This is a genomic window from Bradyrhizobium pachyrhizi (assembly GCF_029714545.1).
Classification (GTDB): Bacteria; Pseudomonadota; Alphaproteobacteria; order Rhizobiales; family Xanthobacteraceae; genus Bradyrhizobium; species Bradyrhizobium pachyrhizi.
The window spans coordinates 7,096,313-7,153,983 of the sequence record NZ_CP121667.1; the positions used below are offsets into that span (position 1 = coordinate 7,096,313).

A 57,671-nucleotide genomic window follows, 5' to 3' on the forward strand; every position below is an offset into this window, starting at 1 on the left:
GGAGGCATACAGGCGTGCGGCATCGCAATTGCGGAGCCTCACTGCCACATTGGTTCCGAGAGATCTTCCCGATGTCGATCTGGAATGGCGCAGGATCGACCAAAACGCTCTTCAAGGCGCCGCTCACTGATCGACAATCTTCCGGTGAGAACGACGTGCAAACTAGGCCGGTGAAGCGCGCGAGCAATGACTGACGGGCTAAAGAAACATGAGGCGTGACCGTAAAGACCTGCTCAGCGAATTGAACAGGAATCGCGGCCGCAATCTCGCTGCCGAAGAGTTTGAAGCGGTCGCGAACCTCACGCTTCGCCGAGGAGTTCGGGAGCGTCAAGCTGGCCCACAGCTTCGCGGTCGGTTCAAGGTATTTGACGGTGCGTGTCGAAGGGCTCGACGGAAGGCAACTCAGCGGCACGGAGGGCTAAAAGGCGAAACAGTGACCGATATCCACGAAGAACGCGTATTCTGGAATGATACCTTTCACGCCGAGATATTTGATTTCCGCGGCCAGGTTCATTTTGCCCGCTTTGATGGCTGCACCTTCGTGAAATGCACCATCGTGCTTGATAGCAGCGCCGAACAACTCGCCTTCACCGGCTGCACGTTCAAGGACTGCAACATCGATCATATCGACGCAGACGAGGCTCGCGGAATTGTTGTCCGTGACAACTTTTTCGATCGCCCCATTGCGGAGCGTAAGGCCGATTTCGAACGACGCTTGGCTGAAGCGCTGAATCGGCGCCTAAAGTCCTAAACGCCGAACGCTTAGCCATGGAGCTTCACGCCACCAACGACATGCGGGGCGATCTCCGCGCCGGCTCCATCAATTACCGCACTCGACTCGGTTACCATTGTCCGGGTCGCCCAGGCATAGGCTGAGGCCGGAGTAACTTAGTCGCCCGCGACCCTAGACCTCGCGGCACAGCTCCCCTACTCATTGGGGAGTACCGGAGTCATACGGATGGCGAAGGCGCGCCCCCTCATCCATACTTTGTCCAAGTCAGGATTTTGCATACACCCTCCTGGGCTAGAGCCAACGCCGTCCGCATGTATTTCAAGCGGGCGGCGTTGGGCTGTGGATCGACTGTAGCGCATGCGATTAGCTGCGTGCGCCCTCTCTGTGGTCGCCGATCTGGTACGATCAGCGGCTATTTTTGGGCATCGTGCGCCGGTCATGCTGCTCACTGGGCGCAGGCGCAAGGGAACCATCCGCTTGGACGGTCATCTTGCGCGAAAGAGGCGCGCCCGACAGCGGAACAGCCGATCGCCCGACCTGCGGCGGACATGTGCGAGCAAACGCGGCGATTAAGCGCTGGCGGTGACGAGCTCTCTCCACGGCCGTCTCGACCGCCTTCTCTTGGGCTCGCAGCGCGGCGCGGTATGCGCGTTTACGCTGGCGGTTCCATTCTTGCACGTCTGTCACAAGCCAAGCTGCCTCTCCGGCGGAAGTGCTCGCGCATGGAAAGTTGGGCCGTTCCGCCCAACGGACGATCGTTGCAGGTGTAATCTTGAAGTGCGCGGCCAATTGAACCGCTGTCATGTAATTCCGGTCAGGTCGATGGAAGGCGGTCCGACGTCCGGGATGATGTTGTCATTGCTATCTGTCATCGCTCGCAGCCACCCTGACCAAGTCATCAACGAACAAAGCGCGATTGTCGAGCTTACCTTTCATCGGCTTGCCCTCTCATGAGCGAGGCTCCTGATGCGCCGCATCGCAGATGATCTTGATCGACCTAAAGAGTGTAAGCGGATGTTTGCGTACAAGCTCTGTGCTCGTCTTCGCGAACTCGTCCGGGCCTACTTGCTGGCGGACGATCTCCCGAAGTGCGGCCAGCTTCTCAGGGTCGGCGGAGCGAATAGCTGCCTCGAAAGCCGGTATAAATTCCAGCCTGTCCATTGCAACACATTCCTTATGAAGAAAGCTCCGGTTTTGAAGGCGGCCTTGGTGGCGGCCTGGTCGCCATAAGCTCCGCAATCGCGGCAAGTACGACGCTCGTATCGGCCTTTCCTTCGGACCATCCCTTCAGCGCCTCTATCGCGTTCTTTAAAGCCTCATCACGGGTCACGGAACAATCTCCACAGCCCCCCTGTGGCCGGCCGCGCGGCCTGCGACTCCGAAAGAACGCGCGGGCATTTGGAGACCGCCCGCGCGGAGTTTGCTACGTCAAGCTTGGTCCGTGTTGCGTGAAGATAAACAGCCAAGCCGATAAGCCTCTCAACAACTCGCATGCCACGGCACCGTGCAGAAGTAGAGCCAAACGGCGCGGTATCGACAGAGCACAGTGAGGCCGACGCGACGGAAAAGCGTGCGGGCGACTGCTGACGACCGCCCGCACGCCGTCGCACCTCAAACAGACCGGGCCCTCACGAGGGTCAATCAATAAGCGGCCAAGCCATAGACTGCTCAGCAACGCGCGTGCCAGACGACCGGAGAGTAAACGGCGCAATCCCGGTGCACTTCTCGTGCGACTTTCAGACATGCACGCAGTCAACCCGACGCCGTTTGAACGAAACCAGACGTGGCTAATGACGCCGAGAGGGCGCGGGGATTGGATGATTGCCATCGTGTATCGCGATCAGTTCGCCGGGCTCCAAACCGAGCTTTTGTAACTGCTCTTTTTGAAGCGGACAGTTAAGCATTCCGGCCCTTGCGCCGCAGTCGGCTATCGTCATCCGCACCGCTTCCGCCGGGTCAGCGACGGCAACCGCGTATACTACGTGTCTGAATTCTTCGTCGTCGCCATCTTCCTTGAAGACAGCAGCAGTCACTAACCAACCGTCCATCTTGCTGCGCTCCGGGAACGCGAAGTAGGCGTTGTCTTCACCTCATTGCATAAGTATTGCGACTACTATGATGCCGATGGAGACCAGGCCCATGAAAATCACGCAGCCTAGGTACGGTAGGTCGCCGCGCACTACACAGCTCCAGACGCGAGGACGGAGCGTGCACTCCGGGGACACGATCAACCTGCACAATTCGGCCCGCTGCGTTCGACAGCCTGACACGGCAATCCGAGTCCCAACAACTACTGGCTTGCATAGGTGCATGGCCCGGACGACAACGCCGCCCTAGCGAAGCTGGGCTTCAGCAACTTTGGCGAATTCCAAAGCGAACCCTGGATATCTGCAGCATTTGGATGCCGGACTGCCTCTGACTTTGAGGTAATCCTCGACTTTAGGACCAAACCGCGGCTTTATCTGCAGCACGTAGCGAATGTCGAATAGTAACTGAGCAGAGACCTCATTGGCTCGTTCGCGCAATTGACGCACGACGACGTCCAGCTCGAAACGGGTTTCCATCGGTTTCTCGATGACAGGAGGCTGCTTGCGGCCGCAAAGCGAATGACACCTCTCCAACGCCTTCCTCCGGAACGCAGAGGCGCGCTGAGCTTGGCGGAAACTCCCGGTCCTTCCAGGATCATCCGCCGCGAAGGTACGACTTCCAGCGCAAGCCGGCCACGATCGTCGGAACCGCGATTTGCGTTACTCGCTGTTTCGCAGGATTACTGTCCCGTTCGCACGTCTGTAGAGCGTGGCAGGTTTGTCTTGGGCCCTAACCCCTGCAAACGCATTATCGTCTGCTTGGCCAATTCCCCGTGGAGCCTATGGATCTTCTGAGAGCCAGCAATGAGAGTTTCATGAGTCTGTTTCAGGAAATCGGTTTGAAGCTCAAGAGCTTCGTAAAACGATCGCGCGCCCGCCAACTTCTCGAAAAACGACTTGGTGTGTTCGAAGGATTTTTTGACATAGTCAGCATAGGTTTTTGCGATTTCTTGATAGCTGACCGGCGTTGTTTCCGCTGATACGATCCGGCCGTTCGAAGAGGTGTCAGTCGAAGAGGTGTCAGTTGACGCGAACTGCGCGCCGATCTCCTTCGGCGTGTGCTGCAATTGATCTGGCGGCGGGCCCTCTTGTTGACCCGATTTCCGCCTCTGCTGTGCAGTTTCGTCGCTCTGCCGATCCGCGTTCGGGTTGCCCTTGCCGGATTTTCGTGGCGTCTCGCTCTGGTCTGGACCCATTGCTAAATCACTCCGTGGTTTGATATCAATCAAGTTGCAAATCTCAGCCATGCTCACGCTGGCATCATGATTCCGATCGGCTCCTTGTGCGGCGATTTGCTACATTTTAGCGGACCTCTTCTACGCTGCCGCTCGGCCGGCTCCGAAAGCGGCGCGTCATAGTACGCCTGTCCTCATTGGACATCTCGCTCCCTCGCCCGCGCATTGCCGAAATCGCTCGGTCGTCCCACAGCAATTATCAACCGGGGTTTGCTCCCACTGCGATCTGCGAGAAGTTCCTATCCCTGAGAGCACTGGGAGTAAGGTTGGCATCGGCCAGTTCTCTCCAAGACTTCCCGACTTCGATCCACCTGCTTTTTCGAGCCAGCAAGGTGTCAAGCATCCTCCTCCAGCAATGCCCCAGGTTTGGGGGACCAAGTGCGCTACTTTCGAGAGCTTCGAGATAATGCGTTCGACGGTCTGTCCGTTCTGCGCTCGCCAGATCGATTTGACTTTATGGATGAGGGGATTGTCGTTGGCGCGAACACCGTTGCTTCTGAGGGCCGAGTCAGCCACACAGACCAGCAAGAGGCCGAGACAGAACCACAGCACGCGTTTTCTTGCCATTTTCACCTGCCGCCCGGATCCATCTGTTCTCTCTGTGAGGCACTAATCCTACGCGGATCACAAACACGCTGTTACGCAGCATTGAAAGTTAGCAGCGACGTGACGAGACGCCCGTCGGTATCGGCCGAGCAGACGCCGTCCTTGGCTTATGTCACGCGCCGCTAACCTCACTGGCCAGCCACGGCCTCAACTTGCGATGGTAGCCATGCTTGAGGGAGGGTGCCCTCGGCACGTCGAGGGTCAGCATTCTTCGTGCCAGGCAATAGTCGACAGTTCGTACCGTGTTTGTGTTGGCTTTGTCTGCTTTGCGACTTACTCAGGTTGTGGTCCTTGCACTCAGGCCTGGCCGCGGCGGCGTCATGTTGACCTTATCCTCTCCGCAATCATCGACCCGTGCAAGCGACTCTTTCGCTGCAGCTCAGACATGGATGAAATCCCTTTGGCGCCGTCATCGACACTGTTTCAGTCGGCGCCGTTGCCGCAAGGCCGACGCGATCGAAGCCCGCACCAGCGAGGCACACCTTTTCTATCGCCATTGAGCATTCACTGCGCAATCTTCGTTGGCACACCCTTTGCTCGTCAAGAAATAGCAATAGTGGTCTTTGTGGAGGCCAAAGCTCCCTAATCAGTTGCTGCGGTCGAAAAGACAAGGTCGATTCGACGGCGGTGCTGAGCGCTGAGCGGGCGGATGCTTTGGCGCAGTTCGTCACACTTTCCAGATTGAGATGTGCTTGAGCTTATATCGAGAAGAAGTATCGGGTGAATTAAGACGTCGAGAACGAAGCCATTGTGATTGACAGCGCACCAGAGCCAATGTTGTCCGCCCGCGATCGAGAGCGCGCTGGCGGACGCGGTCAGAGAGCACGTTGCCGAATTTCCGTCCCCAGCGGCGCGTGGTTTCATAGCTAACCTCCAATGCCACGCGGCGACACTTTGTCGGGGAACGCATTCCCAGGCTCTCTGACGCAATTATATCGGACTCTAATCCCGCACAACCTTGACGCAAAAATTGCTACCAAAAGTAGCGCGCTGGCAAGCGCCCTACGCGCTGCGCAGGATTCTGTCTCGTTCACCGTTTCCCGCTTCTTCGCGATGTACTCGGCGATCTCGGCAAGATCTTCGCGCCCGGACATAGGCAGGGACCATGTCCTGCAGATGCGCCAGGATTCGGAAGAAGGTCGGAGGGATTTGCCCTGCGCTTCTCTGTAAAGCTGGCCGATCCTGCGAGATCGGCAGCAAGGGCAATATGCTCCTGATCAGACCGAGCGCGCCTATTTGACGATTATCGACCGTGAACCGGTCGCGGTGGAGCGCCCGCTCCCGCAAGAGTGTGAAGCCGCCTGAGTGGCAGGCACAGCGGCCGACTCAGACACCCGGCAAACCATACATCCGAGCCTGCCGGCTATTTTTCGTTGACGATCGAAGTGTGGCCATCGAGGCCGATCGCCGCGTGCTCGTCCTTCACGGCATAGCGCCAAACCAAATCGCAAGCGCGAAGACGACCAAGAGGGAGACAGCGATGATCGCTTCACGGGCCGACATTCGCTTCATGGGCGTACGCCTCTCCGCGGGGATCAAAGTCCCGGCAGGTTGCACACCCCCGCCGAGGGTTGCAACCTACCGAAAGCGGTAGACCGAGCGGACATGGCCCGCGCGGCCCAGCTAATGCTCAAATGAAAAAGGGCTTATACTGTTACTTCACCTTACCGCCTCTCGGCTCAATGTGTCGCAGCACGGATGCTCCGAGTTCCTGGGTTTGCTTGTTCGATAGCTTGCTCGGCGTGGCCGTCGCAACGCCTGCAAGGCGCTTGATCTTCGATGAAGTGATTGGGTGTACGGTCTTGAAGGGCGAGGTAGACGGTGGCTTTTTGGCCATCTGGCATTCTCCGACTGGGTTGAACGAATCGTCAGAGTATACCTTCTCGGGAGCACAATCGGCAGTCATCCCGCAGCGGCCTGCAACGACCGGGACCGGAAAAAGCCAATATGGCGTCGGCAACTCTACTGCCAGCATGCTGGGTCGGAAGACGCGTTGCTCACTCTCGCACCAAACCCTCGGCTTGCCCGCGCCCTCGACTGTCACATATTGCGGGACGTTCTTGACCGCACCGAGACACTCACCGGCTGTGCAATCGAGCGCGCTTATTACGAAGCGGGTGACCCAAGGCGTGGCTGAGTGCAAGCGAGCCTTGGCCCTGGATCACAATCTGGCTGATGCTCACGAGATGATGGGCATCGCGAAATCCTGTATGGGTTGCAGCGCCGGTACCGAGTCGCACGTCAACGAAGCATTCACAATCGATCCGTCATTGAAGGGACCTAGTGTATTAGCGGTCGGCAGATTGTTCGCAAGCAGCCACAAATTGATTCCGCGGCAGATTCCAAAAGCGCCCTTTGCCAGAATGGCGGGGAAGGCGGCCATTCTGATCAGCAAGGCGGTTGAGAGTCGCGCGAACTTGAAGAGTTCATGACTCCACGACCGTTCCTCCTGATCGTCTTATAGTGATCGGATGGTTCCACAACTTGGCTCCCGACCACCTCTGTCCCCCGAGCTTTAGGTCGTGTGTAGTCGACGGGACCGTCGAGTTGTATCGAAGAGAAGGACTGCAAGGCGCCTACCAGGATCGGGGGGCACCTAATTCACTGCCGTTGTCTGAGCTGGCTTGTAGCGTTGCATATCCTCCAGGAGAAACTCGAGTGGCAAACGCGCCCGCATTCGTTGCATTAACAAGATAGAAAGAACGACACCCCACGAAAGAGTTAAGCGAGCACAGATATCCTCGGTTGATAAATGGCGCCACAGGGGGACCGCATTTTTGGCAGTCAGGATTTCCATACCCGCGGAGCGAGGGGATGTGCAATTGCGTTGACGCCTGCCAGAAGTCGATCGATGGTTGAGAGAGTAAAAAATGGTAGCTGTTAGTGAAAATAGTCACTATCGATCCTGCGAAGAAGCGCATTGCAGTCGAGGACGTAACCCACGACGCGCTCGGGCGCTTTTGCGGTGCGACCCGCGGCGTGGTCGCAAAGCTCCCGAATGCTGACGTGGTCCTTGCTGCCGACGGTCGACAATCCGAGGCTGGCTTTTCGATTGGAGGCCCAAGCGATCCGCGGCCCGGCGATACTTCTCGGAAAAAGGGCGGAATTCGGCCAACGCTTTCCAGCGAAATCAACCGTCGAGACTCTCGAAAAGCTCGTTCGCTGGCTCGATCCGGAACCCGTTCCGCGCGCACTTTCGGGCGAGATGATCACGGCGATCCTCATCGGTCGCGACAATGGACGGCCCCGCGGCAGGTGAATGCACCGTGCGGTGATGCAAACCCGGCGTGGGGGCGCCATGATGGCTCGGATGCCGTGCCAATGCATCAAGCGCTCGATCCGGCCACGGATGCGCCACGTCCCTGCACCCGCAGCGCGGCATGGACTCGCGGGCTGCTATAGCGCCCGCCGCTGTCCCGATGAATCTGCCGGATCGCGGCCAAGAGCGTGGAAGCTCATGTCCGTGTTCGGTCAAAGATCGCGATCGACTTCCTAAGAAACAGCCGGATCGATGTCTGGAATTGCTGTAACACGAAGCCCAGACACTTGGCTCGGCTTCCGGACGGGCGCCGGCCGTCCTCTTCTTTGACATGGCAATCCTCCATTCAACCATGAGCAGGAGGGTCTGGGCTATGCGAATCGTCATCTTCCTAATCGGGATCGTCGCTAGGCCGACGTCACCACTCTCAAGTTCGCATGCACGTATGGACCATTTTTTAACGGGGATTTGCCTCTATAATCGAACGGCCGCTACCCTCCCAGTCGCCGAGGAGCACAAGGCCGTTTCTACGCCGCACAGGCGCGCAACCGTGCTGGACAGTTTGTTTAAAATGTCACGTTCCATGCGCAGCCGCTCGTTCTCCTCACGTAGCCGGATGATCTCGGAAGCCTGGTGCGCCGGCATCGGCGCCGCCTGCGTGCTGGGGCGCCGCGTCGCCGATGCCGCTCCTTCCGCAGCTTGTCCACCCAGCGCCGCAACACTGAGTCGCGAAGACCGAGTTCCTTGCTGACCGCCGTGATCGACCGGCCACTCGATACCACCAGCTCAGCAGCCTGCCGCTTGTACTCTTCGGTAAGCGACCGACGTTGACGCTCTTGCATCCGACACCTCCGGGCTCTCTGAGGCTACTACATCAGGTGTCAACTCATTCGGAGGAGGTCCAGTTTCGCTTGATGCGTTTTCGCGGTAAGGATTGCCTTAGCCCGGCCGAAGTAGGCATCGGCAACGCGAGATTATCGATGCTGTCATGGTAGTGGACGTGATTGTGGCGTTCGACGAAAGCCCGGATCTGTCGTTCGAGGTCGCCGGGCAGGTAGTAGTTGTCGAGCGGAATGGGGTTCTTGACGGTCACTGATGCCGATGCTCGACTGTGCGACGCCATACAACGTCGAACCGTTCGCCTGGCTCGCCAAAATGCTTCGGCGCATTGCTTATGGCTCGCGGAGCAGCGAAATCGACGCTCGGCGGAATCGCGCCGCCTGACAGCATCGCCTTACCGCGTACAAAAGAAGGGCCGCCTACGTTGCCGCAAGCGACCCAAGTCTAGGGAGGAACGCCCAAGGAGGGCAGCGATAGCGGGGCGCTACCGCATTGCCTGAAAATAGGACGATCGCGGCGGCTCAATTGAACGTAGGGAAACGTCGGGCATCTAAAGGGACATGGAACGATACGAAGGTTTATGGGGCCCGCGCGCGAAGCTGGGCGAAGGCTGTCGTTGCCTATGCAACACGTCGAGCAGCAGCCAATCGATGCCGTCGACAAGTCAATCTTTCTTATCAGAACAAGCGACGCGAGCTCGCCGACGGGGGACCAGACATATGAGTGCGGCCAACATCGCAAATGCGCCCGACAATGCTGCGAGGTTTGCGAGGAAACCGACTAACCACTGAGGCCGCCTTACGGCACGACGTGAATCACTATTATCCCGACCAGCAGAGCAGCACCTAAGACCGCAATGCCAATACAGATGCGAGCCGCGGTTGAATATGAATGGAAGGGTGGTTGTTCGGACATGCCGCCGCGCTCCTCTTCTAGCGCCGTCACCGATCTCAGCCCGTCTTTAGCTCGGGCGCCCTAGGATGAATAGAGGATGAGGGGCCAGGGAGCGACGGCCCCCCCCAGAATAGGTAGGAGCCCGATCCGATGTTGATGCTGTAGCGTCAAGCGTCGTTTGCCGTTGGGGCTGGAGTCCGTGGAGCATCAGGATCCGGCTGCGCGATCGAGCGGGTCTATGTCGACAACGACTACCGGCAGCCACGACGCGCGAAATCCCCGCCGCGTCTTCACTTCAGGTCAGAAGCGCGGCGTCGTCGGCGCGAGCTGTGAAGCCCAGTCCTCCTCTCAAACTCTGTAATGTTGAATCATTTAATCGGTAGTTGCCGGCCGAAATAGATGCTGCCTCTGGAGCGAGTGGGCAGAAGCACGTTTGCCCGGAACACGGCACTCGGAGCTCGTTTTTTCATAATCTTGGTTGTCCTCCAATTGACTTCGGCGGCCGTTTTCGATTCAGACAGGCGCAGACAGGAATGCGTAGCCTGCACGAAGAAGACCTATCTGATATTCTCGGCTATGCATCGGATTGCGCTCTTCGTTACAAATGGCGTATCCGATGTCGTATATGCGCTTGACCCTCGCCTCACGCCGAACGCAATACCCCGCGAGCGCGGTTTCCAGGTCGTGGCTGCGATGGAGTTCCTGAGCGAGGACCAGAGCATCCTCGATCGCCATGCCGCCGCCCGACGTCATCTGCGGTGTCAGCGAGTGAACCGAGTCACCCAACAATACGACGCGGCCGCGGTGCCATGGTGCAGGCATCATCAATACGTCGAACGGGCGGTAGCTTATATGATTGCCCTGGCCGACCAAGTCGGCCGCTTGGATCAGTTCGGGCGCCGTAAATGGGTCGAGCAGGTTTCGAACATAATCGCAAACCTGATCTTGAGCGACACGAAGCGTTTCATCCGTGGTTCCCAGGAAGAACAGGTAACACAGCTCCTTCGACAGCGGCAGCGCGCCAACCAATCTCCCCGTCGGATGGCGATAGAGGATGAAGCCGTCCATAGCTTCGGTCCGAGAAACAGTGTAACGTCACACTCTTGGCCGGCGTAGTGCGGCTTGAACTCTTCGCCGAAGAGTTGCTGGCGCGTCTTGGAATAAACGCCTTCGGCCGCGATCAACAAGTCTGCGCGATCTGTCTCGCCGTGCGAGAGCTGCACCGTCACGCCCTCAGCGTCCTGATCAATCCGAGTGACAGTCGTATTGAAGGCGATCTCGGCGCCGCTCGTCCTGGCGGCCTCCTCCAGGATCTGCCCGAGGCGCGGCCGCATGATCCCTAGCGCGGCTGGACGATCCGGGTCCCAAATTCTTGGCGAGAACTGCTGATGCAGCGGGTTTCCGGCGGCGTCGCGTATCGATACGACGTCCCACCCGTGACCGCTTTGCAGAGACGCTTCCACCAGTTCCAATTCGGCGAGCGCTCGCAGCGCATTCCCGAGTAGGGTGATGCCAGTCCCGATCCGGTCGCTCCTATCTCCCATTTCGATGACTCGCACAAACACACCGATGCGTCGAAGCGCATGGGCGGCTGTCAAGCCGCCAATACCACCGCCCACGACGATAACGTTCTTCACCGCGCCCATGTTTCCTCCTACACGTCCGTTGTTCATCTCCCGTGGTGAACTGCGCCACTGCGCCTGCTCTGTGTGCAGTTCATCCGCTCGATACAGCGAGACTGCGATGTACTTCGTTTCGAGCGATTCCCTGATGCCTTCGGTCGAGCGGTCCCGCGCAAGACCGCTCGCCTTGCTACCGCCGAAGACCGCCGCGGGATTGGAAGCGAGCCCCCAGTCGAACGTGACCATGCCGCTCTGCATCTGGCCGGACAGGCGCAAAGCCCCGCTTCAAATACTTCAGAACCTAGTTTGTTGGCGTGCGTCCTGTTGGCGTGCGTCCCGCCGTGGAAGGGCACGATTGGCGCCACTTCGCTGAGATCGACGCTGAGGTGCGGCCGCTGCTGAAACTCGTCGATCACCGACATCTAAACGATGTCGAAGGACTGGAGAATCCGACCGCCGCGGTCATCGTCGATTGGTTCTTTGACCGCATTCTTGGCTGCTAGAGTGTGCCGATTTGCGAACGACGAGTCTTGGGTGGAGGTTAGGGTCGGTTGAGTGAAGCCATGAGCTGGGACAGACAAAAAAAGGGTCTTCGCAGCTGCGCCTGAGCCGCAAAGTCGACGCCATCTGTAGAACGTTGATGGTGTTGGTCCCGATCTCGATCATGCGATCAGCGTAGATTTTGAACGGAGCTGCTTGTGTCGGACTGCCTATCGCCTTCATCCGGTGCACCGTTCGCAAGTGAGGCCGAACTGCAAGCCAACTTTGTGGCGCCTAATGGAGCTTGGGCGGCCAGATCTGCCAATCATCGTCACAGATCTGACAAATCTCGCCTTCCTCGATGCCGAGATCACTCAGGTGCCCGTTCACTGAGTGCGGAAATCGCCAAGGCAAATCCGCCGTGTCTGGCGTCGAGTTCAGAACCGATGTCCCCGAAATCGAGCGAAGCCTCATAGCGTCGGTCGCAGCAGGCATGGTAACCGCAAACGTTACGTTCTGAAGGCCGACGCTCTCCAGGTGACCAATTAAGACCAGGCAACCGGCTACCATGTGTGCAATCCAACGAGTTAGATCACCCCAGTTAACTCTAGGCGAACTCATCACGAAGTGCGACTACCAATTCTTGGAGGTGGAAGGGCCGCGGGATGTCCCGATCGCTATTGAACTAGGTCGGGCCGGCGCGCATCCTCTATATCGTCGACGATGTCAGCAAGGAATGTCTGGGCGCCATTCCTGACACGTCGATCTCGGGCCGGCGTGTGGCGCGGGAACTGACGACGGTTGTCGCGCGGCGCGGCAAACCCGGCCTGATCGTCTCCGACAACGGCACCAAACTCACCTGTAACGCCATGCTGGCCTGGTACAAGGAAACCGGCATCGACTGGGACTATGGGACGAACGGGCGTCAACTGAAGCGGCCTAATTCAGCTTCAGCTCTTTGATTGCAAGCCGCGAGATGGCTGATGCGTTCGTTACGCCGCGCGCGCGGACCTCAATGACCTTGCGCGCGATAAATTCGCAAAGTGGGTCTCCCCGCTCGACCAACCCAAGCGATTCCAGCGTGAGCCGGTAAGCCCAATTAAGCGATTTCCGCTCCTTTTCCGTATAGGTACTTCCGGCGAGCAGGCGATTGATTGTCATCGGCCAACGATCCCGTGGAACCGATAATCATGCCCGAATAGGGGACCATTGTCGTAGATCAAAAAACAAAGTCAAAGTTCTGCTACACATGAATGATGTGTCGCGGATTGATGTTCGTGATACTCAGCATGTCGTCACCCCATCGATTGCAATTGCCATGATGCCGGTAATGTAAGGCGTCAGCCTCGATGGCCGAGCAACGATCGTGCCATTAGCCGCGACGAGAAGATCAACATTCGCTTCAGGTCATCTAGTCTTACTGCGTCACAAACGATGATCTGTGTAGTGGTCGAACTTGATCGCACAACAAGGACATCTCGACAGCATTCGGACGAGCCCATGTTCGAGCCGTCGTCGCATCGTCGCGATCGACTTTGGAATGTGACGTTGGGTCCGCAGCGGCAAATCCGCGGGGTCTGTAATCTGCGGGAACGCGATCGAGCGGGATCGGCCGGGCGCGCCGAGCGCCTGAGGGGGGAATCGTCTCCTGCTCGGAAATCAGGAATCCGTAGGCCGCAATGCACATCGTTGCGTGATGATGAAAGCCGCGCCAACCGCGTCCCTCGAAGTGGCCGAGCCCGACCTCCTGCTTGAGGTCCTGATAGTCGCGTTCGATGCGCCAGCGCAGTTTAGCCGTCTCAACGAGCGTCCGGAATGCCACATCTTCCGACAATGTCGAAAGTTAGTATTTGGTTGGCTGGTCCTCGCCTTTCGGCCATTCGATCAGCAACCATTCCTGCGCTCGCCGGGTGGTTTGCCAATAATCACGATGCGCGGCACGAACCCGCACGCGGGCAAAGCGCGAGGTCAGTTTTTCGTTCGTTCCTTGCCGCCACGTTATGGTGCGCCAAGCTTGGGCCGGCAGGCCGATCGCGAGCGCTTTGACGGCGGCTGGCTGATGCTGACGGTTGCGGCGCATCAGTGTTGGTGGACGGCCGCGGCCTTACCATGGCTTCGGCGGCAAGGGACCGGTGGCGGGCGCCCATACCGTCGTGCTCGACAGAAGACCCACCACATAGGTCAATCCCAGCGCCGTGATCTCGGTGCGCAGGTCGCTGTTGTTGCCATAGCCAGCGTCCATCAGCACGACACCGCGCGGAAGGCCGCTTGCACAGGCCCACCGCAACTGCTCCAGCGCGATCTCCGGCTTGGTCTGGAAGCCGACTTCGGCAGGAATGCCTACCTTGCGCCGCCGATCGCGGTCCGCAGTCCATTCCTTCGGAAGATAAAGGCGGTAAGCGACAGGCAGGCTGGCGTGGTGGTTGGCAATCGACAGCGACACCGCCACCTGGCAATTATCCTGCTTGCCGAGCTGCCCGCAATATTGCCGTGCAACTCCAACCGAATGTCGCCCCTGCTTGGGAAATCCGGTGTCATCGATGATCCAGGCTTCGATGGGGCCCTGGCGTTCAATCGCCGGCGGGACCATCTCGCGTACCTTGCCCAGCACCTACTCATCCGACCAGGCGCCGCTGCCTACGAAATGCAGCAGCGATTGATGCTGTGCCGCCGTCCGCTCCGGAGCCGTCACCGCCGCCATCGGCTCCACGCTCTTGCGACCGCCACAGGCCATCAGGCCGACGCAATAGTCGCGCAGCGGCGCCTTCCGATCAGCATGACCGATGACACTGGCAAGCCCTTCCAAATACGCCGCAAATCGCTTCTCGCTCGTCTTGGTGCCACGCCCGCTCATATCGGCCTCATCGGCTAATGGTCGATGCTTCAACCATCGCTGATTCTGACCGGCGGTTTTGTGACTCAGTCAGACTAGGGGCATTCCTGGCGGGTCGGCAACGACCGCTTGATGCCTAGCATCCGACAAGCGGCACTTGGGCGTTTTGCGCCTATTCAAATGCTAGTGCTGGTCGCCGCGGCGAGCTCGGCCGCGACGCGCGCTGCTGCAGCATGCCGCTGATGATTTGGTAGAGCGTCGCGATCCGGTCGGCCAGGCCGCGCGCAACGGCCTCGCGCGTGCCGACCATGCGGCCCTGACCAAATTCCTCGCGGATCTTGGTCTGCGTCACGCGCCGGCCACTCGCGACCGCCTTGATGAAATCGGCGCCGGCCTCATTGGCTCGGCCCTGCAGATAGGCCTTGGCTGTCATCCGACAGCGGCGCGAACGGATGCGCCGCGGTTTTCAGCGGCGACTGTTCCGACCTGACGATCGTCATACGGCACCAAAGGCAGCTGGCATCGCGGCGGCGCGACTGTTTGCGGCTGGTGCTGGTGCGGGTTCTTCGACGACGCGACAATGCAGCGTTTCGCCGCCCGCTAGCCGGCGCCGGCCGGCATCAAGTACCCGGACGCCACATGACCACCCGACCGCAGGCGCTCGACACGCACGATCGACGTCCCCAATTTGGCGCGGCTGATGCGGATTGATCGGACCACGATCACGCGGCATATTGGCGACGAAACACTGACCTGCCGCATCAAAGGCAAAGGTCGTATCAAGCGCCGTCGCGTGTTCACGCGCTTCGACGTTGAGGCGTTCCTGCAGGCGCTCGCGGAGACAGCAGCCCAATGTCCGTCTAACGGACAAAAAGAGTCCCTATTACCAATTCGAGTTATCGATCAACCGTTATCGACGTTCCGGCTCGACTAAACTCCGTGATGAACGTGACGCGCAGGCCTTCGAGGACGCGCGGCGCGCCGAAGCGCAAGCCCTCGTGAACCGACTAAATCGCGAAGGGCGAGGCCCGCTCCGGCTCAAGCCTACGATCGCTGGTGGAACGAGCTCGGCCAACACCTTGCCGACAGAAAAATCAAATCCGTGCTCGACCGCATCGTCGAGATCCTGGAGCGAAGATCTACTTCCATGCAATTACGGACGACGTCGTCTCGCGGTTGATCGAGGAGCGGCGGAAAGATCGCCGGCGCGATCGCACAGTTACTGACGCCAAGGGCAGCCGATCCCGCCGGGCAACTATGCACCGGGCGGCACAGGCGACGCTCCGGCAGTCTCGTCCGGAGCGACCGTCCCAGATCAGGAAATCCATGATGCGCAGGAAGAGGGGTTCGCGAACCTGATCCAACTGAGGCAATTTCCGGACACTCTCTACGTGGCGCCCGCCTTGTGCCACACGCGGCAGGGAGCGTGGGCGGCGCTGAACCAGGGCGGCTCCGGCCAGCCCGGCGACTACGTACCCCGCGCATGGACGATATACGAGGACAATCTCTACAGCCTCGTGGCTCCTGAGGCCTCGCGCTTGAAATCCATCATCGACGTCGGCAGGATCGACCGCTTGGAAACCGGCGAATGGGCGCTCTCCGAGAACGACTTGCGCCGGCGTCGTTTCGTCCAGCTGCTGAACGGTGCGCTCCGCGACGATCTGTGGGGCCATGGGGTGAGATAGCACAGCGATCTCGATGTCTATGCGTTCATCGGACGCACCGAAGAGGGACCGAGGCGGCTGAAGTATCCGAACTTCAAGGTCCGCAGCACCTCCACTGTGGTCTCGCACTACGGGTCGACCTCGAAGGACGGAAGGAAGTTCACGTACTACCGCCACAACGCCTTTCAGGGGCGTTTCCGCTGGCTGGGCGGAAAATGGTATCTGGAGATCACGCCGACGTACCGCTTCACGTTCAACGGGAAGGACCTCGACCGCTTTCATGAAAAGCGACTGTCGGGGATCAAGCCTATCGAGAAGAACCGCTCCGTTCTCAGCCAGCTTCTGATCTGGCAGGCGATCCTGCGAGCGCCCTGGACGAAGGTCGATCGGGCGCGCTTGCTGGAGTTCGCACCGCTGGAGTCCTTTCGCTTCGCACGCATGGACGACGATTCACTCACGCCGCTGGACTCGCCGATTGATCGGCCATCGAGCGACCAGGAGATCGAGTGATGAGACTCCAGTTCATCGACGAACCGGCGTTGAGCGTTCTTTCAGAACAACAGCCACGTCGACATTCGCGCCGGACTGACTTCGTTCGGCGTCTTCGACAAGGGCAGCCCCACGATCCCGACTCCGATCCGCTTGGGAGTGGTCGGCACGACGGCGACCGTCGACCGCGTTCGCGACTGGCTTGAGGACTGCAAGAACGGCGTCGCGTCCCAGGAGACAAAGCTCACGACCCTTCGCCCTTCGTTCCCGGGATGACCACTCAGGTCTTCGGGACGACTCTGGAGCTTTCCGACCTGACGACGCGCGCGGTTTCGCGCCACGAGCTTTCGGCCGCGTTGGCCGGCGAGGAGCCTCTGACCCGCCTGGTCGAGACCTTCATGGACCACGCGCGAGATCTGGCGGCGAAAAGCGGGCTCCACGTTCTCATAATCGCGCTGCCTCACGAGGTCTTCGCGCCGGGAGACGGACCTCGCATCTCCGAGGTCGACCCTCCGATCGACGAACTGCAGGAGCCGGCTCCGGAGCAGCGGCGACCGAAGCCATCGTCGCTGAACTTCCACGATTTGTTCAAGGCGCGTGCGGTCGACTTGCCCCTTCCGTGTCAAGTCGTGCGTCCGGACACCTACGGTTTTTCGCTCGGTGGCCGCGCGCGCGACAGGAAGCTGCAGGACAAGGCCACGACCGCCTGGAATTTCCATACCGCGCTCGTCTTCGAAGACTGAGGCTGGTCACTTTTGCTCCCAACCAGGCCAGAACCGCACGGCTCGCCCAGTCGATCATGGGCGACGAGATAAAGAAAGCCGCGGCTCGTTCGCCGTCTCAAACGGTTCTCTCGCTTGCTCTTGATTTATTTCGTGGGCGCATCAGAAAATCAGCGCTCTTGTTCTTTCACTCTTAGCCGGCCGTCATGACGCGCCTCATCTTTGTCGCTTCGCGATGGGTGGCGCTCTTGTACGGAGGCTAGGACCGTCGCGCGTGCAAACGAACGACCGTTTTCGAGATGGTGCGCGATCCGCTCCTTGGCGAAGGCCATAATGCTCTGGCGAGCATTCTCATCGTTCGGCAGAGCGCGTTCCACAAGCTGGTTGATGACGACAAGCTGGGATTGAGCCGCGAGCACGTCGGAATCGCGCCCGGCCGCCGGACGGTCTGCACGACGCTCCTCCACCGTCACACTCCAAACATTCCGCCACATCTGGCGCCGTTCAATGCCGGCGACTCCTGTGGCGGCGTCTATAGGCTTGATCGCCCTGATGACGGGTACGACGCCATCCCTGCGCAAGGAGATCCGGTCACCTGGCCTGGCGTCACTGTCTGCGACGTCCGTTACAACGCCGACGCCCCACACCTGATGTCGCCGACCATCATCCAGTTTGATGGCTACATAAGTTGATGGCTCTGCGTCGGCGCGGTTGCGGTAGGGGCCAAAACCGACCTCCATCAGACGCCCGGAAACGCCCTTGTCGTAATCGAGCCTATCCGCCTGCAGTGACCTGTTGGGGGCCGAGCGAGCCTCGACATCGTTGGTACGAGCGTGGGCTCTATCCCATGCGACTCGCCGGTCAGCGAGCGTCTGGCGATCAAGCTCGTTTGGCTGATAGCCCTGCACCTCTATTCCGCGTGCGCTAGCCTCGAGCCACGTCTCGCGTCGGAACTTGACGGAACCACGGACGTGAAGTGCCTCCCACTGGCGGTGTTGTGCCACACTGACCATGTCCCGAATCACTTCGGCGGCAGCTATGCTGGTGACCAGGCGATCCTCAGTGGTCTTGAACGCGAGGTACTCTTTCCGCTCATCGGCATAGAGCCGCGCCTGGCGGTCAGATCCATCCTTTTCGGATTCACTGGCCACCACGTAATATTTGCGACGGATACGGTCCGGAAACGCACTATCGATGACCTCCGCGGATGAAGGCTTGTTGGGGGCTGTTGTTATGGAATCGTCTTCCGCCTTTTCTCAGGCGGAAGCGCGCCCCGCGCGAGGTTGCCGCTCCAGGCCGAATTCCTCGCTCGCCTCATGCCTGTCGTTCATGCTGCTCGCTCTTCTGCTTGCGGCCGGCTTGCCGCGTCGGCGGAATGACCTGAGCGTCGATGTAGCCCAGGGTCCAGGCCTTCAGTTCGTCTTCGGAGAGGCCTTCAAGGTCGACATCCACGTTACCGAAATCGAAACTGGCGCCGGCAGGAATCGTGGAGGGGTCGGCCACCTCCTCATCGGTCATGGGCCGCGAACGCAGTACCACGCGCAACTCGGCAATCTCGGAGCGCAGCTCCTTGATCTCAGCGTCGAGCAGTGCATTTGAACGACCTTTGGGCATCTGCGGGACAGGCGCCGGCAGCAATCGCTTCAGAAAAGACTTGTCTTCGTAATAGATGATCTTGTCAGCGATGATGGGCGGAATGCCGGTGCCAAGAATGAAGGCCTTGGATTTCGGAAGTTCTGCGGCGATCAATTCAGGGCTGCAGCGCTGGCGGAGAACGACAGAGGTGCGGCTGTTTTCTTCGTGATGCGGGGCGCTGGACACGCGCCGACAGAAAAGAATGGCCCCGACCGATGCCATGTCGGATCGTCCCCGATTTGCCCTCCGATGCCCCTCTAAGAGCCCGCTCCACCCGCAAGGCTCAAGCCAAGGGACCGGTCAGGAGGGCATGCTAACCGATGAATTCACTCAGGCTCCGCTCCAGCGGCGCCTTTCTTTTAAGTCCGTCGCCAGCAATTTCCGGCCAGAACCGTCCATTGTGCGCGGGTAACGTCGGCCAAGCCGCGAAGGGCCGTAGAGGCAAGACGGTTGGCTGAAAGCGCTGCCGCCATTGGCAGGCTTGGAGCTACGCAGCGGATCGAGAGCACGCTTTAGATCCCCTCGCTCGGCGCGGGTACCCCACCGATCGTGTCGGTTCGAGCCGCGACATGGACAAGGTCACCGACGGTCGCGGTGTGTCTACTCGCCTGTTGCCGCGACGCGCGGGATCGATGCCGTTAGGATCGAGCCATGCACCCTGACGATGAACTTTTCCCCTTACTGGCGATCGATGCAGGCCAGATATCAGTCGGCACGCGTTATCGGGGCCGCAGCAGCAGCGCGGTGGAAGCGCAGCATCTTCGCGCAGAATAGAATGCCACGATTGCACAAACGGGGCTCAGCGAGTTTTCGGCAACGGCCGCGACATTATGAAGAGCCGTTCGGCGGCCTTCGGCCAGGTGTCTGTCTTTCGACCTTAAGGCGATAGCTCGAGACCGGCGCTAGCGCAGCCCGCGGAAGCGCGGTGCCACGTCTGCCACATCTCACAACCAAGGAGCCCGCCGGCATTCGCGGATGGCATTCAGCAATTTGCCTATTTGCGAGTTTCGGCATCAATCCACTTCTCGGCCGATTCCTTAGGCGCCCTTCTAATCGGAGAAACCTAGAGCGACATAGTGCGTTGCGCGCGAGACGTGCGCCAGCTCAGCAGTCTCGCGCTGCGTCACGCGACCACCCGTTCACTGGCGTTCTCCAACGGATAACCCAGCAGCTCCGTGGCTGGGCGCTTTTACTTCACGCTCGATAACCCTGCCGAGCCGCGGTGGATTCTGGATGGCCTTTGTAATTTCGTTCTTCACGACAGGCGACCAGGAGCCTCTCAACCTAGGCGCACTCCTCGCTGACGACAATTCCTGCGCCTCGATCGGATGCTCGATAATGCAGATCTCGTCGATGTGTGTCCAATGGCCGCCGCGAAGCCAATGCAGCTCGGAATGTCAGTGCGCATGGAGGAGTCTAGAATTTCGTCGCTGCATCCCCGGGGCGCCCCGTTCGTTCGAATCGTACCAAGTATCCGACCGCTTTCCTCAGATGAGATTGTCCGCATTCTTGATTCGCGGTAAGGGGAAGCAAACCAAGGATGGAAACCCTGACACACGATGCCGCCAGATTTGTCTAGTCCAGCAAGCGCGATGGGTACAAATTTGGCCGACGGGCAGGAGATGGTCTGCCGTTTCACGTGGGAGATCAGATCCATCAATGCGCGTTTGGAGGAGCTTCGCCAGTTTCGGGCCAATATGCTTGGCGTTACTGGGCCACAATGGACGATCTTGACGGCCTTAGCGGATTTGGAAGGCGAAGACGGAATTCCGGTCAATGTGGTGTCAAAGTTGATGCGCGTAGACGCTTCATTCGTGACGACCCAATCAAAGCTGCTGGAGAAAAAGGGATTGCTTCGACGCAGACCCTCCAAACGCGATGCTCGGGTCGTACAATTGTCGCTAACGGACAAGACTTGCAAGCATCTCATGAGCGTCTCTACAAAACTGGAAGCACTGGACGAGTTCGTTTTAGCCGAGTTCGGCATTCCGGACGCCCTCGAGCTAGTTAGCAAGCTAGCTGCAGTCAGGCATCGCCTGGAGAGCGCTTGCTTGAAAGCCGCTCTCTGATTCTGAGAATCAATGCATGGTCCTCGGAAATGACGTTGGACTGCGGCAATGTCTGATCTGCCAACCTTCGAAGTTTTATTGAAGCAGCGTGGGCGAAGGTGGTTGTGGTCGGTATGCGCAACCGATGGCACCGTGGTTATGACGGGCTCAGGAAACAGCCGATCTGCCGCCAGCTATGGAGCCAACAGGGCGCTTTTTCTGTTGCTGCTGAGCGCGCCATATCGCTCGGGACTTTCGACTGGAACAAGTCTGAGCTAATCCGCAGGCTCGTTTCTAGGCGCCCGCTTTCTACCGAGCTCTAAAGCTATCACGATCAGCGGCGAACGACCTGCTTGAAAGTCGTTCCCGTCTGGAGGACCGCGGGATGGTCAGCGTTCGGCACTTGTCAGAAGGCCACCGCGCCCAGCACGTGGCTCAGCACGTCCACCGGGCCCGCCAAATCTGCACCGACATTCCCCTAACACGACCAGTTCACGTAGAAGGCCTTCGTCGATAGAGAAAGAATGTCGACGCGTTGCGACGCTTCGGGCCAAGAACGTGTACAGCGGATTCGGCATATGCACTGTTAGGCGACCGACGAGCCAGACGATTTCTAGGCCGCGACGAAAGGGACGGTACGATAACCGCCCCATACCGCTCCATATCCAAGCGGATCAGAGTCGCTGGCAAGCGGTATGAAGCCCGACATCACTACGCATAAACAAACGGTGCGCAGGACCTGGCAGAATTGGGGTCGGGGACCATCTCACCGGCAATTGCAAAGCTCGAAGAGCGATCAAGGGCGGACTGTCAGCCGCCCTACTCTGCGAGTTTTGGTACCGCTTAGTAAGCTATCGCTGATGACCGAGGCCGATCCCGAGATGTAAGGCCTTCTGACGCAGCGCACCGATCGTGCGTTTGGTCACCTTTGATATTTTTATGACCGGAGTCCGGACCTTCGAATGGGCCTTGAGCTCCTTGATATCTTCTTTGGTCCACTCGCGCCGCTTGATGCGTTTCTTCGTTACTTTCTTCACCCTGAATGCTCCTTGTGAGAGGGCGGCTTGTAACACAGTTTTTTCGGAGCGACGACCTTAAAAGTGCCACTCACAGGAACTCGTGCAGACTTACAAGGTGACGTACTTGGGTAAGTGACTCTGACACGGCCTCGCTATTAGTTCTCGAATGTAATAATCGAGCAAACTATCGACAATCATACGTGATTAAGGCGAGGCTTGGCTGAGGAAGCCGCACATGTTTCTAGACTTTGCAGATGATTGGATTGCAAACGTATATCAGATAACCAATGCGACTTGGTTTGACATTTTTTCCGTATGGCGGACTAACCACGTCCACCATTCAAAAAGCTGGCGACATGCGACACATCACTGCCATGGCTGCTCGCATGTGAGCAACGATTGGGAAGAGGACACTCGCGACAACGTAGATCGGGCGAAACCGTAAGCGAGAAGTTGCAGTAACAGTATCGACAACAGTCTGCTCAACGGTCTACAATGGAGCGGATCGCTGCGATTACGAGTAGAGATTACGCGCTTCTTGACCGAGCCATTGCACCGCGAATTAACAGGCGCCCCGTTGAGCGATGTCAGTCGCGCTCAGCGATGCGACGTGTGATGCTTAGCCTCGCCGATGCCAGGTGCTTGCCTCATGCGCCGAACATTCACCTCGTTATTAGCCAGCTACTCCTTTGGACGGCGAGATATTTCTGTGTCCCCCGCGACCGCACGATCTGACTTGCGGTGACCGATAACGAACGGAATTGTGTCGGCTTTTCCTTTGCCATAGCGACGTGTTACTCGATGCCGCGACTATGGAGCCGGTTGCTGTCACAGCGCGACGCAACTGCCAACTCGAACGAGCTGAACTGTCGACGACCGTAACGGCTTGCTACCATCAATGACAAGCCGATCATTCGTCCTAGGTCCGCGTCACTCAAACCGCGGCGGCGCCAACCGGACGTTCGCGTTGGCGCTCGCCGGCGAAGCGCGTTGACGATCGGACCGCGGTCGCACGGTTTCATTTTGACAGTTTGGATCGAAATGGCCGTGTCCGGGCTCGGCGGCGGCGACGGCACGCCACGGCCGAGCCACCGAGATCGTCATAATGGCCGCTCTTCAATGACCATAGAATGCCGGTAGCCCGATAAGCTGGCCGAGCGGGTCGATCGAGGCGAATTTGCCCCAAGCGAGCTCGCAATTCGGTCGGCTGATCTACGTCATTGAGGACGATCCATCATGCGGTCGAGGATCACGGAAGCCGCGGGCCGCGCTGTGGCCAGCGACGGGTGAATGAGTGGCATCAATCGAGGAAGCGCTGTGCGTGGCTGGCGGCTTCGCGATTGAGCGCACGCAGCGTTTGTTCATTCGGACACCATTTCGGAGGGCTTGCATGGTTCTCTTGATTGAGCTCAGCGGCACAGCGGCGTTTGGCCTGACATGGGCCGCACACGCGCTGCAGATCGTGTAATACTCGCCATGATGCACGGCGAACGCTTGCTCTGGAAGCCCCGCAAGTGCGAGCCGCTTACTTAAAAGCTCGGGTACGCCAGGACGTTGCGCCAATGTTCGAAACTCGGCCGTGGAGAGTCTGAGCTCACGCGCGATTACGTCGATATCCTGATGGCTCAAATAAGCCAGCTCGGACTGTCGAGACAGAATAGTCCGTAACCGGCTGATCAGATTTCCGAAGAAACTACCGCTGTGTTCGGGTCGAGTAACCATGTTTCACGTCCATCTCGCCACCCTTAGCTCATAGAGACACGTCGGCTTTTGACGTGCATCAAATAGGACCGGCGCTGCGATGAGCCTGAAGGCCACGGCTTCAGCGCCAAGACAGGTTCCTGGGGACAGCCCCCGGCGACATTCCGAGAAAGCCAGCCGCTCACGCGCCGCGCGACGATACAACGCAATAAGTCGTTCTAGACGCGCGCCGGCTTTTTTGACCAGCATCAATACGTCGGTTGCGGCCTGCCGATAGAGATCACCTTCCCATTAAGGTCAGGTACATGGCAGACAGGAAAACTTGGCGCCCCATCATCTTTTCGTGCCCAAATACGGGCGATCGGGTCCAGGGCCTCCTGCCGGACGAAAGCACCGAGCCGGGAACCGACGTCCTGCACCCTGTAACGTGCGCAGCCTGCGGCGGAGCCCACTTCATCAACCTGCGGACCGGCGCCATGATCGGGGAAAGCCGCTAGGCCCAATTGGCGTGCGGGCGTCCCCTTTCTGGAACTCGCTTCGGTAATGCGAAGCTCTGGAACGCGCCAGTGGAGGCATATCAGTCAACCAACAGGCGCCTCACGAGCGTTAAGAAGACTCCAACCAACAGAGAATGTGCAACATGACAGCGATGGCCAGCGCGGGCGCGCCGGGCGCAAGCTTCATTCAGGGCGGCGTCGAAGATGCCAACCGACACGGACTGGGGCTGGTCGGGATCGATCCTGCTGAAGCTTGGCATTATTCCGCAGCCGTGATCTGGGCTGCCGACTAATTCCCGCCCCCGCATGGCAATAGCGTCACGGCGGGGGCAACCGGCAGACCACTTGCTCGATCGAGACCGCGGGCAGATTGGACGCAGAACTGCTCGCGCGGCAGACTGGGGAGCTCGTCGGGCCTATTCAGAAGGATGCGTAACTTGTCAATCTGCAACTATGAACGGCATTCCGGTGCTAACGATCGGATTACCTGGGAACGGATCGAGACCGCCCCCTTTGATCGCGACCTGGAAATTGCCGTGATCGAGGGCAGCACCATTCACCGGCTGGTCTTCCCCTGCCGCCGCATAATCGGCGGCTGGATCGGGGCTAAGACCGGAGAACGCGTGACTGTACGGCCCACCCATTGGCGCAGCTGGCCCAGATAGTACCGGCTGTCCTGTATTGTGTTGCCGTCGATACTGTTCGGTACTACCAGGCGAGAAACGTCTATCACGACAACGACAAATGCACTGAGGGCAACAACCTCGAACCGCAATATCTCGCCTCCGGCACTGGCGGGCGACCGCGCTGCGAACACTGCAGCCACCTAGCTTAACTTACCGGAAGCCGTGGTATGCGGAAATTACCTGCCCTCGCTGCGGTCAGAGGACATGCTCAGTCCTTCGCGTTGCACGGTCCTGTTCCTCATTCAATCGAGGTGGAAGCGCTTTCGTCCCAGCGCAACGATTTCGCGCTCCGTAGGGTGATCGCTGGACTCGACGTGCACCGTGAGCGTTGACCTGGTCGTTTTCAGAAATTGCATGAGCTCGGTTTTCTCGTTGCCTGGCCCGATGATGAGCAGATCGGTGCAGTTACCCAGGGCTTCACTGACCCTGGCGAGGAATGTCAAGTCTCCGCTCGCACTCGCTTTGTGATGAGGGGTTGACGAATGCGCGCGTACAGCCGAGGCGCTCACGCCAGTCAGCCCTACCGAGAAGATTTTGGCAACGCGGTGGTCGATCCAAATAACGGCGTGCGCTTGTGCTTGAACTGTCCTCTCGGTCATAAATGGGCGCTGCCTTTCCTTCCCGCCCCCCCCTATCAGCCATAGTGTCATGACCCAAGCAATTCACTGCGGCCGACGAAGCCAAGGAGACTGCGGTACCAAACGCGTTCGGGATCTTTGTATACACTTGTCTGCGCAACAATTTCACCAAGTGATGTATGGGAGGAGCTTATGAGAGCATGTGCGCATGCATTCACGCTCAGACTGTTCTGGTCAAGTTTCCAAAGCCGCTTCAACCAGTTTCCAGTTCAGTTGCTTCTGATGATGTAACTCGCTCTCCGAAATCTTATCGACCAGTCGCCATGATCGTCGATTACCAGCGAGCCCGGCTGATCGACCTCCAGCAACGCTAGGCGGGTTTGGAACGCTCCCGCATTCGGCTAGTTCGTGGCGAACGAGCGCTACACCTGAGCAGCAGCGCGGCATGATCCCCGTGCTCTCGCCCGCTATAACTGCGACACTCATCATACAGATGCCTCTCTATTTGGAATTAGACCATTGCGCCAATCGCGCCGCGCCCGGATTGATCTCGCTCAAAAATAGAATCAACAATGACGTATTTGGCAGGTCACGTTGCATTCCGCAGGCCGGCCCATGCCCGGGATAGCCAGAGGTCTTTTACATTTGGGACCAGCAATGTTAGCCGCTGGCCCACTCTCGGCGGTTGGCCCGCTTCGTACTAACTTGTCGCGCTTTAGACAACATGTCGAGAAGCGGACGATGCGAGACCATCGTAGACGAAGTGGTTAAGGTCTTTGAATTCCGTCGCCCTGGCAGCACGAGCGAAGTCGCCAAGGACTGGTACGGCGCTTGCTTAAAGAGAGCCGCGTCCGCGTCTCCTCACCATGGCGGCTAAATGCGTTCGCCGGTGATCGACCGAGACATCGGTCGTGCGACAGGGGAATGATCTGCATGTCCGGGGTTGCTGCTGCCTTACAATCTTCCTCAAGCAATTCGCGGGCGACGGTTTATGATCGGCTCAAGCACATGGTTCCGAGACTTGCACTGCGTGGGCAGGCAGGGGTCTGCGTTGCAGCCTTCATGCGCAAGAAAGGCGTTCGATACGCGAAAGTGCTCCAGCCATCATGCGATTCAGTGCGCATTGAGCACGATAAAAAGGATCCAAATTTTAGGCCTCATGTTGCAATCGCCCATATCCGTAGCCGACGCCGCGAACCTAGCGGCGACGGACTCCTTCAGCCGATTCACATCAATGCGGGTACCAGCCGCCATCTGACAATTTCTTTTGATGGCGCCCTGGTCAACGCCCGTGAACTCAGGGGCGAATTGCTTGCCCAGGGCCATAGGTTAGATGGCGACAGAGATTCTGAACTGTTGGTCAAGTGGATTGAGCGGTCCTGCGAAGGAGACTATTGGCGGCACGGCCTGCCCGTCAATTACGAGAATGTCTTCAACTTAGTTGCATACCGCAATCGATGTGGGTTGCGCCCCTTGGAAACTATGCAGGCAGATGACGGGTTCTTGCTCTTTGCTTCGGAAAACGGTGCTTTCGCCGGACTACAGGGCAAGACAAAACAAATCGTGCCGGGCCACATCAAGTATGTAGATGGAACAACGGGCCGTTGCGTTGACCGTTCCGTGAGCCGCGGGCGATACAATGCCAAACTTTGCGCCTATGAGACGCTCTATTTAGGAAATCCCAACACATCGATCGAAGGCCAGTCATATTTCGAAACCCGTTACAACATAGGGATCGCCCTTGGTCGCCTTGTTGCACAACGGTTGCAAGAGGAGCCAGGCTCCGCACCCACGATCGTCTCCTCCATGCCGCATACCGGGGGACCTTACGCCGACGGTCTGCTTGCATCCCTCCATGATTACGGCGTGCTTTCCCGGCGTCGCGAAGTCGTCGCAACGCAATCTCCTCAGCGAACTCTCATTGGTGCGCCCAGCGAACGAAAGTCTCGCATTTCTCAGAAGTACCGTGTGTCGGGTACTCACCTTGGCAATACCACGATTGTAATCGTCGACGAGGCTCTCATTCGTGGCGATACCAGCCGAACCGTCACAAACATGCTGCTTGCCGCTGGGGCGAGAGCTGTGCATTGGGCGATCGGTTCGCCACCTGTTGTCGCGCCGCACTCCTATGGTATCGGCATAGACACACTAGATGATTTGGCTTTCTGGAAAATCTGGAAACGATTGCCACCCGAACAACGCACGCAAAGCCTTCCCTTTCACAACATCGAGCCCAACACTCTCAAGATCATCGAAAGTAATATTGCTGCATCCATCAACGCAGCCACAATCACGTATCTGCCGTTTCCTCTTCTAGTATCGTCGCTTCCCTGCCGGCAAGACGGCTTCGATCTATCACCATTTACGTTCGAGATGCCGACCCCAGCGGGGCAGAAACGCGCAAATCAAAACTTGCGCGAATTTTTAGCCCCTCTTCCCTATCAGAATCAATCCCTGATTGAGGTCGACCATGATGCCCGTCCTCGTCTTTGATTGGAACGGAACGCTGCTCGATGATTCGTACGCACTGCTGCAAACGACCAATGACATACTAACTCACTTTGGTCATGCGACGATCGACATGAACACCTTTCGGGAACATTGCGACGTTCCGCTATCTCTTCTCTATCGAAGCCTCGGAATGTCGGAAGACGAAGTTGAGGCGCTTGATCGCGATGGATTTGCAGGAAGGCGTAGGCAATCATTGTCATCAAGGCGTGGCGATGAAGACCTTGCCATGATCGCCCTTCGAAGTGATCAAGTCCAAGTTCATCCTTCAATTGCTGATGCGCCTGCTCACAAATCCACCGTGCCTTGATGGTGGCGGCCAGCGTGCGCAGATCCGTCGCCGCCGGACGGTTAGCCAGATAGTATTTCTTCTCCCCGGACGCACGTTGCTCGCCAATGAGCCAGGCTTCGTCGCCTGGGAGATGCTGCTGACCTTTATCCCATATCCCGCTGCAGAGGGCCGTCGGCGGTCCGGACACGGAGAGCAGCAAATTGGGCTTTAAGCCGACCTTTCGTCCCGCTACGCCAACTCACGGTTTTCCATTTGGCGCTGACGAGCATTTGTTCTGCGGCAATCGATAAGATATCGGGCACGTGGTGCTTTCGTGGTTTTCCGCGGACTTTGGTAATCGGCCAAATGAGCTTCACATCGACCCTTCCGAAAAGCGGTTGTGCTTCATGCTCTGGCCGTCGTGTGGGGCCAGAACGAACTTCAAACTGGATTAAGCCCGCGGGGCACGGTCACTGAAGCTATGACAATCGCGAACCGGATCACGTCTCGAGCATTTGCCCGAAGGACGAACGAGTCTTGCGTAGTCGAAGGCTGACTTGACCGCAAACGGCCGTGCGGCCGTGCGAAGGCGTCAGCATCAGCCCAGCAGGTCGATCCTGCCGGTTTCGAGCCGGTATAGGCCCCCGACTATCTTCAGGGTGTTCTGCTCAACGGCCGAGCTCAAAATCGGGCTGGCCGATTTGAGCTTATTGACGTTATCGATCACATTCTGCCGGATCGCATCGGCGGACGTATCACCGGTTTGCTGCCGAGATCTTCTTACCGCAGGAGCAAGCGCGGCAACGAGAGATGGAATATGCCCCGGCGCCGGCTTACCCTCGTCAAGCCACTTGATCGTGGCGTCTATCGCGCCGCAATGATCGTGACCAAGTACCAAGATCAACGGCGTGCTTAGTACGGCGACTGCATACTCCATGCTAGCGAGCGCGTCATCGTCGGCGAAGTTGCCGGCAAGGCGGCACACAAACAAATCACCAAGTCCGCTGTCGAAGGCAATTTCGGGAACTACACGAGAATCAGCGCAGCTCAAAACCGCCGCATATGGATTTTGACCATCGACTAAAAGTTGGCGTTCGCGCTTCAGATCGCGCATTCGCGATGCGCCCTGCACATAGCGATCGTTACCCTCCATGAGGCGCTTCAGCGCAAGATCTGGCGAGAGCAGGTTATCAGGCTTGGGCGGCGAACTTGCATGCTTCGCATCCACAGTACTGGCGTCGAACGGCAGGATGATTGCCGATAAGGCGAATAGCAACAAGGAGCGGCGCGACGGCGCGACCGTGATTGGAGAGGACATGATCCGGGAATGGCCTGCATGCATGTGTATCACATTCATCGCGTGGCCCTACGCCATCCGGCGGCTTCGGCCTCCGGCTCGCTGCAGAACCAGCGTTCGGCCGGCTTCTTCGTCATGTCGATTTGTCCGTAACTGAGTTGCTCGGGCAAGTGATAAATGCGCTTGCCGTTGCGATCCACGGTGCCCTTTATCAGACACTCGGGCGAAGGCGGCTCCGATATCAGAGCGGATCCGAGCAGGAGTTCCTGAGCGTCGTTTGGCACCGACCTCACGCCGACGATGATCGTTCCCTTGTTGCGGCGCCGCCAGTCCCAGGGCGCGATGAACGCTCCAGACCACAGGCCCGCATAAGCGTTGCTCGCCCTCACCTCATGGATAACGTAGATGTTGGTAGATGAAGCGGATGACAGTGCCCAGCCCGAGCTGACCATCCAGGCGTTCATGTCCTGGCCTTCGATGAAGCAACTGCCGAGTGACCTGCCGTACTTATCGACTCCAGCGGTTTGACAATCCCACGTTCGCCCATTCGAGTACCTGATAAGCGCGTCGCGAGCAGCTACCCCGCAAGCCCACTTGTGGCCATGGGCATCGAGGCAAATCTGGTCAGTCTCAGGCGCCTCGATACCCGAGAGCCGAATCCTGGTTTGCTCGATCTCGATTGTATTTGCATCGAGGATGTGCGGAGAGCCGCTGAGTTTGGCCGCGCAAACCGGAGATGTGATGATAGCGAACAACGCTGCCATCATTACGCGGTGTTTCATTCTTGCAACCTTTCGCTCTTGATTGATCGGCTCGGGAAATCGTACGATCCGGCGCCGCCACGTTCGAATGCTTGACTGCACCGGTCCGTCCATCTAGCCGGCATCGTAGACGCTTGCTCTGTGAAAGCTGGAGGGTTTTCAGCTTACGATCTGACGCAGCGTGAGGTTCAAGCGATTTCTTTTGAGTGCATTTGCGATGTGCTTGTGGCCTCGCTCTCTCTATGCCCACTTAAGGCGAGCCTGTACGACCCGCAGACCAATCGTACCTATGCGGAGACGGCGGCACATTACCGCACCGCCATATTGCCGGCGCGGCTGGCAAGCCGCGCGACAAGGCCAAAGGTCGAGCAAGCCGTCCTCATCGTCGAGCGCTGGCTGCTCGGTCGCCTGCGTCATCGCACTTTCTACAGCCTCGCCGAGGTCAATGCGTCGATCGGCAAGCTGCCCCCCTTTCCGGAGCTAAAGCGCTCTTATGGCACCTCAAGAGGTCTCGGCGATTGACCGCCAGGTTGGTGAATTGCGGTGAGAGTGCAGAAGAGTTCTCGTTGCCTCTGCCGGTGAACGCGATGTCGTTCGCAAGACCATGCGCTTTTTGAAGAGCACAGTTCAAGACAGATCCAACGAGGCGGCCTTTCCGACGCTGGCGGTTTCATCGTTGTCTGATGAAGGAGACCGTCCGACGCCGATGCGAGTAGCATTCTCCATAACATCGGCCGGCTGGTCAGCCGCCGTTGGGTCATTCTCGTCGTGCCCTTCCCATGAAAACTCGGCGCAGACGGGTGGCAGATTGCGCCGGCGCCTGCTTTGGCCATGCCCCTTCGGTGATGCGCATTAACGGGCCGCGACCTTCTGAAGTCACAAGCCGACCTCTTAGCGGGTTTGATTCTTGGCTCTCGCTCGGTGATGGGGGTACCAAACAAAGTACGTCACGTCCTTGGCAAGGCCCACCGACCAAAGCCTACGTACAAATACCTAGTGGCTTCTACTTAGGGGAAACATCCAAATGTCGCGCTTCGTCCGCAGCGGCCAATCTGCATCCATCGATCTTCTCACGATGGGGTGCCGACATGCAGCTTCACGCTGCCGTTTTTGCCCAGACGAGGCGTCATCTGACCAGCGCCTTGCGAGGCCCTGTTCGCACGGAGGGACCGTTCGGCATGATCGGGACGCCGATGCGTTTCGCGCGCAATAGCGAGATCTACGGCGAGGAAGAGGCAGCAGAACACCTTTATCAAGTGACGTCCGGTGCCGTGCGAACCTACCGGATCCTGGAGGACGGACGTCGCCAGATCGGTGCGTTCTACCTATCCGGAGATATCTTCGGCTTCGATGCCGGCGATACTTATATCGCTTCAGCCGAGGCGATCTGCGAATCACAGGTATTGATGGTCAGGCGCAGCGCCCTCATGATCCGCGCAATCCATGAAACGGATCTGGCCCGGCAGCTCTGGAACGCGACTGCGCTGGAGCTACGCCGCTTTCAAGACCATGTGATCCTGCTAATCAGCAGCGCCGAACAGAGGGTCATGGGCTTCCTGCGCGATATGGCTCGCCGCGCCCCGAAGAATGCAGCCATTGAACTTCCCATGTCACGACAGGATATCGCCGACTATCTTGGCCTGACAATCGAGACCGTATCGCGAACCTTCACTCAACTCGAGCAGAAGGGCATCATTTCACTGCCCAGCTCACGGCGAGTCGAGCTGCGCGACCACATACTGTTCCATGACGTTACGCGGAACTTGGGCTGAGTCGATGCGCGCACACTCATGCGATTTGCGTGGCGGTCGGCCTGCGGCCCTTGCGCCTGCAGAAGCAGCGCCGCCGCTATTCACGTGCGCGGCAATGGGGCGCCGAGGTCTGTTCAGTTCGGTTGACGCTATCTCTTTCGCCTTACTTTGGTCCCTCAAGGGGGCCCTCAACGGAGCAGCGCATGATCGTCGATCTTTTGCGTCGAGAGCATCGCAATATGGAACTGCTTCTCGCCGTACTTCAGCGCGAGCTGGAGATTTTTGAGCGTGGTGATCGTCCTGATTACGAGGTAATTCGCGCGATTATCAGCTATTTCCAGGTTTACCCTGAGGTGTACCATCATCCGCAGGAAGACCTGATCTTCTCTAAGCTAAGGATACGCAATCCGGATGCAGCGGCAAGTCTCGGAGACCTTACGCGCGAGCACCAGGAAGGAGCTGATCGTTTGCGTCACTTCGCACGAGCGATCGATGCCGTCCTCGCGGATCGCGATATTCTCCGGCAGGAGGTTGGCAACATCGTGCGCAACTTTATCGTGTGCGAACGGGATCACATGACGTGGGAAGAACATGAGTTCTTCCCGGCGGCGTTGAAGGCTCTGTCTCCTCAGGATTGGATGGAAATCGGTTCGGCTCTCACCGGTCGTAAGGACCCGCTTTTCAGCGAGGCAGGCGAAGCGAGTGCCGACGCGCTGAGAGCGCACATTGTGCAATTGGCACAAGAGGCTGAAGCCGAACGGCAGCCGGTCAGTTTTCATCAGGGGTGACGGCCATCCAGCCGCGGGGCGCCAAGACGGGCGGTCAGTTATTTTGACCTCGCGCCGGCCTCCTGAAGATAACCCGATGTTACATCCATTCTGACTCACTCGATGATGAATGCGCCGGATCTCCAGCAAAGCTTGCTGGTTTCCGCCTCGTGGACGGCGCCCCATTGCCCGTACATGACCATTCATCAGTGGTTTCGATCCCAGACGTATGCGCCGCGGGCATCCCCTACCAATTTCGGCTTCAGAGTCGACGTTTAGCAGCCAGCTACATCGGAGATTTTGAGGCAGCGCAAAGCTAGTCCGCCGCGAGTCCAATACTCGCTTAGGAGAGTGAGAGGATTCCGCATGCGATCGGACTTAGCAAAATCCTACGGGCAGGATCGGCTGCCGCGCTATACCAGCTATCCGACGGCTCCGCATTTCTCATCGTCAGTGCGCGAAACGGACTACCGAACGTGGCTCAAATCGCTGCGGGTCCAGCAGCGCGCGTCGATTTACCTTCACGTTCCGTTTTGTCGATCCTTGTGTTGGCACTGCGGCTGCCACACGTCTGTCACAAAGCGCAACGAACCCATCGCGATTTACGCCGCAGGACTGCGTACTGAGGCTTACCTCGTCGCAGAGACGATTGGCCAACGACTATCAATTTCCCATATCCACTTTGGTGGCGGCACTCCTACGGTCATGACACCCGAAACGTTCGCTGATCTCGTCGGCACGTTGCGCTATTCGTTCCTGGTGCGGCCTGATGCCGAGCTCGCCGTCGAAATCGATCCCCGCACATTGACCGAGCCGATGGCGGAGGCGCTCGGCTATTGCGGCGTTAACCGAGCGAGCCTTGGCATCCAGAGTTTCGATCCTGCTGTCCAGCGCGCCATCAATCGTCTGCAGAGCGTCGAACAGACACTGACTTCGGTCGAGCGGCTGCGACGCGCCGGAGTCGGGAGGATCAATTTCGACCTGATTTACGGCCTGCCCCTGCAGACGGTCGGTTCGTGCTTAGACACCGTGGCGAAGTGCGTCCAGCTCCGTCCGGACCGTTTTTCGGTATTCGGCTACGCCCATATTCCTTCATTCAAGAAGCATCAGCGCAAGATCGCCGAAGCTTCCCTGCCCGACAGCGTCGAGCGATATCTCCAATCCGAAACGATCGCCGAAGCCTTGATTGATGCGGGATACGTACGTATTGGCCTCGATCACTTCGCTCTCCCAGACGACGCCCTGGCGTTTGCAAGTCAGGAAGGAACGCTGAGGCGCAACTTCCAGGGCTATACGGACGATTCCGCAGATGCCCTCGTTGGTCTCGGCGCCAGCGCCATTGGTCGCACGCCCCAAGGATTCGTCCAGAACGCTGCGGCGACCAAGGACTATCTCGCGCGCATCACCGATGACCGGTTTGCCACCGTCAAGGGTTACTCGCTCACAGAGGAAGATCGTTTCCGAGCCGAGATCATCGAGCGTCTCATGTGCGACATGGCCGTTGACCTTGCCGACATATCTCGCCGTCACGGCAGGGACCCGACGCTGGCCATCGTCGATCGGCCTCGGATCGACGGCCTTATCGCGGATGGCGTCGTGACTATGGACGGTGGCAGGCTTTACGTAAGTAGCGACGCTCAGTTTCTGGTCCGGAGCGTCGCCGCGGCGTTCGACGCTCATCTTGCGCGGTGCGAGGCTACACATAGTCGGGCGGTTTGAACCGATTCACTAAAATGGAGGAAATAGCGTGTCCGGAAGACGAATGGAGTTGTTGTAACCGGAAGATCGGGCATATCGGCGTCAGGAAACAATAACCGGACGGACCTATGCTCGCGTACCACAATCACGACCATTGAGCCGGAAGCCGATTTGGCATCCCGTTCCAATTCCGCTAACAGCCGCCAGCCTCTTTATGGAGCTTTTCGGACAGAAGTTCCGAAGGAAGCCGTGTTCATCGGATCAGCTCAAATTCGTCGAGCAAACGTGCCCCAGCGCAGTATTCGATCATCCGCAAGCGCAAAATTGCATTAATAAGGACGAAAACATCGCTATAGTAAGCGATCTCGGTGAAGCAGTTCTGACGAACGACAATTCGCCGAGCAAGCACACATAAGAATCAAGTCTGCGCCCCGTGCCCTTACATGCCGCGATTCAGCAGCGTCGACGCCGCACTTCACGCGCATGCGTGGTGCTGCGCCAAGGAAAACACAAAGAGAGGCTGCCACCTAATGCCGACAGGAGGCGAGAAATGCGCAACAGCGACCATCGATCCAACCACGGTTCAGTTAGGTGCTGCGCGGTATGCGGAGGACGGTTCGGGCTGATCCGCTATTACTATTGGCGAACGGCCTTTTGCTCCAAGAAAGTGTCGAGCGCTTCAAGACGCGGCGAGAGGCCGACCATAGATGGCTCCGATGGTTGCGAGCGGCTTGAGATCGAGCGATTAGGACAGAGAGTTCGAATGGAGTGCACCAAGCCAACAAGGAGCGATTAATCAAGGCTCCCGGATTCGGATGTTCACACATATCCATACCTTAGATGCTCTCCATCAAGATAATCGATTGTACCAGCCCAAGGAGCGTCAGATAAGAAGTATATTCGCTTGCAGAGTTTGCGGCGCATGCCCTCGCCGCAATCGAACCGTTGGCAGCCTCTCCTTCTGCCAATGGAGGTCGGTGCGATGCCTAGTAGCGTCGCTCCTCCCGGACTGAGACTTCCGCCCGGCCGCCGAAAGGAGACCGGGCTTTTTTTGTGCCGATTGCATTAGCGACGGATACCTTAGACGCATATTCGTGCACCGTTGCCGTGCCATCCCGGTAGGTAAGCAGAGGAAACACAAACCGATGCCGCTTCATCTCGTATTGAGGCATTCGAAGTGCCGCCGCGGTTGGCGAACTCGGTCTGCGAAGTTGTATGCGGGAGAGGACAACGGCCGTCAGGAGAAGCTCGTCCCTTCGCAAGTTTTGGGCCGTCTCGTCATGGAGGCATGAGCCCCTTCGAAAACGTCGGTTCATCTGCCCGCTCCTCAGTCCTGCCCATCGGAAGGCATCAGGCTGCTTCTTCGATTGTTCGCGAGCCCGAGCATGGAATGAATTCTCTTCGCTCGAAGCACACATCGCAACAGTCAGTTGGCAAACAGTCGCTTGAATCGGCACGCTGGGAATAGCTCAATCCTGATGAGAGCACCCGCGCAGCTTTCTGATATCCGATGATGGCTGAAACTGCGACTTCTGGTACGGCCGCGCGGATTCGAGGCCTCATATCCGGCGCTCATCCGCTCAGGCGCAAGGCACGTCGCTTAACCAAGCACCGCCATACCCATTGAACCGCGCATCCTCCCCGGAGCGCTTCCCGAGTGGCAAGCAATTGCCAGCCAATTTGGCTCACTGCGCGAGGCAAAGGTTGGGACGAAGGTGCCGGATCAAAGTCAGAAAGAGACTGGCGCCATGCGACAAAGCCGAGCCTCCAGTCACAACGGTCCAGGCGCCAGATCGGGTCCTTTGCCAGCGCCAATCTGAGCCGCACCTCCAATTTTTTTGATAGCGACGGTCAAGGAATCTCACTGCGGATTGGCCCAGCAACTCACTATTCTTTTCCTGCACGACTGACCGCGCTTTCGCTTGGTCTGGCGTGTCAGACAAGGAAGGAAAACGTGATGAAGAAGAAGATCGCTGAGATCAAGACCACCATCCGCACCACCACTCCGTACACGGGTACGCTCTAGGTTGGTTCGATGAGTGCCTTGAATGCATCTACCTGATGAGAGCATAGCGGCATCGGAGGGGGTCCTTTCGACCCCCCTCCTTTGTGACATTTGCGGAGAGTGCAATGGTTGACTTGATCCGGCAGCGCGTTGCCCAGGCCATATCATCTTCCGTCGAGATCAGTCCGATCACTATCTTGAAGGCAGAAGGGGGCATGGCGCCGGTTCCGACGATCAAATCGGCACTCGCGAGCTCCGGCTGGGACATCTCAATCACTGACGGCGACTGGCGGACCGGCGGCTACCTTGCGGGGCTGCAAGCGCTGATCGACGCCGAACTGACATGGGCGGCTAACAATAACCCACAGCTGGTTGAGGCGGCACAACAATCCTTGAAGCGGCTATTCCCTCTCCTGGTCAGCGATGCCTTTAGCGTGCCGAAGGATCTCACCAATACCTCGAGCAAGGAGGAGCGGACACGCTTCTATCATCACGAATATCAAAATAAACTCTTGGTCGGACTAGCCGAATTCCTGATCACGTGTGCCCGAGAGCGCAACGAACGTCACATCCTCGTCATCGACCGGGCGGCTGCGCTGTCCGCCCCGGCGAAGAACCTGATCAAGCTCCTCGTCAGGCTAGACAAGGGTACGCGTCTGTTTCGGTTTCTCCTGATCGATTATGAACAATGCCTCTTTTTCCAGGACGCCAGCGAAGTTCATTTTGGCAGATATAGCATGCAGGAACTGGGGCCGGTCCTGGATGTGAATCTCGCTTCGGAGAAACAGCGGCAGATCTATGAGGCAAGTGGTGGGAATCCGCTGATCGCCGAGGCCTTAAGCAAATGCGCCGCAGCCGGATTGCCGGTCATCGGCTATCTCGAGCCGATCGCAATCGTGGATCTCCATCTGGCCAGCCTCAACACCGGGGAACGGCACAGCCTTCTCAAATCGTACATTGAATCCGATTGCACGACTCCTGATCTCATCGCGCAACGAAACTATACGACCTTCGAGCAGGCGACCGCAGATCATCTGCACGAGCAGATGCACCGCGCTTCCCTCGACCGCTATCTGACGGGCGAGGCGCCGCTTATCATGCTTCATGCGCTATCAATAAGAGACAAATACAAGCGTCTGGAATTAGTTGCAGAACCGAGTCTGATCCTCCAAAGCATCGGCCTGTATGACCTCTGGTTTGGCTACTTCGGGGAACTTTTCGCCGATCCTGCGCTTCGCACCTACGGTTCGGGAGATGCCCCGGTGAACGCCGCCTTCATCAACGCGGCTTTTGTGCTGTATTCGCTCGGCTGCGGCCTGGTGTCCGTTCCCTATTTGAATGAATTCTACAAGACATTCCCGAAGAGCCGATACACGCCAACCGTGCTCTATGCCCAATCAATGACGTATGGACGCTATCAGCAGCCGGTCAACCTCACCGTGGCCGAAGAGTACGCCGTCCGAAATCTTGAGACCATCGAACGGGATTTCAAGGGTCACGACAAGTACGATTATATCAAGGTGTTTGCAGAGAATGCCTATGCGTACATCAAGGCCAAGCAGGAGAAATATGAGGAAGCCCTCAGCCTTTGCGCGGAAGGCCATGGTAAAATGCTTAAGGCGTATGGCGACGAGCGCTTCAAGCTTCACCAGTCGATTCTTATCTACAACACCAGTCAGGTCTATGAACTCGTCGACGATCTTCCTCGGGCTGAGAAGCAGCTGCGTGAAGCCATTGCCTACGATCCCTATTATGGAGAGTATCAGAATGACCTGGGGAACCTGCTTTCTAAAGTACCCGGAAGGGAAGCTGAGGCTCTAGAGGCATATGCGCACGCTATTGAGCTCTGCCCCCCCTATTACGAAGCTCATCTAAACAGGGCCGCACTTCGCAACAGAATGGGAGATGCCGCAGGTGCTCTAGCCGATCTCGACAGAGCACTTGTCATCAAGCCAAACGAATGGCGCGCTCACTTCGAGAAAGGCAACATCTTGATGCGGCAAGATAGGCCGAAAGCCGCTCTGGAATCCTATCTGGCAGCAGCCAACATCAACTCCAAGAATCCCGATTTGCTGAGCAACCTAGGTCTCGCCTATTCCGAGCTTGGTCAGGCGAACGAGAGCATCGCGCACTATCTTCGAGCTCTTGAGCTTAACCCTCGGCATGCGCCCACGCACAACAATCTCGCTATCGAGTACTTCAATGAGGGCCGGCCAGATACATCACTGAACCACGCCACGGTCGCTGTCGAGATTGGAGGAGATCCGGATTACCTCCTCACTCGTGAGCACATCCGGACAAGTCTGCAAGCTGACTTGGCTTCGCGGCAGGAGCGAGCTTCTGCGTCTTCCGCCAGGCCTTCATGAGCTGGCGACTCATGGCATTCCTTGCCGTCGAAGCCGAGCGGCCTGCGGCAGTATCGCCGATGGTTGCTGCACCTCAAAGCTTAAGGCAATGTCTAGCGAACCCTGTCACGCGACAAGCCCTGCAAATTCAGGGACTGACCAGGCAACGGGGCCCGGACTGGCCGGCACCTTGTCCCGAACTACCGCACACCACAGGCGGGGAGCTCGATATGATGCCTTCTGACCAGTCGTCCTGTTGCGAGAGCGTTCGTCATACCCTGTTGGGGGCTTATCACACCGATGTGGCGGAACAAGACCGGCGTCATTCTCGCTTCCGCATCAAGCGAACCCGATGACATCGACGAGCCAGAAATGAGCGGGTCGAGCACGCGGCAAGTCATCTATCTATCGCATTTGATCATTCAGATTGGCGGCTGGGCGTTCCGAATTGGCATCCTGATCGGTCTCCTCCAATCCGGCATGAGCGCCGCGGGTCTCGGCGTTGCGGTTACTTTTGCGCCTATTCTGCTTGGGAGCCTTTTCTTGTCGCCGCTGGTCGACAGACGTGACCCGATCTCTGCCATGATGATCGTCAATGCGATTCGCATATGCGCGCTGCTCGCCATCTTCGGCACCGACGGAGCCGATTCCTTTCTGAGCTATTCCTCAATGGCCATCCTAAGTCTGGTCCAGCCCGTTTACTTGTCTGCAGAAGTTTCTTTCTTCCGTCGTATTACATCGAAAGACGGCATGATCTCGGTGCTGCGCAACATTGCCAATATCGACTGGCTAACCTATCTGATCGGAATGTGTGCAGGCGCCATGCTCTCCGAGCACTTGCATTTACATGGCGCTCTGGCGTTCAACTTATCGGCGATCATCCTGTCCTTGATCGTGCTTCTTGGCATTAAGCTGCAGTTGAGAAATACACCGACAATCCTTGAGAAGCAGCCTTCCGGAACTGTCCTGGATTTGGCCCCGCTCTATCCCGCATTCCTTGCGGTCTTTCTGCTCAATCTCGGCGCGGGCATCATCAATGTCTATCCCGCAATACGTGCCACAACTGGAGGCGTTCTCGACAAAGGCCTTCTATTGGCTATCGTCATAACCAACGGCGTTTTGGCGCTGCTGGGGGCGCTAGCCGTCAAGCCGATTTTCAACCTGTTGGGCGCCTTGCCGACGGTCGCCGGGACCGCGATGCTGCTTGCAGCATGCCTTGCGATCATGTCGCTCGATGCTGGCCTGACTGTGGTCATCGCGTCCAGCAGCGCAATGCTCGGCTTTGGGCAAGTATTCGCGACTGCCGCCCACACGCACATGGTCTCTGCACTTGCTCCGGATCGAGCCGGCCGCCTTTCCGGGTTATTTCAATGTTGTACCTATAGCGGGGTTGCGGGAAACGGCATTGCGGTTTCGCTTTTAGGTGACCGGCTTCCTTTCGGCACGATCGTGCTTCTATGCGCAGCAAGCGCATTTGTCGCTTTCGCTGTTGCGACCTTTGCAGTCGTGAGATCAAGGCACTCTCAAGGGTCATGTCCGGTCGATCGGTAATTCAGGGATCCACACGATGCCATGGGATCAGTTGTTCCTATTGGAACGCTCGTTTGCAGATCCGTCCTTGCCAGGACGAGAATTCTATTGCTGGCAATGCTTGCTATTGGACGGGGTGCTGTCTGCGTTTCCAAGCCGCGCTGCGATGCTCGACGTTCGTCGGATTGCCTGGGCCAAGCCACGAACCGCACTCATCGAGAGGCTTGGCCAGGATCATCAGTCCGCGCCGGTTCTCATTCTCGAGAAGGGAGCCCGTGCACCGGAGAAGGCGAAGTGCGCGAATGGGCTCGCCTATGTCGACGATCCATTTGCAATCCTTCAATGTTTAGCTGTGCGTCACGGATTTCCGGCGCTGTATCCTGGAAGAGTGGCGTCTTGTCCATGATGGTCATCACCGGGTTGACGTCATTATTGGCCAATGGGAAGCCTCGATCGAACGGTCTGCTTGATCTTGCGAGTTGCGGCCTGGGACAGGCGATGGCTGATGACTCCGGCCTAGTACTTCCGATAGTGCCCAGCGTTCAAACTCGCTAACAGCCGCAATATTTCGTCGGTTCCCATTGACAAACATGTAGATTGAGCGCTTGACCGGCACAAAGCCAAACGGAGCCACAAGCTCTCCCTTCTCAAGGTTACTTTGGACCAGAATTTGCGAGGAAATGGCGGCTCCAAGCCCACTTTTTGCCGCCTCTACAGCCAAAGTAAATGTGTCGAATACGATGCGGCGCGGTCCCTGCAAGCATATTGCAGCCGCGCTGGCCCATTCGCTCCAGGCGTCCAATCCGTTGGCCTCGTGCAGCAGAGGAATAGACAAAATGTCCTGCGGGCTTTTAATCGCCTTGAGCGTAGCGGGCGCACAGACAGGGCCAATCATCTCGTTCGCTACGTGCACCTCACGGACAGGAAGCGGCCGCTTCAACAGGCCAGAAACGAACAATACATCCAATGCACCAGCAGCCAGCGCATCTAGATCGGCCTCGGTCTCAAAGACAAAATCAATGTCCTGATAGTGTTGCCGGAACGCGCCCAGACGAGGCAACAGGCCGTGCGACAAAAATGTGGTTGAGCACCCCACCACCACGAAACGTCCTGCATCTTTCCTTCGTAGCTCATAGCATCCCTTCTCGAGCATGGTGAACGCGCTCGCACAGCTGCTCTTTAGCTGTTCCCCGTCGGATGTCAGCCGCACGCCCGCACTATGGCGAACGAATAGCCTCCTGCCGAACCAATCCTCGAGAAGGCGCATCTGGTAGCTTACCGCGCCGGAAGTCATGTTTAGCCGCTCGGCCGCCCTTGAGAAGCTTGGAAACTCGCTGACCGCCTCAAACAAATGAAGGCTCTTCAGAATAGGTAGCTTGCGCATCCGACTTACCTAATGGGCGCCGTTAACTGCGATGAGCTATTATTGAGTTCTCATGCGCCCGGTTCTTCCCGGTCCGCCGAATTTACTCCGAACAAAGCCGTTTCGATGCATAGGTGTATTCGAGCGCAAGCCGACGTGCGTATTCGATGAGATTGGCCGCGGCGGCGTGTCCCCCATCGGTGTTCTCGTAGTAGAAGTAAGGCTGGCCCAGTGCGGCGAGTTTCGCGGCAGCTTTGCGCCCGTGCGATGGATGCACCCGATCATCCTTGGTTGAGGTGACAATTAAGGGAGCGGGGTAGGTCTTGCCCGGATCCAGCTTCTGATAGGGAGAGTAGGCTTCAATCCACGAGCGCTGCTCGGCGATGGAGGGATCACCGTATTCGGCAATCCAGGAAGCGCCCGCGCCCAGGCTGGTGTATCGAAGCATATCAAACAGCGGCACCTGCATGATCGCCGCATTGAAGAGCTCGGGACGTTGGGTGATTGCGGCGCCAACGAGTAGGCCACCCTGGCTGCCACCAATTACTCCCAGCCGGCGCGGACTTGTGACCTTGCGGCGGATCAGGTCTTCGGCAACGGCAATGAAATCATCCCATGTCGTTTGCTTCGTTGCTCCTTGGGCTGCTTGATGCCATTGCGGACCAAACTCGCCGCCCCCGCGCAGATTCGCAACAACATAGGCATTGCCCTGTCCGAGCCAGAGCTGTCCCACGGGTCCGAGATAAGAGGGCAGCAGCGAAACCTGGAACCCACCATAGCCATAAAGAAGTGTTGGGATGGCGCCGTCAAACCTCGCATTCTTCGTCCGTACCAGAAAATAGGGAATTGACGTGCCATCATACGAAGTCGCTTCGCACTGGTCTACGACGTGATTGGACGCATCAAAGACGGCAGGTGTCGTCTTCAGTTCCTCAAGGTTTTGGGTTTCGGCATCAAAATACCAGATTGATGTTGGCCTGAGGTAGTCCGAGACCGTGAACATCGCCTGGTCCGCTTGCTCGGACGCGGCTGACACGTTGACGTTTGTATGTTGCGGCAGCGGGATCGGCGTCGACGACCAAGCTTTCTTATCGTATTTATAGAGGAACGCTTTGCTCTGAACGTTCTCAAGTATTGTCAGGATCAAGAAATTCTTTGTGCTACTGACTCCGCTCAGGGCCTGGCGGGACCCAGGCTTGAAGACAAGCGAGGCTTTAGCGCGCAGCGGATCCTGCTTCCATTCGGCTAAGTCATACGAAATCAGCGAGCCGGTCCCAAATCTGACGTCATCAGGCTCCCATTCTTCGTCAAGCTTCACAAGCAGGCGACCGCTCACGAGCCCGACTATCGCGGCCTTCTTCGGCAGATTGAGCTTGATGGGCCCATCGGGGCGGAAGACCACGTACTCGCACTCGACAGAGCTGATGACACGGATGGCGCCGGTCGCATGTATACGTCCTTCACTGTCTCGAAGCACCAACGGCACCGTCTGAACGTCGGTGGGCTCGCCACGAAAGATCTCGCGAGCCTCACCGAGCGGCTGAGCGCGTTTGAGCTCCTTCAGCACAAAGGGGTAGCCGGCCTGCGTCAAAGACCCCTCGCCCCAGTCCCGTGCGACAAGGAGTGTGTCACCATCGACCCAGCTGACGTCCTGCTTGCCCTCCGGAAGATAAAAGCCGTCCGCAACAAAGGACTTGGTCTCGCTGTCGAACTCACGTATAGACACGGCATCCTTGCCGCCATCGGAAAGACTAATCAGGCAGAGGCGCTCTTCAGGTGGAAGGCGACTGCCACCTTGAAAGACCCAATTCTTGTTCTCGGCATTCGCCAATGCGTCCACATCGAGGATGGTTTCCCACTGTGGATCTTGGCTACGATAGCTTTCTAGCGTGGTGCGTCGCCAGACGCCGCGCACATGGTCCTCATCTTTCCAAAAATTTTCTAAGCCGCGCCGTCCGAACGAAACGTCTGCAATCCGATCCTTGGACTGCAGGATGGTGAGCGCCTGTTCGTAGAAGCGCCGATAGCGGGGGTCGGCCTGGAGGACCGCGAGTGTCTTCTCGTTTTCGACGCGAGCCCAAGCCAATTGGCTTCGTCCTTCGATGTCCTCGAGCCAGAGGAATGGATCGTCAGCTTCCACCGAGGCAGCTCGCTCTTGCGCAAGTGCCGTGGCGTAGGTTACCGACGGCAGCGCGGCGGAGAGGAGGGATTTGTTCATGGACTTTCTCCCGATGAGATCGACGGGCCAAGAACACGCCTGGCGCGCCAAACGAAAGCGGCGGAAAGCACGAAGCGCATGGAATAGCGCATCTTGCCGGACTATTCATTGCAAACTGCGTGCCGACTAACGAGCCGGAAGTTTCAGCCGCGTGGCTGCACCGACCATGTCCGATTCCCGACATTGGTTGGCAAGCAAACACGGGCAGCGTGTCGACGAGATCGCCTGTCAGACACCGCCAGTATTTTTGATCTTCATTGGTCAGGAAGGGACACAACGATGCACCGGCGCCAGCACAATTCCTATCCCCATATCTGTAGGTTCCCCGAAGCTTCGACTCTATCGGGCAGATTTGTCGGCGGCGGTCACCATGACAAAGAACAGCGCGTTGATCAGCGGCCAGATCGCGGTCAAGCAAAGTGTAAAGTGTGATGTACACGGCGATAGTCCAAGTCATCCGAAGAGGTGCTCCAAATAATCATCGGACGGCTCGGCTGCTCTTGGCCAGGAGAAAGAGCTTGTATTTCCTCTCCGTCTCTCGGCGCGTTAAGATCTGCGAGCGACCACAAGCCCTAATCTACCGGCCACCCGAATGCGCCGCAGCGCCCTCGTCAACTAGTATGTCTAGTAGTTGACTGAGATGGAGGGTCCCTAACAAGCTGGATGCGATGGCAGAGCTCAAATGGGGCTAATAGTTCCAATGCAACGACCTTCATGCACGATCGTTTCGACACCTCCATCTCGAACAGCAGATCCGCTTGGCACATCTTCTCCGATCAGAATCAAGCTCGATCCTTGGCGCGTTTCGCTCGCACATTGCGGCTAGCTGTCATGCACGATCGCCGTGAACGGCACACCCAGCAGGTTCAGTTCCGTGCCCGCTCCTCTCGCGGAGCCGTCTCAAGCCCGAGTGGTCGTTTGAGATAAGGGGACACGTCCAGACGTGGGAAAGAAGCTTCTTAATGTCGCCCGCTAATCGATGAAAGGCCAGGATACGGAACACTTCGACGATTAGCTCTTTGCCGTTTGTGCTGCTTATTCAGACTCCCGCGCAAATGCAACTTCGTGAAATTGAATTCGTCGGGTAATCGGCGCGAGCAATTGACCTTTGTATAGTCAAACGGAATGACGCAATGAAAAAAGCGGTTGATGATCGCTTACTAGCCGCAATTGATCGGCTTGCACGTTCCTCCAGCGAAGTCGCCAATGCTTTGTCGACAATGCTTAGCAAGCAGGACATTGCAAATGAACACCTGCGCAAACTTGTAACCGCTGCAGAAATGTACGGGCTACCCAGAACAAACCATAGCTTGTTTCGAACTCTATCTGCGATTGCGCAGGAACAAGCCATCGAGATAATCCGCACAGAAATGGCGGGCGCTGTGTTTTTTGCCGATCATGATGAGTTCAGGTTTGATGCCTTGTCAAAAGCAGGTACGGGTGCTGCCCTCGAGTTCGGCGTCTACAGCGGTTACACTATCGGCGCCATGGCCGAGCGATTTCCAGAGCGGCAGTTTTATGGCTTCGATAGCTTTAATGGCCTTCCGGAGCGCTGGAAAGGATACCTTCCAGTGGACTTTGATCGTGAAGGCAAAGCCCCTGACGTTCCGGAGAACGTAGAGCTTATTGTTGGCCTGTTTGACGAGACGATTCCAGTGTTTGCTCAGCGCGAGCTTCCCGTTGCGTTCATCCACGTCGATTGCGACATATATTCCAGTACAAAAAGCATCTTTACGGGTCTTAAGTCTCAGATTCGTCCGGGATGCATTATCGTGTTTGACGAATATTTCAACTACGTAGGGTTCGAGAAGCATGAAAGATTAGCTTTCGACGAATTCATCCGTGAGACCAACTATGGTGTCGATTGGATATCTTATTCGGGGCAACAGGCCGCCTGTCTACTGACGAGCGGGGCCGAGGGGCACTTCCGTCGAACTGACTAAAGAGCTGGTTGTCGTCGAACGCGTTTCGGGCGAAGAGCGCAACTAGCAGAAGTTGTCTTATGGATTTCATGAAGCGGTCTGGCTCGCGGTCAGCGGTTGCCGGTCTGGCACCATGGAGACCGCCGCAAGACCGACTTCGTCAGCTTGCCTCTGCATCGGCCCCAAGTCCGAAAGCGAGGACGCCCGTGCGTGCTTGCCGCCCCCAAGCCGTAACCAAGTTGCGGCGAACATCATATCGTCGCTAAACCTCGACAACACTACAACACTGCCCCAGGCGCAAGATTCTCCACCACGATCCGAAGCTGCTCGGCTGTCGTTCACCGGCTCACCTCTCTGGACCGGATAGAACGGTAACCGTCATCACGTCGCTCATTTGCTTGCAAAGGCACGCTCCGGGAGCGGCCCTCGCCGGAAGCTTACGCGTGGAATGAATTCTCCTCAGTCGCACTATTATGCGGCAGCCGGATGGAAAGACGCGCCTCCTAGGGGAGTCAGTGCATTGGGGGTAAGGGCATTGCACCGGAGCGCACCGAAGGAACGCGGTGAGCGCATGCCAAATCGGATCGATCCAATCAGCTGTCCTGGTTAGCTGGGGCTAAAGATCAGATATAGAAGGATCACGGCTGCGACGGCCGTCCAGCCGGCTACCGTTGCGTAAGCTGTTACGCGCGTCGGCATTGGGCGGCATCTCCTGTATGAAGCAATCGAATGGCACGCCAACAGCGGCTTCGTAGCTTACTCAATATGAAACCCTGTGCCGTGGGTCTCCCATAACCCAGGATGCATTCTTCTGTGAAGTCAGAAATGGTTCGAAAGCCAATGACGTTGCGATAGCGACACATCCAAGTGTCCCTTGCCCGCCAGACGCCATCGCCGCGATTGCAAAGCGGCCTTTAGCAAGCCGCTACCCCGGAGTACCAGCGATTGCTGAGCGCAACGCTGTTGGTGGCCAGAGTTCCGCCTAGATCGATAGTGTCTCGTCCGCCCCGCCAACCTACCCAGCAGTGAAATCCGGTGCCGGGTTAGACGAGACCTATTTGTGCGTGCCGTACTGATTTCCCGTGCTTGGGTTCCGATATGTGCCTCCTCTGTGAGACGATCCCATTCCGCCCAAGTAGGAACCGCCGTGGCTGGAAGTGTGGTGACCTCCTCCGTAAGAGACCCGCCCGCCGTGGCCCCCGCCTCTCGCCTGCGCAAAGGATGTCGAACAGATCAGGACCAATACGAGGAGTGCTATTCGCTTCAAAGTAATTCTCCCTCAACGTCTCTCATTCAAGACAACGAACACTTCTTCTGAATTCTCTGCCCGTGTGCAACTGGCAATCGCGCTATTCATACCCTAACGTCTGGATTGCTGGCACGCTCTCTCGAAGAACGCACCTCGAGCTAACGGGCATAAGGCAACTCCTACAAGGTTTTCGGGCAACTAGGAAACGACAAGCTTTGTACGGTGCGGACAGACGTATTGCTGTTAGAGGCCTGCAATTCGTCTAGTGTTCAGAGTGGGCAACCATGCGCGTTAGCTTGCGAGGATCGATCGTGCTCAACAAGGGAGAGACAAGTCGAACGCATTGTAAGCGACCACCCCTTGCACGGGTGCCGCTCTCCCTTGCGCGTGCATCTCGATTCCGTGTTTTTCAGGCGTCACGCGGCGTAGGCCACACCGCTCTCGCGTCGACTCAAAGGGGCCCAATCTTCAGCACATCGAGTCTGGTTAGATGCGCCATCGTGACCTTGTCTCCAATAGCTTTTTGGCACTGATCGCGGCGGGGCTTGTGCTGCTCGGCTTGAGCCTGCTCGCCTTTTCCTTCACTTTGTGAGGACCATCCCATGAAATCATTGAAGCTGATCGGCCTGGCGCTCGGCGCATCTTTCGTGCTCTCCACAGCGGCTTTCGCGGACGACATCACCATTGCCGTAGCCGGGCCAATTACTGGCGGCGAATCCGCATTCGGCCGGCAGATGAAGAATGGCGCCGAGATGGCGGTGGACCAGATCAATGCTTCCGGCGGTGTGCTCGGCAAGAAGCTCGCACTCGACGTCGAGGACGATGCCTGCGACCCCAAGCAGGCGCGCTCGGTCGCGGAAAAGATTGCCAATGCCAAAATCCCGTTCGTCGCCGGGCACTTTTGCTCTTCGTCGTCGATCCCTGCATCGGAAGCCTATGCCGACGGCGGCGTGCTGCAGATTACGCCGGCTTCGACCAACCCACTGTTCACCGACCGGAAGCTGTGGAACGTGGCACGCGTTTGCGGCCGCGACGACCAGCAAGGTCTGATCGCTGCCCAGTACATCACGAAGAACTTCAAGGGCAAGAATATCGCGATCCTCAACGATAAGACCACCTACGGCAAAGGCCTCGCCGACGAGACAAAGAAGGCCCTTAACAAGGCCGGCATCATCGAGAAAATGTACGAGTCTTACAATAAGGGCGACAAGGACTTTAACGGGATCGTCTCGCGTCTCAAGCGCGACAATATCGAGCTTGTCTATGTCGGCGGCTATCATCAGGAAGCGGGGCTAATCCTACGGCAGATGCGCGATCAAGGCGTGAAGACCGTGCTGATGTCAGGCGACGCATTGGCTGACAAGGAATATGCGTCGATCACGGGCACCGCCGGCGCGGGCACGCTCTTCACATTCGGACCCGACACGCGCAAAAAGCCGACGGCGGCTGCGATCGTCGAAAAATTCAGGGCCAGGAACATCGACCCCGAAGGCTACACGCTCTACACCTACGCTGCTATACAGGTGTGGATGCAGGCGGCGGCCAAGGCTGGCACCACCAATTCGAGGAAGGTGATGGATGCGATCAAGGCAGGTTCCTAGGACACTGTAATCGGCAAGCTGGAATATGACGCCAAGGGCGACATCAGGCAACTCGATTATGTCATTTATAAGTGGGACGATAAGGGCAGCTATGCTGAGGTGAACCCAAAGGGTTCCTGACGCATCTCAACTCGACACAAGGCCTTGGTGTGTGACGACGGAGTTGGGGCGGTGATCAAATGCCGGTCAGGCGATTCCTCCAGGGCAACAAGCCGAACTCGGAAGAAATCGAGCGTCTAAACTCGGCCTACCTACAGACTCTGCGCTCGCTTGGTTTGGTAGATCGTAACGACCCTATCGCCGAACTAGTCGCAAAGAAGGTCCTCAAGATTGCCGCCGCAGGCGTTCGCGATCCAGCAGAGATTTCCAAGCTCGCCGTCGAGCAGCTGGGTATCCCCAGACCGCCATCGCTGTAACCCGTCGCGGCGGGCTCGCGCATTGGTTTGGTTTTTTCCGGGGACGCTCTCAAATCGGCACGGACCAGTTGCGCGTAGAGTCTGATAGGATTGGCGGAACGTGACACTATGGAGGCAATAAACTCGAACCTGGCGCAATATGCGATTGAGCCGGCTCTTTAGGATCGCTCCGTTTCGGATCCGCGATCGTGGTTCAAATCAGATTGACAAAATGATAGCTCGTGTGCGGACTGCGGGTGACGCCGCTGCCGCGATTTTCCTTGAGTTCGCCGACGCGCGTTCGGCGTAATCGGTGGGATTTCGCGAGAAGCGCTTGCGAACTCCGGCGCATCTGCAACGATGGTTGACAAAGGCTCCGCCACACTGGCCCGGCACTCCATGTATTCCAGTACGGCACGTCCCTTCTCCGTCAGGTACCAGCCGAACGCGTCGCGTTCGACAAGCCTCATCGCAAATATGTTCAGATCAGGCACCCGGCTGGCAAGTCGCTTGGTGCGCTCGGACCAGTCCTCGCCGCTCTTGGCCAGAATGGCAATGTCGCGCTTGAGAGCGTCGAGAGAGGCTACGCCATTCGGATAGCTAACGAGAAGCTTTAAGATAGTGACCTGAAGATTCATGGTCACCGCGTTCGAATTGAAAGTAGGCGAGCTTCTGGAGAAGGCCAGCGCATGCAACATCACACATAAAATATGACGAACAATGTGCCTGAAGCGCTCGCGCGGGACAAGCCCGTCCATGAACGCAGACGGAATGGAGCTGAAGCCTCTACGTTTGCGCACGAATTGCTTCGTCGCTTCCGTGAGCCTGGAGTTTGGACATATGTCCGCTCAGAGGGGCCGAACAATAGGTAGACCACAGTCGATGATCTCAACGTCGGCCGCGAGTGAGCCGGCGAGGTACGCCTTGCTTTCGCGCCCTGCGTTGCGACCGGATGGCTTGGCGGCCTACGCTGCAGCTGATATGCTCGATCGGCCGTGTTGGTAGAGGGGAGAGACTGTTTAGCAGTACATGCCAGCGGGTCGCGGCGACGCGTTGCCGATAACCACGAACGACATTGCGGTCAGAAGGGGTAAACTAGACCTGCGCTGGTGCGATCGTCGCCCGCGAGCAGAATGGCACGCCGGGCTGATCGAGCAGCCCCATTCACGTTAGGGCACCAGCGATGTCCCCATTGTCTTGCCATCGCGGCTGCTCGCTAGCCTCTCCTATTGCGTCGCTCCGTCGCCTCCGAGAGTAAGCCCAGCAAAAGACGAAGTGGCGCGGAGCGGACGCACCTCTAATGGGCTACGCGAAGCCCCATAGGCGACGACGTCCTTCGGATGGGGGCAATATCCGCAATGCACCGCACTGTGGAGGCCTTCGCGGGCTGCCAAAAATGGCCTCCCAGTTCATAGTCCTCCTCACTCAAGTCCAAGGCATCTGATGATCCCGAAGCGTTTGACGACGCGCTGGTCGCTGCCCGAGTGCCGTACACGGTCGGAGACGATGGCCCAGGGACATCCGCCGTCGGCACAGCTTGAGCATCGTCATGTGACCCGCCCGCCGTGCCATGTTGCTGCTCTTGCCTTTCCGACCGCCAGGCCGAAAGGCGAGCGGGGGCGGCCTGAGTGATCACGGATACTCTTCCACTGACGCGGCGTCAGTCTCGGCTATCACGAAATCGCGCCCATCCGCGCAAACAACATTGCAGCTTCAGATGGCCCAAGGCCAATGACGCCTACAAAGCTCGGCGGCGGCATCGGAATGTCTTGATGAGTTGGCTTCCAGAGATGCAGGCAGTACCGGCTGTTGTTCACGTACCGTAAATGAGGCGGATGCAGCTGCATCGCGCATTCCTCTTCATCCCAGAATAGGTCTTTGACAAAGGACATCTCTTCCCAGTTCGGGCAGCGCCGCGGGGTCGAGACGGACACTTGCTCCCAGCCGGGGCGTACAAGTCCGCTGATCTTGAGCTCACAGCCGCAAGGCCCTTGTACGAAGAATAGGCCACAAGGACCTGATCCCGGAGCGCTAGCGAACCGCCCATGTCGCACTCGACCCGCCTCCAGTTTCTCTAATATCTGCGAACGCACTCCCCCTCCTTTGCCTCGCGAATAGCCTTGAAATCGACGCAAATGACGTTGTCAAACGACTCACTAAGCGGCGGCGGATGTGCCCCCGACACAGCGTTCCGGCACCATTCTCTAGCCTGAATTATCTGCTGCATTTCGAACAATCTGCTGAGCAAGCCGCAGATGTCGATCATCCGTTGTCCTCCACTGCACCCTTTCGAACTATCCATGCCTCTTTCGGCGATCCACTAAGCGGTATCAGCGGCACAGCTGGGCGGCGCACCCAATCCATCATCGCCGGATCGCACGCATCAGGTCCCGCCCGCATCAGTTCGCATCTGGGCGCGAGAGCCTTGTCGGCCTGCCCTTCTTGGTTTCAGCATCCAGCCTCTCCTCTCTTTCGCCCCGCGCGACTTCGTCCCAGCCTGCCGCACGACGCATGACTTGGTCCCCGCGATTGGCACGGATTGCTCAACCGCCTCGAAGAACCGCGGACGGAAGAGAGCTTCTTACGTTCCTCTGCGAGCGAGTTCGAATGAACCCTGACGTCTCGGTCATGAGCGCGCCTCATGCGAATTGCTCGGAGCAATTGACTATTGTTCATCGATAACGGCTAGGCTGGCGTGAAAGCCAGCCTCCGCCCGGGCGCGGCGGCGGGCGAGCGCGGCCGGTCACTCGCGCCGCTTGCTAACCGTCGCTTATTTCTGCACGCGTTCATGCTCGTGGAAATGCTTCGGCCCATGAGGTCGCTGCGTCACCAGTTTTGCTGATCGCTGATGATTGTATCGACGATTTTCCGTCAGTGTGTACTCCACTATTGCTGGTGAACCAGCGCCTTCAACGATTGATGCCCCCCAAAGGCGACGTTGTCGGATATTGGATCTCTACCTGGCACTTCAGCCCTTGCTGTTCGCTGCAGCCTGTAACAACGCCAATGAGTCATCTATGTGGCCACATGAGTCATGTTTGCGTAGTGGATCGCACTCGCATTCGCCGCCGCGACCGGTCTCTGGTTAATAGGTCACTCGGCGCGCGCTGCGCCGGGACAGTGCGCCGGTACGTTAGAGACGCCGGCCATCTAACCTAACAAACGCCGTGAGCTCCGCCGTGCTCGACAGTTCCCCGTCGCTACGTTGTCAAGTTTGGACACAAATCAATGAGCGCGATTGTTGAAACGAGGAGAACTTCGTGAGGCCGCCGTACCGTCGCTATTCACTCGCCGGCAACAGAGGACACGTTGTCGTGCTTGAGGTGTCGCTTTCGAACATTGTAACTCACAATCCAGATCACGCCGACCGCAATTGGCACGGAGATTGCGGTTAGAAAAGAGGGATCCACACGCAGTCCGACGTCTTGCGCCCCCTTGGCGAGGTAACCGAACAGGCTGACTACATAGTATCCTATCGCCGCGACCGATAATCCCTCGACCGTGCACTGTAGCCGCAGTTGCTGTCTCGTACGCTCGCTAATTGCGTGCAGAAGGTCACGATTCTGCTGCTCGATCTCGACATCGACGCGGGTTCGCAACAGATCGGCGGCCCGTGCCAGCTTGACCGACAGGCTCGCCTGACGGTCCTCCACAGTCGCGCAGGTCCGCATCGCTGGCGCCATGCGGCGCGCCAAAAAGGATGACCAGGTCGGATACCCCGCGACATCGCTGCCTTCAATGATGGACAGTCGCGATTGGACCAGCTCATTGTAAGCCCTACTGGCGCCAAAGCGAAACAGGCTGCCCGTCGCGCCTCTTTCGAATGAAGCGGCCAGCGCCGTCAGTTCGGCAAGCAGATGGTTGTTGAATTGCAGCCCCTCTGAGCCCTGCATTTCTTCCAGTGCCTCTACAAGACGGCGATCGATGCGATCGACGGACAGCGCAAGCTCAAGGGCAGCCGAAAGGCCAAGCAGCGCCAAGGGGCGGTAGGTCTCGATTTCGAGGACCCGCTGGACCAACGCGCCGAGATCATGCGGCGTCAACCCGAGGTCGCAGACAAGGATCCTGGAGAAGCCGTTTGCGTCCACGCGAAAGTCTGAGGCCACAACGCCCGTGGCCCCCTTTGTAGCGACCATGGCAAGGCTGCTCTTGTCAAAAAGCTGTTCAGCACGTTTGATCGGCGAGGTTCCCCGCTCCGCTTCCAACTTGTTTGCGACCAGCAGTGGTCCGGCCTGCCGCAAGGCCCGGATCAGCGATTGAACCGTATCATCGACATCATCAAATTGGCGAGCCTCGGGACCATTTGCTGCACTCCAGATCCAGGTGAATGTCGCAAATTCCGAATGCTGCTCCCATCGTAACATAGCGGGCCCGACCACGACCTGATGATGTTTCGCTGACGCTTCGGGCGGTGGGAGGTTGTGCTGCTGGCAGAAATCGACAAAGCGTTGGCGATCGCTGGCGGCCGCTTCGCCCTGCGCTAGAAAGGCGAAGTGAATCACGCTGAACGGCGAGACAAGACGCGTGAAGGGCCGCGCGTGGACTTCATTAAGCACAGCGTCGCGTTGCGGATGCAGCGCGAAGCTTCGCAAGTTCAATTCATTGAGCATGTACTGGCGCCCTCGCTTCAGGAATGACAAGCAACAGCGAGCTCAACACGAGCGGTGGGAAATGGGCGCGCGCGGGTCGCGGATCGAAATGACGCAAAGATCAATACAGAGGCGACTCAACCCATGACGAATTCTTGCGAGAGCACGTGCTGGAACATTGAGACCGCCCCGCATACTGCATTGCCAATTGGCGCGTCGAGGCTCATACGACCCCATCCTGTTACAGCGCCATCCTGGTGACGCGCGAACGCGCGTGCAGGATTTGGGCCAGTGCTGAAGCAGCGGACACGCTTTTTTTGCTATGTGGATTTCTTAGATGTCGGCGGCGTGATTTCCGGCATGACGTCGCGCTGCTTTTGACCGCGGCGCGCACGGCCGTGTACAGCATACGGAGCTGGCTGCTTGAGCAAGCTAACCGCGTCTAGCCCTTTGCCAAGGCCTCGGAAATTCCGACAAGGTCGAGGAGGCTTGCAACAGGATGCTGAAATATCTGACGAAAGAATAACTGACGTGAGGTTTGGAGCAACGCCGCGCGCTGCGATGTCCGCCGACTGTCCCTGGCGCCAGCCGGCAAAAGTCGCAGCGTCTGATGATTGCAAACCAATCGAGCAGACAGCTCGATGACTGGCGGGCTAGACGACGCCTCCTCAACGTTTGGGGACCTCGCGCGGGATGGGGCGCGAAACAGCGTACCGGCAGATAAGCACTTTTCAAGCAACGCCCCGCACGGCTGTTGAAGCCGGCTGCCTTGTACCGACCATGACCAGCTAAAGACCTCGATGTAAGGAACCCGACGTCCCGCTAAACCATCGCCGGCAAACATGGCTTTCCCATCTTAGGCGCTGCGTAGCAGTTCTCGCTGGTGGCATGCCGATTGCTCAGGATGGAAAACGTTCGAGCCGAGCGGCGGTATGCCGCTGTCTTTTAGCAATGATCGCCGGCATCGAGCAGATGTTCGTCCGGCTTGGTGGCTTCATCGTAGTGACCCCAGCCACGGCTCTCCCGACTAGCGCAGTGCAAGAAGGTGCATGGATGACACATTGGCGCGCTTCAAAACAAGCCATGTTCGAGAATGACAAAGCCCCTCGCACGCCAAGCCCTGGCGCTCCACAGCCGCAGAGAGCCTGGAACTTCTGGCCGCTTGCTGCGCTTCTCCTTAATGGGCTCCTTTGGGCCGGAATCTGCTGGCTCGTCGTGGTATTATCGTGATCGAATATGGCGCCATCGAAAAGACAGGCGGCGCACGGCAGGCGCCACAGAAGGTCCGGCAGCAAGGCGAATCCGAAACCGGTCACTTGGTAATGTGCAGCTGAATCGCTCCAGGGCAAGGCGACTTATGACGCCCTGTCGAGCTTGGCGACGTCCAAGGCGGAGCAGATCCGGGATCGTTACGCAATCAGGAGCAGTCAGCGCCCCGCCCCCCCTGATTTGGTAGCTGGCAGAGCACCGAGCATCAAGCTCAAGAGTTCAATCTGCGGAGCTCTTGCGCGAGTGCGCCACCAGGCTCCTGCATGGCAGTCGTCTACGTTCAACTGGTGCACCACGTTTGCCCTGATCACGGCGACGACAATCCGCGATTCACGTTCGATTCTCCTGGCGACCAGCTGTTGCGCGAGAACAGCCGTCATGCCGCGGCGGCATTATTAGGTCCTCTCGCTTGGCCAAGACCCGGCTCGATTTGATAACCGGAAGGCAGGCGTGATGTTTGTTCTATCCGGACGAAACGAAGCAGTATGATCCAACAGGCGGATTGAAGACGCGATATGTACGTTACGTACAAATCTTTTTCTGTCAGCGGACACTCTGCTCGAAATCTGGTCGTGCTTTGTTGGCCCCGTATGATACTGAAGCGACAACTTTAGAGGCTGATACGGTTCGTCTTCACGTCGCGCGAGATAATGCTCCGAGCACTAAACATTCCAATTGAGGCGATCCGCACTATTGTAGCCATCGCTGAGACGGGTAGCTTGTCGAAAGCCGCAACCAAGCTCGGACTTAGTCAGCCTGCCGTCAGCGCCCAAGTTAAGCGATTACAGGGCCTAATTGGCGGGCAAATGTTTGTCAAAACCGCGAACGGCACCACCTTCACCGACCTGGGCGAACTTGCCCTCCAGCAGGCACGGATAATACTCAACGCGAACGACCAGATGCTCAGGCTGGGAGGTAATGGGACTGCATCCGTTTATCGCATCGGCTTAAGCGGCCTTTTTGCTCAAAGGCTTTTCGAGCGCGCCGGGAGGAGCGCTTTTTCAGATCTGTCTATACATGTTGATCAATGTGCCGCCATCCGTAAGGGTTTGATCGAAGGCTACATAGATGTAGCCGTCATTTTCGCTCCTTATGCCGATGCTGAACTCGCAAAGACTGTGTGTGAGCAGCGAGTATTCCCTTCTACCTGGGTTCGCTCGCGCGACTTTGTTCTCAGTCCGGGCGCTCCCATCCCAATAATAACGCTTCCTGGCCAGGATTGGATGACTGGCCCGTTGGATAGGATGGGATCGGCTTACAAGGTTGTTCTTCACACCTCTGACTACTTGGTGAGGCTGACGGCCGTACGTCTTGGCATCGGTCTGACCGCACTGCCTTCCTTCTCCGTGCCGGACGACCTGATTGACGCGCCCGACTACTATTTGCCTCGATTACCCGATCTCCGAGCTGTCATATGTGCTAGGTCAGGACTGCGAGGGGACGTTGCGACGAGGCTTGTGAAACGGATCAAAGGAATATTTGACGACCACATTCCCGACCCACCGGACAAATGCGCACTGGGTAAGGGGCTCTAAGATTGTCGATGATCGGATGCATCATGGCAGCCAGCGGGCAACAACGAGCAGCGCGCAATGCACTTGGTGGAGGCGGCGGCGCCAAGACTGCCTGGGCTTCGTCGACATCCCTCAACATGCCGGTTTCCAAGCGACACTTCTCCACAGCTCGGAAGACCGAAACCCGACGCACCTTGCTGGGGGACAATGTGCGCCGGGTCAGTTGGAGCGTTGGTGCGACAACGGACTGTCTCGACACTCGCAGCAACGAATCGCCTCAACGCTCCTTAGTACTCAAGCAAGTGTCATGCCTGACTAAAGCTGCCGATCATTCTCATCTGACCGATGGGCGGCCCGATCGGACTCCAACGGCTGGCACGAGTTCGTTGCGCATCCCCGGAACTCCGATATCTGACCGAACCAGCAGGTCTTCGGTCTTCACCAAGGGACGTACATATCTCTTGCGGCGAGTTGCCTTCATAAGAAGCAAAGATCATTAGAAGTGTTGACTAGACTCTGGCTCGTCGTCGCTTCCGCTCGATTGCCACTCTTGGGCACGTCGAGCGAGCTTTTCGTATTCCACGGCAACCTTGAGAAGCCTATCTCTTGACTTGCCGAACGCGAGGGATTCCGCCTTGGATCGCGTTGCTTCCGCGCGACTCCGCCAATGGTTGGCATCGGAAAGTCTACTTTTCGAGTTCATGGCGCCAGCATGCAATCCATAGATCAAAGTAATGCGACACCGGCTCTCCGTATATGTACGTAACCCCGCTTCCGCAAATCGACCACACTGCCAATTGTTTCGCCAGGGTCCCAATATCGCTTTGCTTTCATCGGCGATCCAACACCCGACGCATATGCACAGACCAGGGGACGCCGCATGCAGGCCTCGCCAAGTTCAAGTCCACCTCGTTTGGCCAAACCGCTGATCAACTTGACAATTTCGAAGACGAAGGCTTGGCGGCAGGTCTCACTACGCGCAATCGATTG

The 57,671-nt window shown here is 57.8% G+C and carries 42 protein-coding genes and 7 pseudogenes (1 of these 49 cut by a window edge); 25 read left to right on the forward strand and 24 right to left on the reverse strand.

All coding sequences use genetic code 11. The features are described 5' to 3' along the window. Together QA639_RS33690 and QA639_RS33695 are read left to right on the forward strand one after the other, a co-directional pair. Positions 1-130, forward strand: partial view of a hypothetical protein gene (locus tag QA639_RS33690; protein ID WP_157349005.1) — the final stretch only. The gene continues 221 nt to the left of window position 1, outside the view; the window shows 130 of its 351 coding nt (coding positions 222-351); its start codon lies beyond the left edge, outside the window; its stop codon occupies positions 128-130. A gap of 78 nt (positions 131-208) precedes the next feature. Next, entirely contained in the window at positions 209-751 is a 543-nt protein-coding gene (locus tag QA639_RS33695) for a hypothetical protein (RefSeq protein ID WP_283088188.1), read from the forward strand. Positions 752-1,681: 930 nt separating this feature from the next. Here the strand turns inward: QA639_RS33695 and QA639_RS33700 are convergent. The 4 genes from QA639_RS33700 to QA639_RS33715 all read right to left on the reverse strand — a co-directional run bounded on the left by QA639_RS33700 (position 1,682) and on the right by QA639_RS33715 (position 4,067). Continuing rightward, entirely contained in the window at positions 1,682-1,894 is a 213-nt protein-coding gene (locus tag QA639_RS33700; protein WP_283088189.1) for a hypothetical protein, read from the reverse strand. Positions 1,895-2,520: 626 nt separating this feature from the next. Then, positions 2,521-2,781 (reverse strand): hypothetical protein, encoded by a 261-nt coding sequence (locus QA639_RS33705; protein ID WP_176396394.1) that lies wholly within the window; start codon positions 2,779-2,781, stop codon positions 2,521-2,523. Positions 2,782-3,066: 285 nt separating this feature from the next. Next, positions 3,067-3,297, reverse strand: a complete 231-nt coding sequence (locus QA639_RS33710) for a hypothetical protein (RefSeq protein WP_028352407.1) — start codon at positions 3,295-3,297, stop codon at positions 3,067-3,069. 203 nt (positions 3,298-3,500) lie between these two features. Next, the gene (locus QA639_RS33715) at positions 3,501-4,067 is read right to left on the reverse strand and encodes a phasin family protein (RefSeq protein ID WP_283090659.1); all 567 of its coding nucleotides are present in this window, start codon (positions 4,065-4,067) and stop codon (positions 3,501-3,503) included. Positions 4,068-6,811: 2,744 nt separating this feature from the next. Here QA639_RS33715 and QA639_RS33725 point away from each other — a divergent pair. Both QA639_RS33725 and QA639_RS33730 read left to right on the forward strand, forming a co-directional pair. Next, complete coding sequence (locus tag QA639_RS33725) at positions 6,812-7,093, forward strand: hypothetical protein (protein ID WP_128089691.1); 282 nt, start codon at positions 6,812-6,814, stop codon at positions 7,091-7,093. Positions 7,094-7,659: 566 nt separating this feature from the next. Continuing rightward, positions 7,660-7,920 carry a hypothetical protein gene (locus QA639_RS33730; protein ID WP_283088190.1) on the forward strand — a complete coding sequence of 87 codons (261 nt, stop codon included), beginning with the start codon at positions 7,660-7,662 and terminating at the stop codon, positions 7,918-7,920. Between the two features lie 67 nt (positions 7,921-7,987). Here QA639_RS33730 and QA639_RS33735 read toward each other — a convergent pair whose 3' ends face one another. The 5 genes and pseudogenes from QA639_RS33735 to QA639_RS33750 all read right to left on the reverse strand — a co-directional run bounded on the left by QA639_RS33735 (position 7,988) and on the right by QA639_RS33750 (position 11,522). Then, complete coding sequence (locus tag QA639_RS33735; protein WP_128089689.1) at positions 7,988-8,104, reverse strand: transposase; 117 nt, start codon at positions 8,102-8,104, stop codon at positions 7,988-7,990. 382 nt (positions 8,105-8,486) lie between these two features. Next, positions 8,487-8,762: a transposase gene (locus QA639_RS42030; RefSeq protein ID WP_428841095.1), complete on the reverse strand. Its 276-nt coding sequence runs from the start codon at positions 8,760-8,762 to the stop codon at positions 8,487-8,489. Positions 8,763-8,806: 44 nt separating this feature from the next. Further along, positions 8,807-9,010: pseudogene (locus tag QA639_RS33740) on the reverse strand (IS3 family transposase); the annotation flags it as partial. A 1,157-nt stretch (positions 9,011-10,167) separates the two neighbouring features. After that, positions 10,168-10,527, reverse strand: coding sequence for an FAD-dependent monooxygenase (locus QA639_RS33745; protein ID WP_283088191.1), 360 nt, complete (start codon positions 10,525-10,527; stop codon positions 10,168-10,170). Positions 10,528-10,541: 14 nt separating this feature from the next. Then, positions 10,542-11,522 (reverse strand): FAD-dependent monooxygenase, encoded by a 981-nt coding sequence (locus QA639_RS33750; protein WP_283088192.1) that lies wholly within the window; start codon positions 11,520-11,522, stop codon positions 10,542-10,544. A gap of 95 nt (positions 11,523-11,617) precedes the next feature. On the opposite strand from QA639_RS33750, the gene QA639_RS33755 reads away from it, so the two are divergent. Next, positions 11,618-11,779, forward strand: a complete 162-nt coding sequence (locus tag QA639_RS33755; protein WP_283088193.1) for a 6-carboxytetrahydropterin synthase — start codon at positions 11,618-11,620, stop codon at positions 11,777-11,779. Between the two features lie 678 nt (positions 11,780-12,457). Further along, positions 12,458-12,691 (forward strand): annotated as a pseudogene (locus tag QA639_RS33760) (DDE-type integrase/transposase/recombinase); the annotation flags it as partial. A gap of 4 nt (positions 12,692-12,695) precedes the next feature. Here the strand turns inward: QA639_RS33760 and QA639_RS33765 are convergent. From QA639_RS33765 to QA639_RS33775, 3 genes and pseudogenes are all read right to left on the reverse strand, one after another. Continuing rightward, entirely contained in the window at positions 12,696-12,917 is a 222-nt protein-coding gene (locus QA639_RS33765) for a hypothetical protein (RefSeq protein WP_028352378.1), read from the reverse strand. A 256-nt stretch (positions 12,918-13,173) separates the two neighbouring features. Next, positions 13,174-14,610: pseudogene (locus tag QA639_RS33770) on the reverse strand (IS701 family transposase). A 151-nt stretch (positions 14,611-14,761) separates the two neighbouring features. Continuing rightward, complete coding sequence (locus tag QA639_RS33775) at positions 14,762-15,022, reverse strand: S49 family peptidase (RefSeq protein WP_028337812.1); 261 nt, start codon at positions 15,020-15,022, stop codon at positions 14,762-14,764. A gap of 267 nt (positions 15,023-15,289) precedes the next feature. Here QA639_RS33775 and QA639_RS33780 point away from each other — a divergent pair, with 267 nt between their 5' ends. The 4 genes from QA639_RS33780 to QA639_RS33795 all read left to right on the forward strand — a co-directional run bounded on the left by QA639_RS33780 (position 15,290) and on the right by QA639_RS33795 (position 17,485). Further along, positions 15,290-15,523: a hypothetical protein gene (locus tag QA639_RS33780; protein WP_283088194.1), complete on the forward strand. Its 234-nt coding sequence runs from the start codon at positions 15,290-15,292 to the stop codon at positions 15,521-15,523. A gap of 457 nt (positions 15,524-15,980) precedes the next feature. Beyond that, positions 15,981-16,274 (forward strand): hypothetical protein, encoded by a 294-nt coding sequence (locus QA639_RS33785; RefSeq protein ID WP_283088195.1) that lies wholly within the window; start codon positions 15,981-15,983, stop codon positions 16,272-16,274. A gap of 96 nt (positions 16,275-16,370) precedes the next feature. Further along, the gene (locus tag QA639_RS33790; protein ID WP_283088196.1) at positions 16,371-16,763 is read left to right on the forward strand and encodes a hypothetical protein; all 393 of its coding nucleotides are present in this window, start codon (positions 16,371-16,373) and stop codon (positions 16,761-16,763) included. Positions 16,764-17,014: 251 nt separating this feature from the next. Continuing rightward, a complete protein-coding gene (locus QA639_RS33795) occupies positions 17,015-17,485 on the forward strand; it encodes a hypothetical protein (protein ID WP_283088197.1) in 471 nt (156 codons plus the stop codon). 149 nt (positions 17,486-17,634) lie between these two features. On the opposite strand, the gene QA639_RS33800 is transcribed toward QA639_RS33795, so the two are convergent. After that, positions 17,635-18,615: an LPD7 domain-containing protein gene (locus tag QA639_RS33800; RefSeq protein ID WP_283088198.1), complete on the reverse strand. Its 981-nt coding sequence runs from the start codon at positions 18,613-18,615 to the stop codon at positions 17,635-17,637. Positions 18,616-18,778: 163 nt separating this feature from the next. Further along, entirely contained in the window at positions 18,779-19,321 is a 543-nt protein-coding gene (locus tag QA639_RS33805; protein ID WP_283088199.1) for a hypothetical protein, read from the reverse strand. A gap of 1,370 nt (positions 19,322-20,691) precedes the next feature. Here QA639_RS33805 and QA639_RS33810 point away from each other — a divergent pair. After that, positions 20,692-21,168, forward strand: a complete 477-nt coding sequence (locus QA639_RS33810) for a MarR family winged helix-turn-helix transcriptional regulator (RefSeq protein WP_428841096.1) — start codon at positions 20,692-20,694, stop codon at positions 21,166-21,168. Positions 21,169-21,998: 830 nt separating this feature from the next. Here the strand turns inward: QA639_RS33810 and QA639_RS33815 are convergent. Beyond that, positions 21,999-22,184, reverse strand: coding sequence for a hypothetical protein (locus QA639_RS33815; protein ID WP_283088200.1), 186 nt, complete (start codon positions 22,182-22,184; stop codon positions 21,999-22,001). A gap of 2,323 nt (positions 22,185-24,507) precedes the next feature. Here QA639_RS33815 and QA639_RS33820 point away from each other — a divergent pair. Beyond that, positions 24,508-24,657 carry a hypothetical protein gene (locus QA639_RS33820; protein WP_283088201.1) on the forward strand — a complete coding sequence of 50 codons (150 nt, stop codon included), beginning with the start codon at positions 24,508-24,510 and terminating at the stop codon, positions 24,655-24,657. Positions 24,658-25,292: 635 nt separating this feature from the next. On the opposite strand, the gene QA639_RS33830 is transcribed toward QA639_RS33820, so the two are convergent. Beyond that, positions 25,293-25,649, reverse strand: coding sequence for a hypothetical protein (locus QA639_RS33830; protein WP_283088203.1), 357 nt, complete (start codon positions 25,647-25,649; stop codon positions 25,293-25,295). A 912-nt stretch (positions 25,650-26,561) separates the two neighbouring features. On the opposite strand from QA639_RS33830, the gene QA639_RS33835 reads away from it, so the two are divergent. Both QA639_RS33835 and QA639_RS42150 read left to right on the forward strand, forming a co-directional pair. Continuing rightward, on the forward strand, positions 26,562-28,121 hold the full coding sequence (locus tag QA639_RS33835; RefSeq protein ID WP_283088204.1) for an amidophosphoribosyltransferase: 1,560 nt from the start codon (positions 26,562-26,564) through the stop codon (positions 28,119-28,121). Beyond that, positions 28,102-28,233 (forward strand): annotated as a pseudogene (locus tag QA639_RS42150) (HAD family hydrolase); the annotation flags it as partial. The gene QA639_RS33835 and the pseudogene QA639_RS42150, both read left to right, overlap by 20 nt. A 67-nt stretch (positions 28,234-28,300) precedes the next feature. On the opposite strand, the pseudogene QA639_RS33840 reads toward QA639_RS42150, so the two are convergent. The 3 genes and pseudogenes from QA639_RS33840 to QA639_RS33850 all read right to left on the reverse strand — a co-directional run. Next, positions 28,301-28,790: pseudogene (locus QA639_RS33840) on the reverse strand (transposase); the annotation flags it as partial. A gap of 215 nt (positions 28,791-29,005) precedes the next feature. Next, positions 29,006-29,764: a carbonic anhydrase gene (locus tag QA639_RS33845; protein ID WP_283088205.1), complete on the reverse strand. Its 759-nt coding sequence runs from the start codon at positions 29,762-29,764 to the stop codon at positions 29,006-29,008. Next, positions 29,761-30,486, reverse strand: a complete 726-nt coding sequence (locus QA639_RS33850; protein WP_283088206.1) for a thermonuclease family protein — start codon at positions 30,484-30,486, stop codon at positions 29,761-29,763. Before QA639_RS33850 ends, QA639_RS33845 begins: the two co-directional genes overlap by 4 nt. A 228-nt stretch (positions 30,487-30,714) precedes the next feature. Here QA639_RS33850 and QA639_RS33855 point away from each other — a divergent pair. The 7 genes and pseudogenes from QA639_RS33855 to QA639_RS33885 all read left to right on the forward strand — a co-directional run. Further along, a pseudogene (locus QA639_RS33855) lies at positions 30,715-30,930 on the forward strand (IS21 family transposase); the annotation flags it as partial. Between the two features lie 623 nt (positions 30,931-31,553). Then, a complete protein-coding gene (locus tag QA639_RS33860; protein WP_283088207.1) occupies positions 31,554-32,237 on the forward strand; it encodes a helix-turn-helix domain-containing protein in 684 nt (227 codons plus the stop codon). Positions 32,238-32,419: 182 nt separating this feature from the next. Continuing rightward, positions 32,420-33,004: a hemerythrin domain-containing protein gene (locus QA639_RS33865; protein WP_283088208.1), complete on the forward strand. Its 585-nt coding sequence runs from the start codon at positions 32,420-32,422 to the stop codon at positions 33,002-33,004. Positions 33,005-33,349: 345 nt separating this feature from the next. After that, a complete protein-coding gene (gene hemN, locus QA639_RS33870) occupies positions 33,350-34,702 on the forward strand; it encodes an oxygen-independent coproporphyrinogen III oxidase (RefSeq protein WP_283088209.1) in 1,353 nt (450 codons plus the stop codon). A gap of 2,109 nt (positions 34,703-36,811) precedes the next feature. Further along, a complete protein-coding gene (locus QA639_RS33875) occupies positions 36,812-39,052 on the forward strand; it encodes a tetratricopeptide repeat protein (protein WP_283088210.1) in 2,241 nt (746 codons plus the stop codon). A 279-nt stretch (positions 39,053-39,331) separates the two neighbouring features. Beyond that, positions 39,332-40,582, forward strand: a complete 1,251-nt coding sequence (locus tag QA639_RS33880; protein WP_283088211.1) for an MFS transporter — start codon at positions 39,332-39,334, stop codon at positions 40,580-40,582. Between the two features lie 16 nt (positions 40,583-40,598). Next, positions 40,599-40,967: a DUF3088 domain-containing protein gene (locus QA639_RS33885; RefSeq protein WP_283088212.1), complete on the forward strand. Its 369-nt coding sequence runs from the start codon at positions 40,599-40,601 to the stop codon at positions 40,965-40,967. A 6-nt stretch (positions 40,968-40,973) separates the two neighbouring features. Here QA639_RS33885 and QA639_RS33890 read toward each other — a convergent pair whose 3' ends face one another. Both QA639_RS33890 and QA639_RS33895 read right to left on the reverse strand, forming a co-directional pair. Further along, positions 40,974-41,945, reverse strand: coding sequence for a LysR substrate-binding domain-containing protein (locus QA639_RS33890; protein ID WP_283088213.1), 972 nt, complete (start codon positions 41,943-41,945; stop codon positions 40,974-40,976). A gap of 82 nt (positions 41,946-42,027) precedes the next feature. Further along, positions 42,028-44,142, reverse strand: a complete 2,115-nt coding sequence (locus tag QA639_RS33895) for a prolyl oligopeptidase family serine peptidase (protein WP_283088214.1) — start codon at positions 44,140-44,142, stop codon at positions 42,028-42,030. A gap of 1,133 nt (positions 44,143-45,275) precedes the next feature. Between QA639_RS33895 and QA639_RS33900 the strand changes: the two genes are divergently transcribed. The 3 genes and pseudogenes from QA639_RS33900 to QA639_RS33910 all read left to right on the forward strand — a co-directional run bounded on the left by QA639_RS33900 (position 45,276) and on the right by QA639_RS33910 (position 49,330). Continuing rightward, positions 45,276-46,085, forward strand: a complete 810-nt coding sequence (locus QA639_RS33900; RefSeq protein ID WP_283088215.1) for a class I SAM-dependent methyltransferase — start codon at positions 45,276-45,278, stop codon at positions 46,083-46,085. A gap of 1,830 nt (positions 46,086-47,915) precedes the next feature. Beyond that, positions 47,916-49,034: pseudogene (locus tag QA639_RS33905) on the forward strand (branched-chain amino acid ABC transporter substrate-binding protein). 59 nt (positions 49,035-49,093) lie between these two features. Continuing rightward, positions 49,094-49,330: a hypothetical protein gene (locus QA639_RS33910; RefSeq protein ID WP_283088216.1), complete on the forward strand. Its 237-nt coding sequence runs from the start codon at positions 49,094-49,096 to the stop codon at positions 49,328-49,330. A 158-nt stretch (positions 49,331-49,488) separates the two neighbouring features. On the opposite strand, the gene QA639_RS33915 is transcribed toward QA639_RS33910, so the two are convergent. From QA639_RS33915 to QA639_RS33920, 3 genes are all read right to left on the reverse strand, one after another. Further along, positions 49,489-50,109: a hypothetical protein gene (locus tag QA639_RS33915; RefSeq protein ID WP_346283708.1), complete on the reverse strand. Its 621-nt coding sequence runs from the start codon at positions 50,107-50,109 to the stop codon at positions 49,489-49,491. A gap of 873 nt (positions 50,110-50,982) precedes the next feature. Continuing rightward, positions 50,983-51,201, reverse strand: coding sequence for a DUF7694 domain-containing protein (locus tag QA639_RS42035; protein ID WP_428841098.1), 219 nt, complete (start codon positions 51,199-51,201; stop codon positions 50,983-50,985). A gap of 1,392 nt (positions 51,202-52,593) precedes the next feature. Then, positions 52,594-53,919, reverse strand: coding sequence for a DUF3422 family protein (locus QA639_RS33920; protein ID WP_283088217.1), 1,326 nt, complete (start codon positions 53,917-53,919; stop codon positions 52,594-52,596). Between the two features lie 1,898 nt (positions 53,920-55,817). Between QA639_RS33920 and QA639_RS33925 the strand changes: the two genes are divergently transcribed. Continuing rightward, positions 55,818-56,702 (forward strand): LysR family transcriptional regulator, encoded by an 885-nt coding sequence (locus QA639_RS33925; protein ID WP_283088218.1) that lies wholly within the window; start codon positions 55,818-55,820, stop codon positions 56,700-56,702. Positions 56,703-57,671: the final 969 nt, after the last annotated feature.

What these genes read in the sequence shown, in the direction of transcription:
- QA639_RS33700 (WP_283088189.1), bottom strand. Translation starts at nt 1,894, where the DNA reads ATGGACAGGCTGGAATTTATACCGGCTTTCGAGGCAGCTATTCGCTCC.
- QA639_RS33835 (WP_283088204.1), top strand. Translation starts at nt 26,562, where the DNA reads ATGTCCGGGGTTGCTGCTGCCTTACAATCTTCCTCAAGCAATTCGCGG.
- QA639_RS33805 (WP_283088199.1), bottom strand. Translation starts at nt 19,321, where the DNA reads ATGGCATCGGTCGGGGCCATTCTTTTCTGTCGGCGCGTGTCCAGCGCC.
- QA639_RS33920 (WP_283088217.1), bottom strand. Translation starts at nt 53,919, where the DNA reads ATGCTCAATGAATTGAACTTGCGAAGCTTCGCGCTGCATCCGCAACGC.
- QA639_RS33710 (WP_028352407.1), bottom strand. Translation starts at nt 3,297, where the DNA reads ATGGAAACCCGTTTCGAGCTGGACGTCGTCGTGCGTCAATTGCGCGAA.
- hemN (WP_283088209.1), top strand. Translation starts at nt 33,350, where the DNA reads ATGCGATCGGACTTAGCAAAATCCTACGGGCAGGATCGGCTGCCGCGC.
- QA639_RS33810 (WP_428841096.1), top strand. Translation starts at nt 20,692, where the DNA reads ATGGGTACAAATTTGGCCGACGGGCAGGAGATGGTCTGCCGTTTCACG.
- QA639_RS42030 (WP_428841095.1), bottom strand. Translation starts at nt 8,762, where the DNA reads ATGCAAGAGCGTCAACGTCGGTCGCTTACCGAAGAGTACAAGCGGCAG.
- QA639_RS33705 (WP_176396394.1), bottom strand. Translation starts at nt 2,781, where the DNA reads ATGGACGGTTGGTTAGTGACTGCTGCTGTCTTCAAGGAAGATGGCGAC.
- QA639_RS33830 (WP_283088203.1), bottom strand. Translation starts at nt 25,649, where the DNA reads ATGACCGAGAGGACAGTTCAAGCACAAGCGCACGCCGTTATTTGGATC.
- QA639_RS33820 (WP_283088201.1), top strand. Translation starts at nt 24,508, where the DNA reads ATGACAGCGATGGCCAGCGCGGGCGCGCCGGGCGCAAGCTTCATTCAG.
- QA639_RS33895 (WP_283088214.1), bottom strand. Translation starts at nt 44,142, where the DNA reads ATGAACAAATCCCTCCTCTCCGCCGCGCTGCCGTCGGTAACCTACGCC.
- QA639_RS33865 (WP_283088208.1), top strand. Translation starts at nt 32,420, where the DNA reads ATGATCGTCGATCTTTTGCGTCGAGAGCATCGCAATATGGAACTGCTT.
- QA639_RS33875 (WP_283088210.1), top strand. Translation starts at nt 36,812, where the DNA reads ATGGTTGACTTGATCCGGCAGCGCGTTGCCCAGGCCATATCATCTTCC.
- QA639_RS33780 (WP_283088194.1), top strand. Translation starts at nt 15,290, where the DNA reads ATGCGGATTGATCGGACCACGATCACGCGGCATATTGGCGACGAAACA.
- QA639_RS33715 (WP_283090659.1), bottom strand. Translation starts at nt 4,067, where the DNA reads ATGGCTGAGATTTGCAACTTGATTGATATCAAACCACGGAGTGATTTA.
- QA639_RS33900 (WP_283088215.1), top strand. Translation starts at nt 45,276, where the DNA reads ATGAAAAAAGCGGTTGATGATCGCTTACTAGCCGCAATTGATCGGCTT.
- QA639_RS33890 (WP_283088213.1), bottom strand. Translation starts at nt 41,945, where the DNA reads ATGCGCAAGCTACCTATTCTGAAGAGCCTTCATTTGTTTGAGGCGGTC.
- QA639_RS33885 (WP_283088212.1), top strand. Translation starts at nt 40,599, where the DNA reads ATGCCATGGGATCAGTTGTTCCTATTGGAACGCTCGTTTGCAGATCCG.
- QA639_RS33750 (WP_283088192.1), bottom strand. Translation starts at nt 11,522, where the DNA reads ATGGTCACGTTCGACTGGGGGCTCGCTTCCAATCCCGCGGCGGTCTTC.
- QA639_RS33880 (WP_283088211.1), top strand. Translation starts at nt 39,332, where the DNA reads ATGTGGCGGAACAAGACCGGCGTCATTCTCGCTTCCGCATCAAGCGAA.
- QA639_RS33850 (WP_283088206.1), bottom strand. Translation starts at nt 30,486, where the DNA reads ATGAAACACCGCGTAATGATGGCAGCGTTGTTCGCTATCATCACATCT.
- QA639_RS33765 (WP_028352378.1), bottom strand. Translation starts at nt 12,917, where the DNA reads ATGACAATCAATCGCCTGCTCGCCGGAAGTACCTATACGGAAAAGGAG.
- QA639_RS42035 (WP_428841098.1), bottom strand. Translation starts at nt 51,201, where the DNA reads ATGTCCTTTGTCAAAGACCTATTCTGGGATGAAGAGGAATGCGCGATG.
- QA639_RS33860 (WP_283088207.1), top strand. Translation starts at nt 31,554, where the DNA reads ATGCAGCTTCACGCTGCCGTTTTTGCCCAGACGAGGCGTCATCTGACC.
- QA639_RS33925 (WP_283088218.1), top strand. Translation starts at nt 55,818, where the DNA reads ATGCTCCGAGCACTAAACATTCCAATTGAGGCGATCCGCACTATTGTA.
- QA639_RS33730 (WP_283088190.1), top strand. Translation starts at nt 7,660, where the DNA reads ATGCTGACGTGGTCCTTGCTGCCGACGGTCGACAATCCGAGGCTGGCT.
- QA639_RS33795 (WP_283088197.1), top strand. Translation starts at nt 17,015, where the DNA reads ATGACCACTCAGGTCTTCGGGACGACTCTGGAGCTTTCCGACCTGACG.
- QA639_RS33695 (WP_283088188.1), top strand. Translation starts at nt 209, where the DNA reads ATGAGGCGTGACCGTAAAGACCTGCTCAGCGAATTGAACAGGAATCGC.
- QA639_RS33775 (WP_028337812.1), bottom strand. Translation starts at nt 15,022, where the DNA reads ATGACAGCCAAGGCCTATCTGCAGGGCCGAGCCAATGAGGCCGGCGCC.
- QA639_RS33910 (WP_283088216.1), top strand. Translation starts at nt 49,094, where the DNA reads ATGCCGGTCAGGCGATTCCTCCAGGGCAACAAGCCGAACTCGGAAGAA.
- QA639_RS33845 (WP_283088205.1), bottom strand. Translation starts at nt 29,764, where the DNA reads ATGAATGTGATACACATGCATGCAGGCCATTCCCGGATCATGTCCTCT.